Annotated in this window: 29 protein-coding genes and 1 pseudogene (1 of these 30 cut by a window edge); 14 read left to right on the forward strand and 16 right to left on the reverse strand. The window is 67.7% G+C overall.

The genetic code is table 11. The features are described 5' to 3' along the window. Nucleotides 1-759, reverse strand: the beginning of a protein-coding gene (gene fxsT / locus QMK34_RS03455; RefSeq protein WP_326411350.1) for an FxSxx-COOH system tetratricopeptide repeat protein. Its footprint begins 1608 nt before the window's first position; 759 of the gene's 2367 nt are visible here — the first part of the coding sequence; its start codon is at nt 757-759; its stop codon lies beyond the left edge, outside the window. Between the two features lie 916 nt (nt 760-1675). On the opposite strand from fxsT, the gene QMK34_RS03460 reads away from it, so the two are divergent. Continuing rightward, complete coding sequence (locus QMK34_RS03460; protein ID WP_326411419.1) at nt 1676-2641, forward strand: radical SAM/SPASM domain-containing protein; 966 nt, start codon at nt 1676-1678, stop codon at nt 2639-2641. A gap of 382 nt (nt 2642-3023) precedes the next feature. On the opposite strand, the gene QMK34_RS03465 is transcribed toward QMK34_RS03460, so the two are convergent. Both QMK34_RS03465 and QMK34_RS03470 read right to left on the reverse strand, forming a co-directional pair. Continuing rightward, nucleotides 3024-3971 (reverse strand): C40 family peptidase, encoded by a 948-nt coding sequence (locus tag QMK34_RS03465; RefSeq protein WP_326411353.1) that lies wholly within the window; start codon nt 3969-3971, stop codon nt 3024-3026. Between the two features lie 6 nt (nt 3972-3977). Further along, the gene (locus tag QMK34_RS03470) at nt 3978-5012 is read right to left on the reverse strand and encodes a replication-relaxation family protein (RefSeq protein ID WP_326411354.1); all 1035 of its coding nucleotides are present in this window, start codon (nt 5010-5012) and stop codon (nt 3978-3980) included. Nucleotides 5013-5718: 706 nt separating this feature from the next. Between QMK34_RS03470 and QMK34_RS03475 the strand changes: the two genes are divergently transcribed. After that, complete coding sequence (locus QMK34_RS03475; RefSeq protein WP_326411357.1) at nt 5719-6468, forward strand: restriction endonuclease; 750 nt, start codon at nt 5719-5721, stop codon at nt 6466-6468. 193 nt (nt 6469-6661) lie between these two features. Here QMK34_RS03475 and QMK34_RS03480 read toward each other — a convergent pair whose 3' ends face one another. The 6 genes from QMK34_RS03480 to QMK34_RS03505 all read right to left on the reverse strand — a co-directional run bounded on the left by QMK34_RS03480 (nt 6662) and on the right by QMK34_RS03505 (nt 16243). Then, on the reverse strand, nt 6662-9178 hold the full coding sequence (locus QMK34_RS03480; protein WP_326411360.1) for a helicase HerA domain-containing protein: 2517 nt from the start codon (nt 9176-9178) through the stop codon (nt 6662-6664). 287 nt (nt 9179-9465) lie between these two features. After that, on the reverse strand, nt 9466-11331 hold the full coding sequence (locus QMK34_RS03485; RefSeq protein ID WP_326411363.1) for a VirB4 family type IV secretion system protein: 1866 nt from the start codon (nt 11329-11331) through the stop codon (nt 9466-9468). Then, the gene (locus QMK34_RS03490) at nt 11328-12500 is read right to left on the reverse strand and encodes a PrgI family protein (protein WP_326411366.1); all 1173 of its coding nucleotides are present in this window, start codon (nt 12498-12500) and stop codon (nt 11328-11330) included. Before QMK34_RS03490 ends, QMK34_RS03485 begins: the two co-directional genes overlap by 4 nt. Further along, the gene (locus QMK34_RS03495; protein ID WP_326411369.1) at nt 12497-14677 is read right to left on the reverse strand and encodes a hypothetical protein; all 2181 of its coding nucleotides are present in this window, start codon (nt 14675-14677) and stop codon (nt 12497-12499) included. Before QMK34_RS03495 ends, QMK34_RS03490 begins: the two co-directional genes overlap by 4 nt. 4 nt (nt 14678-14681) lie before the next feature. Beyond that, nucleotides 14682-15059 carry a pilin gene (locus tag QMK34_RS03500; protein WP_442785092.1) on the reverse strand — a complete coding sequence of 126 codons (378 nt, stop codon included), beginning with the start codon at nt 15057-15059 and terminating at the stop codon, nt 14682-14684. A 125-nt stretch (nt 15060-15184) separates the two neighbouring features. Further along, on the reverse strand, nt 15185-16243 hold the full coding sequence (locus QMK34_RS03505) for a hypothetical protein (RefSeq protein WP_326411372.1): 1059 nt from the start codon (nt 16241-16243) through the stop codon (nt 15185-15187). Between the two features lie 509 nt (nt 16244-16752). Between QMK34_RS03505 and QMK34_RS03510 the strand changes: the two genes are divergently transcribed. The 7 genes from QMK34_RS03510 (at nt 16753) to QMK34_RS03540 (ending at nt 24659) form a co-directional block, all read left to right on the forward strand. After that, the gene (locus QMK34_RS03510; protein ID WP_326411374.1) at nt 16753-17745 is read left to right on the forward strand and encodes a hypothetical protein; all 993 of its coding nucleotides are present in this window, start codon (nt 16753-16755) and stop codon (nt 17743-17745) included. Continuing rightward, nucleotides 17738-18661, forward strand: coding sequence for a DNA methyltransferase (locus tag QMK34_RS03515; RefSeq protein ID WP_326411376.1), 924 nt, complete (start codon nt 17738-17740; stop codon nt 18659-18661). The genes QMK34_RS03510 and QMK34_RS03515 overlap by 8 nt, the downstream gene beginning before the upstream one ends. 131 nt (nt 18662-18792) lie before the next feature. Beyond that, nucleotides 18793-19545, forward strand: coding sequence for a recombinase family protein (locus QMK34_RS03520; protein ID WP_326411377.1), 753 nt, complete (start codon nt 18793-18795; stop codon nt 19543-19545). Further along, the gene (locus tag QMK34_RS03525; protein WP_326411379.1) at nt 19542-20792 is read left to right on the forward strand and encodes a DNA-methyltransferase; all 1251 of its coding nucleotides are present in this window, start codon (nt 19542-19544) and stop codon (nt 20790-20792) included. The genes QMK34_RS03520 and QMK34_RS03525 overlap by 4 nt, the downstream gene beginning before the upstream one ends. Next, nucleotides 20789-21844: a DNA-methyltransferase gene (locus QMK34_RS03530; protein ID WP_326411380.1), complete on the forward strand. Its 1056-nt coding sequence runs from the start codon at nt 20789-20791 to the stop codon at nt 21842-21844. The genes QMK34_RS03525 and QMK34_RS03530 overlap by 4 nt, the downstream gene beginning before the upstream one ends. A 293-nt stretch (nt 21845-22137) precedes the next feature. Further along, nucleotides 22138-22458: a hypothetical protein gene (locus tag QMK34_RS03535; protein WP_326411382.1), complete on the forward strand. Its 321-nt coding sequence runs from the start codon at nt 22138-22140 to the stop codon at nt 22456-22458. Nucleotides 22459-23213: 755 nt separating this feature from the next. Next, nucleotides 23214-24659 carry a recombinase family protein gene (locus QMK34_RS03540; RefSeq protein WP_326411422.1) on the forward strand — a complete coding sequence of 482 codons (1446 nt, stop codon included), beginning with the start codon at nt 23214-23216 and terminating at the stop codon, nt 24657-24659. Here the strand turns inward: QMK34_RS03540 and QMK34_RS03545 are convergent. Next, a pseudogene (locus QMK34_RS03545) lies at nt 24583-24879 on the reverse strand (cell division protein FtsK); the annotation flags it as partial. The gene QMK34_RS03540 and the pseudogene QMK34_RS03545 sit on opposite strands and share 77 nt — an antisense overlap. Between QMK34_RS03545 and QMK34_RS03550 the strand changes: the two are divergent. Continuing rightward, the gene (locus tag QMK34_RS03550; protein ID WP_326411384.1) at nt 24858-25157 is read left to right on the forward strand and encodes an RICIN domain-containing protein; all 300 of its coding nucleotides are present in this window, start codon (nt 24858-24860) and stop codon (nt 25155-25157) included. The pseudogene QMK34_RS03545 and the gene QMK34_RS03550 sit on opposite strands and share 22 nt — an antisense overlap. 2 nt (nt 25158-25159) lie before the next feature. Here the strand turns inward: QMK34_RS03550 and QMK34_RS03555 are convergent, their stop codons facing one another. The 5 genes from QMK34_RS03555 to QMK34_RS03575 are packed head-to-tail and all read right to left on the reverse strand — an operon-like array spanning nt 25160 to nt 38901. Further along, entirely contained in the window at nt 25160-26293 is a 1134-nt protein-coding gene (locus QMK34_RS03555) for a serine hydrolase domain-containing protein (RefSeq protein ID WP_326411386.1), read from the reverse strand. 28 nt (nt 26294-26321) lie between these two features. After that, entirely contained in the window at nt 26322-27539 is a 1218-nt protein-coding gene (locus QMK34_RS03560) for a cytochrome P450 (protein WP_326411388.1), read from the reverse strand. After that, nucleotides 27536-30451 carry a cytochrome P450 gene (locus QMK34_RS03565; protein WP_326411390.1) on the reverse strand — a complete coding sequence of 972 codons (2916 nt, stop codon included), beginning with the start codon at nt 30449-30451 and terminating at the stop codon, nt 27536-27538. The genes QMK34_RS03560 and QMK34_RS03565 overlap by 4 nt, the downstream gene beginning before the upstream one ends. Before the next feature lie 22 nt (nt 30452-30473). Next, nucleotides 30474-31172, reverse strand: coding sequence for a hypothetical protein (locus QMK34_RS03570; protein ID WP_326411392.1), 699 nt, complete (start codon nt 31170-31172; stop codon nt 30474-30476). Between the two features lie 34 nt (nt 31173-31206). Then, a complete protein-coding gene (locus tag QMK34_RS03575; protein WP_326411395.1) occupies nt 31207-38901 on the reverse strand; it encodes a cytochrome P450 in 7695 nt (2564 codons plus the stop codon). 773 nt (nt 38902-39674) lie between these two features. Between QMK34_RS03575 and QMK34_RS03580 the strand changes: the two genes are divergently transcribed. Next, on the forward strand, nt 39675-40259 hold the full coding sequence (locus QMK34_RS03580; protein WP_326411397.1) for a TetR/AcrR family transcriptional regulator: 585 nt from the start codon (nt 39675-39677) through the stop codon (nt 40257-40259). Further along, nucleotides 40256-41686, forward strand: coding sequence for an MFS transporter (locus tag QMK34_RS03585; protein ID WP_326411399.1), 1431 nt, complete (start codon nt 40256-40258; stop codon nt 41684-41686). Before QMK34_RS03580 ends, QMK34_RS03585 begins: the two co-directional genes overlap by 4 nt. Before the next feature lie 136 nt (nt 41687-41822). On the opposite strand, the gene QMK34_RS03590 is transcribed toward QMK34_RS03585, so the two are convergent. Next, nucleotides 41823-42146: a hypothetical protein gene (locus QMK34_RS03590; RefSeq protein ID WP_326411401.1), complete on the reverse strand. Its 324-nt coding sequence runs from the start codon at nt 42144-42146 to the stop codon at nt 41823-41825. A gap of 71 nt (nt 42147-42217) precedes the next feature. Here QMK34_RS03590 and QMK34_RS03595 point away from each other — a divergent pair, with 71 nt between their 5' ends. Both QMK34_RS03595 and QMK34_RS03600 read left to right on the forward strand, forming a co-directional pair. After that, a complete protein-coding gene (locus QMK34_RS03595; RefSeq protein WP_326411403.1) occupies nt 42218-43381 on the forward strand; it encodes an IS630 family transposase in 1164 nt (387 codons plus the stop codon). Between the two features lie 72 nt (nt 43382-43453). Next, nucleotides 43454-44638, forward strand: coding sequence for a hypothetical protein (locus QMK34_RS03600; protein ID WP_326411405.1), 1185 nt, complete (start codon nt 43454-43456; stop codon nt 44636-44638). Nucleotides 44639-44926: the final 288 nt, after the last annotated feature.

Consider the following 44926-nt stretch of genomic DNA (forward strand, 5'->3'; position numbering starts at 1 on the left):
CGGCAAAAACCCGAGATCTGCAGCCAACTCGCTGACCTCGTCAAGCAGATGCTGCTGGTCGGAGAGGGCACCGATCAGGTAGCCGACTGCCTCAGCGGACGCGAATACGTCGATCTCGATCAGCCGGCGCCCGTGCCCTCGGAGCGCGGCGTCGCGACGGCGGGTGGTGACCACGACCTGCCCACACGGCGTGGCCGGCGGCCACAAGCCGCGCAGATCCGCCGGGGTCTGCACATCGTCGAGGACCACCAGCCACCGCGTGTCGGCGGTGGCCAACCAGGCCAGCAGCCGCCGGGCTCCCTGCTCGGGGTCGGGGTCATCGGTGCCCGTTAGGTCTGCGGCCAGGCGGGCATAGTCGGACACGAGCGCGTCCCGGGAGGTCGCGGTGATCCACACAAGCAGATCGACCTCGCCTCCGGCCCAGGCCGTCTCGGCGTAGTCCAGCGCCAACTGCGTTTTGCCCACGCCACCCAGACCGGACACCACACTGGTCGACGCCGCGCCGTCGGAAGTCAACATCGCTGTGTGGCCCGCGGCGGTAGCTGCGGCCAGGTCTAGGGTGATCGAGCGGTGCTGGAACGACGCCGCCCGCGGCGGAAAGGTCCCGTACCGGTAGGGCGGTGTCACCACAGGCCGGGCCGGCATCGGCGGGTGGATGTGGACGTCGTGGACCGTCCCGGCCTGGACCACGACCCCAGCAACATCACCCGTGATCGTGTTGGCCACGGCAGGTGGTGTGTGATCCAGCGGATCGTTCATGAGCCGATTATGACCACTTCACTGTCGGCTCAGCAGTGACAACCACCCGGTGTCACCAGAATGGTCCTGAGCCCGGGAGCGATCGCCGAGACGGATGGAGGTGACGAGGTTGTCGAGTGGTACATACCCGGGAAGTGGCGCTGACCTCGGTACGATGGGAAGTCCCTGACCAGTGGGACCTCCTCGAACTCTGTTGCCGCCGCGGCCACCAGTGTAGCCCGTATCTCGCCGTGCTGGCCCAGCCACGAGACGTGGAACCTGGATAGCTCCGAGGGGTGGTCCTCATCGCCCATGCCGCGCACATCGTCATTTCGATGAGACAAGCCAACCCTGGTGAGACGATCACCACCCCAACGAGTGAACGCGCAGCCGCCGAAGCGTCAACGGCGTGAGATTCGGCCACGTACCACAGTCGTAATATCCGGTTTTGGAGGTGACTTGCTCTCGGTCGTAACACGCTTGGCGTATCGGCGCAGCCGCACCAGGTCCAAATTCGTAGTGTCGTATGAGCGTGCAGCATCACCGCTAGCTGTTCGCTGTCGAGGGTTGGCCACGATGACAAGCTACCGTCCCGCAGAGTTGCACCCAAGAGATTCGGTATAGCAAAAAGTATAGACCCCTAGCCGAGCATTTCATCTAGTCGGTTACTTGTCGACTCCAGCTGCGGCGTGCAAACCTGCAACAATGGGGTGCCGCCGCATGCCCAGTATCTGTAACGCTGGACGGCGTGTACGCGTCTGAGTGGACGTGCATTGTCGTTAGCAGCATTGGATGCAGCTAACAACGGTCTATCTGAGGCGTACCGCCATCACCGGAAGATTGATCACGCCCGTGGTGCACACTGAGTCCGAGCGAGAGGTGCGACATGGAGTCTGTCGTAACAGATGCTGGCCATCCGCGGCGTGACACGCATTTCATGTGGCTTGAGATAACGAGCAACTGCCAGCTCGAATGCAGTCACTGCTACGCATCGAGCGGGCCAGGTCAAGGTCACGGCATCGTCTCTGCTGATCAATGGATGCAAACGCTCACGGAAGCCGCCATTGCCGGAGTCCAGCAGGTCCAGTTCATTGGCGGCGAGCCAACATCTCATCCAGCGCTGTCTCCTCTCATAACACACGCGCGTCAACTGGGACTGCGCGTCGAGGTGTTCTCGAATTTGTTCTCGATCCGCGAGCACGTCTGGCAAGCTCTCACACAGCCTGGTGTCAGCCTCGCAACCAGCTACTACTCTGTGGGCGGAGAGGTCCACGATCAGATCACCCACCGCGCGGGGAGCTACGGACGCACAAGAGCGAATATTGCGGAGGCGGCGCGGAGGGGAATTCCACTCCGTGTCGGGATTATCCGATTGTCTGAAGATCAGGGCATCGACGCTGCAGTGGAGGAACTTGTAAGCATCGGAGTTCATCGGAGCGCCATAGGCGTGGATGATCAGCGTGGGGTTGGGCGCGGGAGGGGCACAGAAGCCTGTGTCACTGAAGACGAGCTTTGCGGGAAGTGCGCTGATGGCGTATTGGCGATCATGCCGGATGGCACCGTACAACCCTGTGTCTTTTCGCGTGACGCGAGGTTCAAGGTAGGCAATATTGCCGCCGATAGCCTTACATCAGTGCTCAATGGCGAGCGGCTCCACCGAATAAGAGAGGACCTTACGTCGTTTTTCCTCCAGCGAGGGTCTATAGGGATCGATTGCCCCCCTGCCGAACCGACAGGCATCCAGAACTGTGGGCCCGCGTGTAGCCCAGCGTGTGCACCGCAGGGCAACTGCAATCCCATCGTTAACCCGCCACCTTGTAACCCCATTGCAGGACACCCTCCGCGGCCGGAGCCTCCGACTCGACCGCCGGGGCCGGTCTGTGGACCATATTCAGGTCGCTAACGGTGTTTCCGACCTCTCCCACCCGGCCTGCGTTGTAGCATTACGCTTTCGCGATGTTGTCTGGGCCGGCCTGACGAAGGGCCGGCTTGGTGGCGAGATTGCGCGGGCCGGACGTGACACCTGGGCATTGCCAATGCGGACCTGACTGTGGTCCTCGCCCAGGTCACGTCGCGTACGTGGTGCAGCCGGTTCTCTCACAAGCGGCAACATTCGCGACGCCTGAACCTCCGGTTGCAATGGATAAAACATCGTTGCATCCACATCTGACAGTCGAGGTCAACGGCACGCGGCACCTCCCGCTGGGCTGCAACAGGCAGTGCCCTGACCAGCAAGGACAAGTAGCATCGAATCACGGCCAATGTTGCATCAAATGCAATAAAGCCTAGTTAACCGGACGTGAGGCTCCGAGATGGTCGTCTCCGGCCCAGCGGTACGAGGAAATCTGGATCGGCTGCCCGAAGGTCGGCGCGTTGATCATCTTGCCGGCTCCGACGTACAGTCCCACGTGGTGGACGTTGGTCGGTGTGCCGTAGAAGACCAGGTCGCCGGGAAGTAGCGGCTGGTCGGCGGGCACCAGGGGGCCGGCGTTGTACTGCGTCTGGGCAGTACGGGGAAGCGAGATTCCGGCAGCGCCGTACGCGGCTTTGGTGAGTCCGGAGCAGTCGAACCCGGCATCTCCACCAGCGGGACCGTTGCCTCCCCACACGTAGGGCAAGCCCAATTGGCCGCACGCGAAGTTGATCGCCATGTTCGTCGCCGTATTCGACGCTTGGATAGTAGTGCAGTTTCCTTTTCCCACAACGGCATCGCCGTACTGCTTGGCCTGCGCGAGCACCTCGTCCACATACCAGTCGGCGTGGTTGTACGCGAAAATCGCCTTGCGGACGTCCTGCTGTGCACCGGAATCGCAGAGGTAGTAGGTGGCTGCGTAGATCGCGTCGTGGGGGTCGTATCGTGACGGCGGATCGGCCCCGCCCGCTGGGATCGGGTGGCGGGCTATGACACTGGCGAAGGTGTAGGACAGGAATTGCATCGGTCCACCTGCACCGGCGTAGTTTTCTCCATTGTGGACACCGGAGAGTGGGCTCCGTCCATGGTCGGACTCGATCTTGCCAATCGCTGCCAGGATGGACCAGTCCAGTCCCGGGCATGTTGTGGCGGCCCGCTGGTAGAGCGCGAGGTAGTCGGCTGGGATGTCGGCCAGGGCGGCGGGTGAGGGCTGGCTGCTACTGGTGTCGAAGATCGACTGGACTACGGCGAGGACGCCGCCACCGACGAGAAAGAGTAGCCCGATGGCGAACGCCGCGATGGTGCTGATCGTCTTGCCCACAGATGTTCACCTCCCGTAGTCGGTGGGCCCGAATGGGGGTGTTGGTCGCGGTGGGGCGGGATCGGGTCGCTCGTCGACGGTCTGGCGAGTTCGGCCGTCACCGGGCGCGTGTGGCTGTGGTTCGGCGAGATCGGGCCACAAGCTGGGAAGGTCGACCAGCCGGGTACGTCCGGCGGAGTCAGCGTCGCCGATGCGTCGCCACCGTGGTTCGGTCATGTCGACCGGGTTGGTGGCTGCGGCGGCGTTAGTGGTGGCCACGGGGACGCGGCGAGGGTGATCGAGCGACTGCAGTGTCTTGGCAAGCACCTGCCGGACGGTTGCTTCCCGTTCGGGGGTGGGCAGCCACAATAGGATGGGTGTGGTGATGCCTGTTGCGCTGGCGAGCTGTTCGTAGCGGATGAGCTTGGCGGCCAGCCGGGAGAGCTGTTCGGTGCCGAAGTCGAACTCGATGAACCACTCGACGTCGCGGCCAGCTTCGCGCCAGCGGCCGTAGCCGTCGGGGGTGATGATGTCGCCCCAGTGTCGCCCGCAGCGCGCGGCTGACCACCACGCTGTGAGTGTGCCGGTGGTGTTTGGCTGACGGCTGTGGTGGACGAGCGTGGTGAGCAGGCTGTTGCAGCCCACGGTGTGCGCGAGTTGCAGCGAGTACGCTCGGCCGACTTCGCGGTCACGGCTGTAGTTCATAGTCTTCGGCTCGATGCCGTCCTCGTGGGCCAGCACTGTCGCGCCAGCGGTGTCGAGGACGTAGTGCATCGGGTGCGAGCCGAGGTCGCGGTGCGGCTGGAATCGGTGCAGCACTCCCCATTTGTGGAGGTTGAGCAGCCGGAGGTTCGCCGCGCGTCGGGTGGGGAAGGCGAGGTCGACGATCTGGTGGGTGGTGAACACCTTGTGTTCGAACAGCATCCGCACCAGCCACCGGTCTCGGGCCGTCAGGTGTCTGACGAGCCAGGCGTGGTGGTCGGCGGAGTTGCGCACGCGAGGCACGTCGCGCGCGGGACGGTGCCCGCGCAAAGCGCGTTGCGGGGTCGGGTTACTGATCATGGACTAAAGCACCTCCATCAAAACAGGCGACTCGTGCACTTAGCCGAGCCGGTCGCGGTGCCCGGCTCCGCCGGTCTTCGGAGTGGGGCCAAGAGTGCTCATGACCAGACCGTCACCGGGACTTCGGGCGGTTTCGGATGCTTGTGCCTTCGGCCCAACTGGAGTCGTCCCGCAGGCGCAGCAGACAACGCTGACGGCATACGGCAAGCTTGAGCGCATGCCGAATACTCACGTCGACGTGTATAAGCTTCTCGATACAGGCAACTCCTGGAGGTGTCCTCGTTGCGGACACAGCACCAGGCAGTTTCCGGCCCTGTCACATGTGCGGGACGAGCAGACCGGAGACAGTGCCCACATCTGCTCGGACTGCGGCGATGACGAGGACTTCCAGATGTCGATCGATGGGACGTCTCCGACTGCAGCACAGCACTGGCCAGTTCGGCGCCAGTTGGGTTCGGTGGCGTCTGAGGAGTCGCGCGGAATCCGGTTGGGACCAACGTGCAATGCAACGGCCGCCACAGGGGATGTGCGAGTTGGCGTGCACTGGGATGGAAAATTGGAGGAGTGGCTGACCACAATCTTGACACTGGACCCTGACGGTCCACGCTCGCCCAGGGGTCTACATACCTGGTCATTCCCCACTCGGCGCCTGCTTGACGAGTACCTGGCGTCGGTTGCTGAGCGGCATGAGCCTGATGTTCGTCGATTGTTGCAGCACCTCCTCTTTGACGGTGTAACCTTCGGTTTTGATGACGATTTACATCTTTCCTTGATAGAGAAGCAAGAAAAATTCAAAGCGCTACAAGGGCAGTACGAGTACTTTCGCCGCTTGTCCCTAACTATGCGCCCTGGCATGCACGCGCACCCCGGAGTGCGCTGGGCGATCGACCTGCTACCCGACTCGCCAGCGCGCGCCGCCATGGTTGTTGAGTCGTACGCTCGCGCACACAGGGGCCGCCTTCCAGGAGGTCGAAGCGAGGGGCTCGCGGACGCGGTCGCTGTTATTAACACCTACTACATCGACAACAGCTCGATACCATGGCGTGAAGCGCTAATGGGAATTACACCGCGACAGTTTGAGTGCTTGATCGCCCGCCTCTACCTTGCAATAGGATTCGAAGTCATACTGACTCCGCCGACCGGCGACGGGGGAAGGGACGTAGTGGCGATGAAATCCACACCGGGCGGGAAGCAGAAACTGCTCGTTGAATGCAAGCAGTACGGTCGCAAAGTGGGTGTCCAGGAAGCGCGCTCCTTAATTGGAGTTGTTTCCAATGAGCATGCCACGGGCGGCGTACTAGTCACCACCAGCGGCGGCACCAAAGGTGTCCATGCTCTTGCCAGCGCCAACGCGCGCTTCGAGTTCGTTGATGGCCCACGACTGGTAGTACTCCTGAATAGGCATTTGGGCCCGCAATGGCCCCAGCGGCTCGACTGGCTAACGCGCCCCCTGTAGTCGTAGGATTCCTGTGGCCAGCCAGTGCATGACACCCGGGCTGAACTGGACCCCGGCACGAAGCTTGACTACCTCGCCACGCTGGCGATAGAACGGACCTCCGAATAGCGCACTGATCGAATACCGTCCCTTCGCCAGCCAGTGGGGATTGGCCGGGCTGGTGATGCCGGAGTGGCTGTGCTGGACGGGCCGTTCAGGTGGTGCGTCGGGGATCGAGTGGGGTCCGCTGAGCTGGGTCACCCTGCTCGACGTTGGGCGCGGTCGGCGGTTGGGTGTTGACCTTGGCGCGCCGGCGGATTTCCCTGGCACGTCCGGGGACCGCAGGCGATAGTTTCTGGGTTAGGGCGGTGAACGGTGGTACTTCCTCGCTGTCGAGTACGAGGCGGGCGGCGATGTGAAATCGGCCGAGGTTGGCGAGGTCGTGTTCGGTGAGCCTCGGCAGGGTGTGGCGTGCCAACGATCGCGCGTCCTCCGGTGAGGCGTTGAAAATGATCTTGCTTCGGGCGTTGGTAGAGATCCCCTCCTCCAGCTCGCGGGGAAGCTGGCGCAGGTACTGGTGGGCCAGCGTCATGGACAGCCGGTAGCCGCGGGCTTCGGCGAGCATGTCCTCCATGGGGTAGGCGAGGTTGAGGAAGTTATGGCATTCGTCGATGTAGAGCCCGGCGTCGTGGCGCTTGGACTGTGGAATGCGGGCGCGACGGGTCGCCGCCTGCCAGGTCCGGGCGACGACGATGGACCCGATCAGCCGCGCGGTGTCCATGCCGAGTGCGTCTTTGCCGAGCCGCACGAGGCAGATCCCGCCGTTGAGCACGTCGTCCATGTCCACGGTGGACTCGCCGCCAGCGAGCGACGCCCGGACGAAGCGGCGCAGCAGGAGCCCGCGGAGCTTGTTCATCAGCGGCGCGACGACCTGCGCCCGGCTGGCCTCGGATAGCTCGTCGTACCAGGTCCAGAACCCGAGGAGGAGGCTGTCGGTGAGCTGCTCGAGCGCGCGGTGCCGGAACGCCGGCACCGTGAGCAGCGTGGGCAGGTCGGCCAGCGTCGGGGTACCGGGCAGCTCGCGCAAGGTGAGTAACCCGGAACGCAGGATGTCTTCCGTGCGTGGTCCCCAGCTGGAGGAGTAGACGTGGGAGAAGATCGATACCAGGTTGTCCACGACGCGGGCGGTGTCGTCGCCTTCGAGCGGGTTGAGCACGGGCGGGCGGGAGCGGCTGTCGGCGTCGAAGAGCACCACTCGCTTCCCGAGCCGTTTCGGCAGGCGCATGAGGATGTCTTGGACCAGGTCGCCCTTCGGGTCCACGACGACCAGGCCGCGGCCGGCGTCAGCGTCGTCGAGGATCATCCGGGCCATCAGCTCGGACTTCCCTGATCCGGTGGCGCCGAGGATGTGCAGGTGATGCCGGGCGTCGGAGACCCGCAACCCGACCGGCCGCGGGTGGCCGGAGTCGCTGATCCCGATCGGCTTGACCCCTTGGCCTTCGCCAGGTATCCCGGGCGGTGGCGGAACAGCCTTCGCGCCGGCGCGCTGCAGACCGGGGATCGCGTCGTCGGTGGGGACATGCGCGAGCACGGCCAGCTCGGCGATCGAGAGCAGATCACCGGCGGGCAGCCGTCGCTCGGCGACCGCTTGCACGGGGTTGGCGAGCCGGACCCGGCGGTAGTAGTTGTGCTCGCTGAACGCGGCGAACGCCGACGCGATCGCGTGGCCGCGTCCGCGCAGGTGCTCGCGCACCGTTACCCGTTCAGCTTTGGTGGCCTCGGCGGGAACGAGGGTGGCGACGGCGTAACGGATCCGCGTCTCGTACTGCGAACCCCGCTGCTTGGCGACGATCACCCGGTCCTGGGCCGAGTTCTCCAGCGACGTCTGGTGATCCACCACGGGCTTCTTCGTCGCGGTGTTCGGGCGGCGCGTGCCACTGTGCGGGGTGACGAGGTCCAGCAGCCGTCCTGCCAGCTTTGCTGAACTGCCTGCACGGACGCGCCGTGCTGCGCGGCGGGCTTTGCGGACGCGGGATCCGGTGACCGGGCGCGCCAGGATCTGCACGACCGCACGTTCGTGGTTCGCCAGCCCGACCGGTGCCCCGAGGAGCGCGCGGACCGGGTCAGCGGGGAAGTCGGTGCGGATGGGGAGGGCTTCGCTGCGCGCGAGCCGCAGCTCACCGCCTGCGGCTTCGACTGTCTTTCCGGGTGGTGCGGTGAGCGGGATCGGTGGCTTCGCTGGGCTGGGGCGGGTGTGGGCGCCGGGCCAGGCGGCTTCGATCGCTCGCTCGGCCATGCCCGGCGGCACGAATCCTGGCAGCCACAGCCGCAACGTCACGCCGCTGTGGGAGAACACGTATTCCCAGACGATGTGCGGCTGGCCGTGCACGCGCCGTTTCCAGCTGGGTCGCAGCAGCCCGACGAGGTTGGCGTAGAGCGCCGCGGCGCCGTCGGGGTCCACGGTCGGCGGGGCGAGCACAGTCACCATGCGCGCCCCCACGCCAAGCCGGTCGTGACACCGCCGTCGCCACCATCGGCGGCCGATCAGCCCGGTGGTGATGGCGAGGATGGCGGCGGGCCCGAGAATCGGGCCCCACGACACCGCGAACACGCGCAGTGCGGCGAAAACGGCGTGCATCGCCGCGCCGGGGTCGCGCAGGTAGTTCTGCAGCGGTGAGTTCAGCATTGGCTCGCTACCGGCGGGAAATGGCGGAATGCGGTCACGGAACATCGTTTGCTCCTCGCGCGTGGCGTTTGCTGGTCATGGCTGCGTGCCGGTGGCAGCCGTTTTCTGCCGCCCCGTAGATGGCGGACGCGTCGCAGGAAGACGCGAGCCGCGGCGATTGCCCCTGGATGACAAGGCCGCCGCCGAGGAGAAACTCACCAGTGGCGATTATGTTACATGCCAAACAATTTGCTTCCGTCCAGCCTGCGCATGCGCCGAAAACGGTTAGGCGGCCTCGGATTAGGCTCTGCAGAAACGACGTGAAAGATCGTCGGTGAGCACGGTGGTCTTCTTTAATCTTCGAGAAGGAGATGCTGTGACGAATCGTGATCGTCCAGTTCGGCAGCGGTATTCGTAATCGAGTCGAACGCGGCGAGTTCGGCGGGATCTGTCGTAATTATTGCGTTCTCTTGCGGAGAGGCCAGCGTTTGAAAGGCGACTCGCTGAGTGCCTGTCGAGAGCAGTCCTTGTCCTTTGTCCGCGGAGAGCAGGAACTGCTTTTCTCCCTCGGACAGGTTGAACGTCGCCACGATCTCGTCGATCGCTTGCGGCGCTTGGCGTAGCACGATCTGGGTGGCGGCGTTGGACACGATGGCCTTGCCCAGTTCGGTGCTGAGGACGTCGCCGACGTCCTGGGTCGCCGTTGTCAGGCCCGCCCAGTGTTTGCGTGCGGCTTTGGCCATGCGGTGCAGGAACCGTGCCCCGGCGGGGTCTTGCATGAGCACGTACGCCTCGTCAACCGTGATCAACCGCGGGCGCCGGGTGGTGGGATTGGACACCCGTCGCCACACCGTGTCCAAGGTGAGCAGCGTGCCGATGGAGCGCAGTTCGTCAGGTACATCGCGGAGGCTGAACACCGTCAGATGTCCCTCGGGCAGGGTGGTGGTTGGCCCGGAGAACATCGCGGAGAACGCGCCCTCGACGAACGGGTGCAACCTGGAGCCGAGATCTGCCGCGACCGGGTCACCGGTGTTGGCCAGGACTGCGGCGAGGTCGGCCAGCAGTGGCGCCTGCCGACGCCAGGTCCGGGGATCGCTCGTGATCCCGGCCCGCTGGTAGGTGGCCAGGAGTGCCTGGTCGAGCACGGCCCGTTGCTGTGCGGACAGTTCGGTGCCGAGCAGGACCGCGATGACGGTGTGCAGAAACAGCGCCCGGCGGGTGAGTGCGTCCTTGGGTGCGGTGCGGCGCCCGTCGGGTCGCAGCGCGATCGGCAGGTCGAACGGGTTGATGCGGACCTCGGAGTTTCCGAGGTGGATATAGGTGCCGCCAATGGCCTCGCACAGCCGCCGGTACTCGTCTTCCGGGTCGATGACCGACACCTCGACCCCGCGGTACAGGCTGCGGAGTACTTCCAGCTTCACCAGGTAGGACTTGCCCGCGCCGGAGCGTCCGAGGATGACGCTGTTGTAGTTGTCCGCGGAGAACCTGTTCCAATGCACCAGTCCCTGGCTGCCGATGTTGAATCCGTAGAGGACTCCGTCCGGTGCGGCGACGCTGGTCGGGTCGGCTGGGGGCAGATCTGGGCTGGTGAAAGGGAACGCTGCGGCCAGGGCGCTCGTGTCGAAGGTGCGGCGCATCCCGATCAGGTCCAGCGCCAGTGGCAGGGTGGACACCCAGCCCTGCAGCGACCGGTAGGTGGTGGGCTGGGCGTTCATCAGCAGAGACGCCGCGAGTGAGCGCACGGCGGCGACGTGCTCGGTGAGGTCGTCCTCGCTGGTGGCGTGCACGGTCAGGTACAGGCCGAGCCGGTAGAGCTTGCCTTCGCCGCGCGCGACGCGGGCGGACAGGTCGTAGGCATCCTCGGTGGCCGCCTCGACCATCGGGTCCAGCAGTCGGCCTTTCTCGCTGGTGTGCCGTCGCCCGGACTCGAGTTTGGACAGTTGTTTCTTGAGCCGCTTGGCGGCGGTGACCGGGTCGATCGGTTCGATGTGCAGCGACACGTCAACGCGGCCGGGGTAGGACAGCAGCGGCTGCAGCCATCCGGCGTGTACTTCGCGGGGGTAACCGGTGATCGCGAAGCTGGCGACCCAATCGCCGCCGATCTCCAGGTGCCGGGGCGCGACTGAGAGCGAGTCCGGGGTGAACGCGCTGGCTCTGCCCAGCGGTGCGTTCACGGCCTGTTGCGCGCTGTGTCGTGCGCGGCCGAGTTTCAGTGTCATAGATCGCTGCCTTCCCAGTCATCGAGAGCGGCGGTGGCTGGTGTGGCGCCGTTGTCGGGCGTGCGTGGGCGTGGAGCGGCTCGATACCGACCAGGTGCGTCATCGTCGATGTCGGCGGCGGCGGCGGAGGTGGTGATGACGTCGTCCGCCCCAGCCAGTCCCGCGGACGGCGGGATTATGCTGTCGGGATTGCACGCCGTGGCCAGTACCGCGGTGGCCTGGCCCGCATCCAGTGGGGTGATCGTGATCCCGGCCGGGGACAGCAGTTCGGTCGCTTCCCCCAGGCGTCGCACGAGCCGGGTTTCCGCGGAACGACGCGCGGTGTCGGTGACCTCCCCGGATCGGACGCGCCGGCGACGGGCGCGAAGCACGGCGAGCGGGGATGCTCCGCCGAGCCCGTCGATCGGACCGGTAGCGCGGACCGGTTCCCGTAACACCAGCAGAACCTGGCGGCGTAGCAGATCAGTGGAGCGGCGTAGCTGGTCGAGGTAGGTCGCGTGCTCGCGTGCCGCGGCTTCCAGCATCGGATGCGGCAGACCGGGTGCGGCTTCACGGAGGTCGCTGATCTGTCGGCTCAGGTCCAGCCGTTCGGCGCGGATGAGTACCTGCACGGGCGCGGAGATCGAGTGCAAGTAGCGCCCGAAGCTGGCGACCAGCGCCTCCTGCTCCCCGGGGGTGCGCAGCGCGAAGTTCACCGTCGAGGCGACCGCCACGATCGCGACACCGTCGGTGCCGAGGTCGATGACACCGGCTTCGGTGACCCCTTCTGCGGGCAGGCGCAGTGCCGCAGGCGAGACCTCCGACGCACTCGCCGTATCGGTCTGGCCGGTGGTGGTGCTGCGGCTGGTCAGCCATTGCGGCGCGGCCCGCACTCCTTCGGGCGCGGCTACTCGGTGGCGCGGTTGCAGCCGCTGGCGGATGGCGGCGAGCAGGAGGCGGTCGAGGCTGACGCCGTCACGCTGGCCCAGCGCCAGCACCGCGGCGACCACCCCGATCGGGATCGCGACGATCAGGAAGATCAGCAGCGGCACCGCGCCACGGGTCAACGTCCAACCGCCGTAGAGCACGATCCCGGTCACCGCCAAGATCGCCAGCTGGCGGACGGTGAGATTGGCCAGGACGCGATCCTCACGATCGACATCAGACGGTATGCGCACGGGCTGCGTCATGACTTCTCACCTCCACGGGGCGGGGACTTCGGCTGTGACTTCGGGGGCGCTGGTGGCGCAGCTCGAAACGAGATCGGTGGCACGGAGCGGGTGCGTGGCCGGGCATCCCCGAAGCGCGGCTCGGGACGTGCGGGCCGGAACGCCGGTGCCACCACCGATGGTGTCGCGGGTCTGACCGGCCGTGAGACGTGGGGCGGTTCGGGCGCGGGTGGTTGGAATCGCAAATGCGGTGGGACCGCCGCGACCGCGACCGGCCGCGCCGATGATTGACCGCCGCTCGTGCGACGTGACGTGCCGGGAGCTTGGAAGCGCGGCGCCGCGCCGATCTGGTGTCCACCGCGGCGCCGCGCGGACTGTGGCGGGATAGGTGCGACGGGTTGGGGTGCGGAGCTGAATTCGGGCATGGCGGGTGGTCCTGAGACAGCGGCGCTGACGGCGGGGTCGTGTGTAGGTTCTTGCGGACTCGGTTGCAGGAACCGCGGTTCCTGCGAGGGCAGGCGCGACTGTCGGACGGCGCGCAAGCGCTCGGCGTCGAAGTCGCGTTGCATCCGTTTGTTCACCGCTTCCGCTGTCGGGGCGAGGCGTTGTTGCGGGGGCCATGGCAGGTCGGCGACACCGGTGCGGCCGCCGCTTCCGGTGCCGTGGGCGACCTTGGCCCCGGCGGCTGCGCGGGGTCTGCCGAAGGCACCGGAGCGGCCAGCGACGGCGCCGAAGGTCTTGGCGACGATGACGGCTTTGACCAAGCCGCCGAGGAACGAGCGGCCGGTGCCGAGTTTGGTGGCCGAGAGGAACCAGAACGGGATCTTGAACAGGATGTAGAGCAGCCCGAGGACGACGAAGAGCATCATGATCCCGCCACCTGCGGAGTTGAACAGATGCACGCTGCCGTTGAGGAACGTGTTGACCGCGATGATCAGGGTGAGCGATTGGGCGACCTGGATGCCGAGCGTGGCGCCCAGCGCGCGCCACCCCCAGCGGGCGATGCCGTCGGTGTGGGGCAGAGCGTGGCAGGCGACCCACAGTGGCGCCGAGACGATCAGGATCAGGGTGATAATGACGCGCACCACGTAGACCAGCAGCAAGGCGATCACCGCGATGAGTAGGACGCCCTGCAGCAGGATCACGAACAGGCCGCCCGACGCCACGGTGGAGTAGGCACCGTTGATCGACCCGGTCAGTGTGTCGCCGAGCTTGGGTGGATCGACACCATCGGTGAGGACCGCGGCGGACAGGGCGTTGGCGAGGCGAATCGCTTTGTCGATGAGGAACAGCGACAGCGTCGAGGCGAAGAACGAGACGATGAGCCGGGGCGCGATGTCCTTCATCGAGTAGCGGCTCTGGACCGATTCGTGGGACATCACGATGATCCCGCCGATCATGATCAGCCCGCTGTAGCAGGCCATCACGATCAGCCAGGAGTTGTTCCACAGGTTCGCCACACCGGGCAGCGAGTCCAAGGTCGGGGTGGTGAAGGCGGTGTCGCCCAGCAGCTTGAGGATGGGGTCGAACGCGGCCTTGACCAGATCGCGGAACACAGAGTTGATGGCCTTGTTGATGCAGCCGCTGATATTGGTGATCCCACAGTCAGGGTCGTCACCGCCGACTCCCGGTCCGTTCTGGCCTGGGGCTGTGTTCGGCGGCGAGCTGCTGGGTTGGGGGATGCAGTCCTCTCCGCTGCACGGCGGCGTCGTTGGACTGGTGTTCGGTGTGGAGGGCGGGCCACTGGGCGTGCAGCCGACCTGGCCGGGGAAGCAACTCGTCGGCGCGGGAAGTTCAGTGATCGGCGGCAGTGGGGTCGCCGGCACTGACGGGCGTGGCGAGCCCGTCGGGAAGTGGCAGGTCGGGTCTGGTGAATTCGGTGCACACGTGGAGCCGGTCGGGATGTTCGGCAGGGGCAGCGGTGGCGGTTGCTGCGGCGCGGGCTGCGCGAGCGTGGCCTGCTGCGCGCCGGACTGCGAAGGTGTGGCGGATGAGGCCGCCGCGGTGACCGCCAGCACGCTGGCGAGCACTGCGGTCAGGCCGAGCACCAGCGGCCACACCTGCCGTCGCCGGGAGCCGCGGCCGGTTCGCGCCGCGGCAGGTGGTGCGAGCAGGACCCGTTCCCCGCGTACCCGCGCGGCGGTGCCGGGCTCGCCGCGATCAGACTCGGGCACGCGGGGACGTCGGATCTCGGCCATGGCGTCAGGCCCCGACAATCCCGCGCAGAATCTCCACCACGAGCGGCGCCAACGCCGCCAGCCCGTAGCCCCATCCGGCACTCTTGAACGCGCCCTTGGCCTTCTCCACCTCGCCGGGATCGCCGCTCGCCATCAAGTACCGGACGCCTCCAACGGTCAGGAACACCGTTGCCAGCCCGGCCAGGATCCCGACCAGCCAGTTCCTGATGTTGTCGAAGAGCTGACCAACGCTGGTTACGAGCGGGAGAACCTGAGCGGCTGCCTGCGCCGAGTCAGCAGTGAGGACGCTGAGCAGCGCCGTGGCGAGGACCGCCGCGGCGACCCACCGGGAGACCGTGCTGCGCAGCAGCGGTCGACGAACACTCCGATGACTCGTGCGCACGCGGCTACCGCGCGGCACGCGGTCGCGGACGCTCGGCCGACGTGGCTGAGGCCGCGTCCGGTCGGATGCCCCCGGCATCGGTGACGACGGCGGCGAGGGGGTGGGCTGGCTCTGGGGGTGTGGTGTCACGCGCATCGGCGCCCCTCCGAATTCGGGTCGTGCTCGGCGGTGCGCGGAGAGTTGGGTGGGGTCTCCCCGCACCCCAAGAGGCCGGATTTCGGGTCGTTTTTCGACACCAAGCGTGAAGATTTCTTCTGAGCAGCCGGACGGCCGTTGCGCAGACGGCCGCTCACAGCACGTGACGTCTCCGGCTCTTCCTCGATCGGCGCACCAGCGGTGTCGCGGTGCAGCGAGGTCACAGCGGCGTCGCCGACCGGGTCCTCGGAGTCGGTGTCGGCCGCGTGCTCGCGCAGCCAGGCGACGAGTCGGTCTTCGGCTCGATCGCGGGCCTTGAACGCGGTCTTGAGCGCGGTGTCGTGGTGCTGCGCCCAGTCGGTCATCGACTCCTCGCCCAGGCGCGTCGCCGAGATCAGCTCCGCCTCGGCGGGGGTGAGGATCCGGTCAGCGACCGCCCGCGCGAGCACCAAGTCGGGGTGGCCATACGGCGGACGCGGTGCGGCGGAGTGATAGCCCGAGCCCACGGGCAGCGGGGCGTCAAGCGACTCTTCCAGTGCCGCCTGCCCGGCGCGGCGAGCCGCGAAATGCAGCCGGACAACGATGCCCGGATCGGTCAGGTCCACCGTCGCCAGCGCCTGGACGAATCCGGCGAGAACGGCAGCGTGCGCGTCCGCCCGATCACCCCGGTAGCGGGCGGCCAGCCACCGCGCACTCGAGGCCAGCGACGGCAGCGCCATCCCGACGCACGCCACCGTCCAAGCGCCTCCGTGAGCGCGGGAACGCAGCACCAGATGCGCCCACACGTCGTCACGGGTGCGGACCGGGCACTGCTTGCTCATCACCCGGTCCCGCAGTTCGTCCAGCGGCACCGGCCGCCGCGGCAACCCGGCGAACCGGGCCCCCTGCACGGCCATCGGCTGCGGCCCGGTGACCAGCCAGCCGAAGGCATCGCGCACTGTGTCCAACGGCAGCCATTCGTGCCCGTCGTGATCGGGCCGAATTGAGCCGGACACACTCTCGTCGTTCGCCATTTCCTTGCTCCCGTTCTGGTCGGTTTCGTTGACCACCTCAGGACGCCATGACTTCGACAAGAAAAGGACAAGAAAAGAACAAGGATGATCTTCTTAGTAGGCGTCTTCCACTACTAAATACGCAGCTCTGTAAGGATTCAGAATGACCGACCGGCGGTAGATTTAGCGGGGCGCTCAAGGTTGCCTTAGTAGCGTCTGAGCTGGAAATTTAAGCGCTCTTTAGTAGGAGGTGGACCTCCTCCGTGGTGGTGCGCGAGCCGTTGGTGTCTCGTGGCTGGGAGAGTGCGGTAAAGATCTTGAAACTTGTCGGGTCGATGTTGCGGTCTTGGTGATCCGTCGAATGTCAATGCTGGGGAAGGTGAGCATTCTCGTTGGTTGGCGGATGAAAATGTGCCGTGGTTCGGGCGTACTTCTCGTGGTGGTCAGGCGGCCGTTCCGAAAATTCTGGAAATAGTGTGAAGGTTGGTGTCGAAAAACGGCCCCGAAACCCGCCTCTTGGGGTGACTTGGCAGACCACGCCGACCACTTCGCGAGGAAGGCCACCGATGATCTCAACACCCCAGCCCGAGCCCGGACGCCGTCGCCACCGGGCGTCGCATCGTCGTACGCCCACCCCGGCGCGCGCCGGTCACGGCCGGCACCGAGCACCGTCCCCCGCGCCTGCTTCCGGACGTCGCGGCGCGACGCGCCTAGCCACGCTGTGGCCCTTCGCCGACGCCGAGCCGCTGCCGGGCACCGCGCTGCTCGCGGGCTGGCTTGGCCGCATGATCGTCACCCTCGTCACCACTTACACCGGCCCCGGCGATCGAGTTCTCCTGCTGACCCCTCCGGCGCTCTCGCCTATGCCAGCGCGGTGGTCCGGCAGGGCACCCGGCGGCGACTCCTATGCCGGGCTCGCCGAGGCCGTCTGGACGGTCGCCCGGTTGGGCCGAAGCTCCGACGCGGCGACAGCGGCGCCCCCGCCGGGTGACCTCCACGACCGCACCGACCCGACCCGTTACGCCGAAGCTGAGTCGGGGTCGCGACCCCGACTCAGTCGGCTTGGCCTGCACCCGGTGACCGACGTGAACGCCGACTGCGCGCACCGTCCGGTGTGCTCTGGGCGCCGACCCCGCGGTGGGTTTGATCTGATCATCACCGCGGTCGACCCGCACGCTGTCGACTGGTTCGGTCACACCGACTGGGACGCCTTGCTGACTCCGCGCGGCCTCGCCGCAGTAGTCACGCACAGTGACTCGCGTGGCGGGCGACTGCTCGATCCGCACCCCGTCATTGCGGACACACTGAGTAGTCGCGGCCTGCGGCGTCTCGACACCATCGCCGTGCTCGCCGCGCCGATGCCGCCCCCGGCGGTCATTCCCGTGGCCGCTCACCGGGCGGGAGCCACGGCGTCAGCGCGCGGCTGGCCGCCGCGGGCAGACGGTGCCGGACCGTTGCCACTGCGGCCGGTGCACCACGACCTCGTTTTGTTCGGGCGGCTGCCCCTCACCGCACCGGACACCGGCGCCACCGACCGGAAGGGGACCTCGGATGCCTGAGCGTGTCGATAACCTGCTGGCCCGGCCGGCGGGGGAGCAGCCGGACGTTCCGGTTCTGCCCTCGGTGTGGCCGACCGGAGCGACCAGCATGGCGACCCAGCTGGCCGAGGGCGGCTACCACGACGCCACCGGTGCAGACCCGGCACTGATGGCGCCGGACATTGCCGGGTACGCCATCGCGGCGTTCACCCGGCCTGGCGATGTGGTGCTCGACCCGGACTGCGGGGCGGGCACGACCATCATCGAAGCGCTGCGCTGCGGACGACACGCGATCGGGCTGACCGCGCAGCGCCGGTGGTGGCGCCTGGCTCGTGCCAACGTGACCGCGACCAAGGCGCGCGGCGTGTTCGTCGATGGCATGGTCCTCGTTCTCGACCGGCGCCCCGGTACGGCGGCCGCCGCCGAAACGGCAGGACTGACCGGGCGCGTCGACCTCCTGCTGACCACCCTGCGACCAGCTGACCAGGACGGCGACGTTGCTGGTGCGCTGGACCGGCTGCGGAGCCTGCTGTCGCAGTACCGGCCGCTGGTACGCCCCGGCGGGCACGTGGTCATCACCTGTCCCCCGCAACGGCACCCCGTCCGGCACGACCTGCTCGACGTTCCCAGCCAGATCGCCGCGGCCGGCAGCGCCGCGGGGCTGGCACCGGTCGCGCGCTGTCTGGCCCTCACCGCAACCGTGCGACGACGGCGCGCGTACACCCGCGCCACCCTCGCCCAGCGCCGCGCCGCCACCCGAGCAGAACGCGCACTCGGACATCCGATCGCGCTGTCCGCCCACCACACCGTGCTGGTGTTCCGGGCCGATCCGGAGGCAGCGGATCCGGCCCTGACCCAGCCCATCCCGTCGCTGCCCGCGCCCCACCCGCCGCACCGGCGCGCTCGCAGGACAACACCGGCCATGGCTGTTGCCTAAGTGCACCCGTTGATTCGTCACCGCTGATGCGCGTCACGTCACACAGCCAGGTCAGCCCACGACCGCACGCCCATGGGCCGTCCTCGTGCCGCTCACCGTCACCCCACCTCGAGGTACAGGAGAGAACCGCGATGGCCATCACCCCCGAGCCGGAGCACCGGCCGCGCTCAATCTCGCGTCGTGACGATCCCGTCTTGTATCCGGTCGTGAAGTACCGCGAGGGTGAACCAGCATCACCCGGCCGGTGGCAGAGGCTGCGGGAGGCTCTCGCTGCGTACCTGACAGCACCGTACGAGGACGACGACCGGCGGGCGACTGTCCATACGGGTGTCCTCGCGTACCAGCAAGAGCTGGCCTGGCGGTCGCGTTCCGTACTCCGGCGGCGCACCCGCGAAGGCTGGTGGCTGGGACCCGCCCCCTACGGCTACACCCTGGTACACCACCGGGTCGACGGTGAGTCCGGTGCCGCCTGTCGGCGGCACCGGCTGATCGTCGATGAGCTGCGAGCGCCGGTCGTGCCGCTGATCTTCACCTGGTACCTGCGGGACAAGCTCGCAGAGCGCGCCATCGTCCGGCACCTGATCGAGCAGCAGCATCCTCAGCCTGCCGACCCCGCCTCTGGCCCCTCGCGGGACTGGAGCCCGGCGATCGTCCGCAACATCCTGAACAACCCCGCGTACCTCGGCTACGTCGTGCGGAACCGCACGCTGCGTGGACAGGATCGGCCACCGGAATGCTGGACCTGGTCGCAGCAGCGATGCCACCGGGAGTTGGTCGAGCCCGCGGCGTTCTGGGCGGTCTACAACAACCGGTTCCGGTGGCTACCGGCGCACCCGAATACCGACAACGTCGGTCTCAACAACGACGGCCGGGAGGTGGCGTGAAACAGCAACCAGCCGACACGGTCCACTACCGCGACCACGCGGTCACGCTCTACACCGGAGACGCCAAGACCATCTTGGCCGGTCTGCCCGATCGCACCGTGGACTGCGTGGTCACCAGCCCGCCGTACTGGGGCCTGCGCGACTACGGGACCGGAACCTGGGTCGGCGGCGACCCTGCTTGCGCGCACCTGGCCGCAGTCGGCCGCAGCACCACCGTGCCGCAGTCCGCACGTACCCCTCTCACTGGTCCGGCGTCGGTGGCACATCGTGGCGATACAGTGCAGCGATGCCGCCGCTGCGGCGCGCGGCGCGAGGACGACCAGCATGGCCTGGAGCCGACGCCGCAGGACTACGTTGACCGGCTGCGCGGTGTGTTCGGCGAGCTGCACCGGGTCCTGGTCGACACCGGCACCGTGTGGCTGAACCTGGGCGACTGCTATTCCGCTGACCCGCCCGGCAGCGCCGGCGACGCGATGCGGACGAGCACCTTGTCCGGCCGTACCGCTGCAGCGCCGTTGCGGGAATCCGTGCGCCGCGCCGGACTGCGGCGCACGCGGACGCTTCCCCGCAAGAGCCTCGTCGGCATGCCCTGGAGGGTCGCGTTCGCGCTGCAGGCCGACGGCTGGATTCTGCGCAACGCGATCGTGTGGCACAAACCCAACGCGATGCCCGAATCCGTGCGAGACCGGCTCTCGAACCGGTACGAGATGCTGTTCCTGCTGACCAAACAGCAGAAATACTTCTTCGACCTCGATCCGATCCGCGAACCGCTCGCGCGCCCCGAAGCCGTCAACGAGGGCCTCGTCATCGGCGGCACCAACAAGGGACACCGCGGCGGCGTCGACGCAACCGCGCGCCGCCGCGGAAACAGCGTGTACGGCAAGTATCACAATGTCGACCAGATAACTGGAAAGGCGCCTGGCGACGCGCTGCGGCCGACCGGCTCACAGCACACCGCCGCACACGGACGAGGAAAGAACCCCGGCGACGTCTGGTCCATCGCCACACGTCCCTTACGCGAAGCGCACTTCGCGGCCTTCCCGGTCGACATCCCGTTGCGGTGCATCGCCGCCGGGTCCCCGGAGGGCGGTGTGGTGCTCGACCCCTTCAGTGGCGCCGCGACCACCGGCCTTGCTGCGCGGCAGCTTGGCCGGTCCTACGTCGGCATCGACCTCAACCCGGACTTCCACGACATCGGTCTTCGACGCCTCGGCCTCACATCAGACAAGCAGAGGAAGGCAGCGTGAACACCTCTCTCGCGAGCTACCACCAGCAGGGCGGCGTCACGCTCTACGCCGCCGATGCGCAAGCCGGAATTGAAAGATTGCCCGACAACTCCGTCGACTGCCTGGTCACCAGCCCGCCCTACTGGCGTCTGCGCGACTACGCCCCTGACAACAGGACCGGCGGCCGACCAGCATGCCGCCACCGCCCGGCCGGCGCCGACACCCCGCCGCCCGAGAGCAGCAGCGGTCGGCGACCGTGCCGGGACTGCGCAGCGGTTCGTGAGCGCCCGCAGATCGGCCTGGAACCGACGGCAGCGAACTACATCGACAGGTTGCGGGAGGTTTTCGCCGCCACGCGTCGGGTGCTCACTCCGCGGGCCACCGTGTGGATCAACCTCGGCGACAGCTACTCCACCAACTCCGACGGTTACTGGTGCACTACACCCGGCCACCCGCAGCAGCCGCGCTATCGGCCGCCCGCCGACGTGCCGCACAAGAATCTGCTCGGCATGCCGTGGCGCCTCGCCTTCGCACTCCAGGAAGATGGCTGGATATTGCGGTCAGCGATCGTCTGGCACAAACCGCACACCACGCCCACCCCGATCCGCGACCGGCTCGCTACCCATCACGAAATGATCTTCTTATTCGTCACCCAGCCGGACTATTACTTCAACCTCGACGTCGTCCGTCAGCCCTACGCCGGCGACCGCGCGCTGTCCCGTCGAGCCCACCACGGCGGCAACAAACCGAACACCGCCCGCGGAACGTGGCCCCGCACGCCAGTCGAGGCCCAGCGCGGGCGCAACCCCGGCAACGTGTGGACCATTCCGCCGGACAGATCGCGTGCCGGTCACCCCGCACCTTCCCCTGTGGAGATCCCACGCCGCTGCATTGCGGCCGGATGTCCCGAGGGTGGTCACGTGCTCGACCCGTTCAGCGGCAGCGCCTCTGCAGGAGTTGCGGCCCGCGAACTCGGACGCCGCTTCACCGGCATCGACACCAACCCCGAGTATCACGAGATCGCGAAACGCCGCATCGCCGAATACGACCAGGCAGCGGGAGGGTCGCACTGACCGACGACACGACCACGTTCAGATCACCGTCTGCAAGCACGGGCTCGCGGCACTACGTCATCCCCGGTGCGCCAGGTTTCCGCTGCGCAGGCTGAGCCAGTTACCGTCTGAAGCTCTCCGCGAACAGTGATGCGGATCACCTCTGGGGCCCACTCATTTGGGGCCTCCGTTTTTCGCGGATCGACGCTACTATTCCAGGCCCGCGCTACTCGTCACAGTGCTGAACAGCTGGTTTGCGCTAGGAGTTCCGTCGCGGCAGTGCGGGAACGATCCGACAAGGAGGCTCGATCACCGTGTCCGCCCCGGCAACCCCCATGCTCACCGGCCGCTGGTCCGGGAACAGGTCCGGTGGGTGGAACGAACCGGCCGCGTACCTCGCACCATCGGTGCCCGGCTTCGCCCTTGTCATCTGCGCAAGGCAGGACCGTCTCTTGTTCGATCCGTTTGTCGCCTCGGCGCGCGAACGCGTGGCCGAGCAGTACGGTGTTCCGCGCATGTATGCGATCGAGCCCTGGTGCCAGACTCCAGAGATGCTGGCCGCGGCGCGGGTCGGCGTCGCGTTCATTCGCCATCGTTCTATCGCCTCCAATTTCGCCATCGGGCGAGCGGTGTAAATGGTGGCGGGGCAGAGCGAACGCCGCGACGAGGCCACCGGACGACTGGTTGCTGACGAGCCGCCGGAGCTGATCGTCGAAATCCTTACTGTAGAAGCAATCGAGGCTCAGCGATTGGCTGCGGAGCAGGCGCGAGTGTTGTGGGAGGTGACGGAATGGCAGGCCCGGAACAGGTTCGTACCTGGGCTGGACAGCGCAGCGTAGGGCGCGCTCGAAGCCCTTACAGCCAAGCCTCGGCGAGCGGCGAGTCAGTCAACGTTCCGCCCCGGCCAACTCTTCTGCGCTTCGCGTGGTTGGGGCGCGTGTCCACTCGAGACATGCAGGATCCCACTCTTTCTTTGCCGCGCCAGCTGGGCTCGTCTCAACGCGCGCTTCCCGAAGATGGCCTGATCGTCGTGCACTTCTACGATGTGGAATCCGGCCGCATGGACCTTGATGCCCGGGGGAACGGACACGCGCACGAACAATTCGACATCCCGATCCCGCGCGACGGAGGCATCCAAGCGCTGCTGGCCGAAGCCGATCGCCCCGATCGGCGATTCGACTATGTCATCTGCGAATCGATCGAACGCACGGCCCGGCATATGTACTACGGCACCACCATCGAGCATCGCCTGGAGCGCGCCGGGGTGCGCTTGCTGGCCGCGGACGACCCGTTCCAGCTCACCTCTGTCGATGGTCGCAAACCGAAGACCGCGACGCAGTTGCTCACGCGGCGTATGAAGCAGAGCATTTCCGAGTTCTATGTTGTCGATATGCTGGAGAAGTCCTGGGACGGTTTCGCCGTCCATGCCGAAGCGGGATACAATGTCGGCAAGGCTTGCTACGGCTACCGCGCTCGTCACGTCCCACACCCCGTTCCCGCTAAACGCGCGAAGGGCGTGAAGAAGACTTTCCTCGAGCCCGACCCCGCCCAGGCGCCCGCAGTGCGGAGAATCTTCCATTGGCGCATCACCACACGTCTCGGCTACCAGGCCATCGCGGACCGACTCAATCTCGATCTTGCTACCTACCCGCCGCCGGTCCCGGTCGACCCGTCGCGCGCCGTTGGCCGCTGGACCTACTCGAACGTGCGCGACATCCTGACTAATCCCAAGTGCACGGGGCACATGGTGTGGAACCGGCGTGGCCGCAAGACCCACGGTAACCGTGCCAACCCCGTCGAAGAGTGGATCTGGTCTGAACGCCCGGTCCACGAAGCACTTGTCACGCTGGATGACTGGCTGCAAGCGCAGGGGATCAGTGAACACCGCCTCGGTTCCCGCAGCACCGACAACACAAACGTCAAGCACCCTCAGACGAAACGCTCTTACCTGTTGCGCACCTACCTCTTCTGCGGTGGCTGCGGGCGGCGTATGTACGGCAAGACACGTCGTGGCCACGCCTACTACGTTTGCGCACCGAAGAAGGGGTATGTGCCCGCCGGCCACCCTGCCGCGGGAAGCTTCTGGATTCGCGAAGACACGATCGTTGACAAACTCAACGAGTTCCTGTCCGCCTACATCTTCGGTATCTACCGCCGCAGCCTGCTCGGCGACACCGCCAGGGACCTGGGCGCCGCCGCCCAACGCGAACGAGACCAACGCCTCGCCGCCCTACGTCGTGAGATCGACGACAACGCTCAGATGATCAAGAACGTCGTCCGCAGCTTCGCGCTGTTCGACAAGCCGACAGAAGACCTCGTTCGCGACATCAACGAGCAACGCGCCGAGCTTCACGAACGCAAATCTCAACTTGAAGACCAGCTGTCCGAAGCTCAAGAGGAAAACCAGCAAGCACCCAACCCGGACCTGCTCGACGCCCTCCCGACAGGGGAGGTTCTGATCGACGAGCTACCCGAAGACGTCGCACGGCGACTGTTCGAAGTCCTTCGGCTCGAACTGCGTTACCACAAGAACACCAATAAACTCAAGTGCTTGGCCACGCTGATCGGTCCGATGATCCCGGCGGCACGTCGCGCAGGGCACGAGGCCACAGCCCTGCCGCTTGGCCGTCAGAAGTGGCTTGACCAGCGCAAACATAAGAAAGAGAACAAGGAGGATGCCATGTCTGACATCTCTCCCGTTCCCATCCTTGTAGTGCCCTCGGCAGGATTCGAACCTGCGACACCTGCCTCCGGAGGGACGTTCCGGCGACTTCCCGCAGTGTGCGGCCTTGCTTACAGATGGTTTGCCAATCCTGGTTTGGCATGTAGTAGGTGAGTACGGTCGTGGCGAGCACGTCAGCTCCGGCTTGGCTGGCACCGTCCGTCCGGAGGATTCCGACCCCCTTGTGGGAAGGCAGGAGCCGACTTGCGTCGAACCCTCGGGTGTTCATCTGCTCGCCCAGCACGATGTTGCTGTCTCGCCAGTCGATCACCCGCAGTGCGAACCGCGATCCGAGTACCGCTCGCAGTCCGGATGGGATGGTTTTGGAGACCGGGCTCGCAGCCCGATGGGTCCTACGAGCTGCGCAGCGTCGAGTCCGGGCTGTGCGCGGACGTCGACGGTGGGGCCACGACCGCGGGCGCCGCCATCATCCAGTGGGCCTGTACCTGCCGGTACCAACCAGCACTGGACCGCCAAGGAAACCGGTGGTGGTTACACCTGCGGCTCGGTCAAGAGCGGACTGGTGCCCACCACGGCGTCCACATCGGACGGTTCACTGGTGACCCAGCAGGCGAAACCGGCTCGGCTCTGCAGTGCTGGACCGTGACCTGAGTTCAGGCGCGGACTGCCTGTTCGATGTCGGCGAAGAGCCCGATCATCGACGGATCCGCGAACGGGACGAGCTGGGTGAACAACACTCCGGCCGTCGCCCCGTCCGTGTCCACCCAGTAGTAGCAGTTCGCCCCACCCGCCCAGGCCACCGTCCCGACCGGACGGTCCTGCGGCGTGCGCTTCTCGTTGCGCATCCCCAGCAGTGACCACGACACCGGGGTGCCCGGCAGCAGGTCGATGTCGTGGGAAGTCGCAGGATTGGCCGACGCCAGCCGTCCGAACACGGCCGAATGACTCCGCTGCGCGTCGGCCAGTGCCTGCGACCCAAGGAGTTCCGACCCGTCGAAGACCCCTCCCGCACCCAGCATCCGCAGGAATGTCAAGTAGTCCCGCGGAGTCCCGTACAATCCGCCCCCGCCGGAGAAGAACTCCGGCTCGGCGGGAAGCTCGAACGGAACTGTCACCAACCCGTCCGGGGTCTTCGCCTGCACAGTCGCCAGCCGTGACCGGTCCGCGATCCCGAACGCCGTGTCCACCATGCCCAGCGGGTCGAAGACGGACTCCCGCAGGTGGGTCGCCAGATCCCGCCCGGTCAGCCGCGAGACGGCCAGCCCCACCCACTCGAGACCTGTTCCATACCACGTGCCGGATCCCGGTTCGTACACCAGCGGCGACTCCGCGATCGAGGCCAGCTTGCACTCCAGGCTCGTCGGGATCCTGTTCTCCCGCTGGTACCGGGCAAGGTCGGGCGAAAGGAACGCGTACCCCGCGCCCGCCGTGTGCGACAACAACATCCGCAACGTCACCGGGGTCCGAACCGGACGCAGGCGCGGCGTATCCCCGTCGTAGCCCTCGAGCACCTGGGCAGCGGCGAGTTCGGGGAGGATGTCCGCCGTCGGCGCGTCCAGGTCGATCAGCCCGCGTTCCACCAGTTGCAGGGCCGCGACGGCCACAATGGACTTGGTCATCGAGGCGAGCCAGGCGACCGTGTCCTCCGCCCATGGAGCTGTGCCGTCGCGGGTACCGGCGCCGCTCGAGTACACGACCCCGTCGCGGTCGGCGGCCATCGCGTAGAAGCCCGCGGCAACGCCGTTGTCGAGGGCCTTCGCCAGCAGGGAATCGATCGTCGTCGTCAAAGCCATAACCACTGCGCAATCATGATGGTCACCAGGTGACGGGGAGATCGTTCACTCCGTAGACGCCCATGCCCGGCTCGCGGAACTCGATCTGGTCCATGTCCACCGCCCGGCGCAGCGTCGGGATCCGGCGTAACAGGGTGGGGAACGCGACCTGGAGCTCGAGCCGTGCCAGCGGCATGCCCAGGCACTGGTGGGGCCCGTGCCCGAAGGTCACGTGCCGGTGCGGCGGTCTGCGCAGGTCAAGGCGGTCCGGCTCCTCGACGGCCGAAGCGTCCCGGTTGGCCAGATCACCCGCGAGGATCAGTCCGTCCCCGGCGCGGATGACCAAGCCGTTGATCTCGATGTCCGCCAGCGCCACCCGCCGCCTGCCGCCCTGGGGGACGGCGGTGTAGCGGAGGATCTCCTCGACCGCGCCCTCGATCTCCGCCGGAGTTTCCATCTCCAGCAGGACGGCGAACTGGTCGCGGTTCTCGGTCAGCGCCAGCACACCCAAGGAGATGGTGTTCGCCGTCGTGTCGAAGCCGCCGAGGAGCATCAGCATGCCGATCAGGGTGGCGTCCTCCTGCGTCAGGTTGCCAGTGGCCACGTGCTCGTTGGCCAGCTCGGACAGCAGGTCCTCACCCGGTTCGGTGCGTTTGACCGTCAGCAACCGGTCGATGTAGTCGACCAGGCCCTGCCGGGCGGCCATCGCCTCCTCGTGGGTCGCCCGGGGGTTGATCAGCGCCTTGGCGCTCATCGCGAAGAATCCGTGGTCGTCGTACGGCACGCCCAGCAGGTGACAGATCACCGTGCACGGCACCGGTAGCGCGAACGCCTCCAGCAGGTCCGCCGGCTTCGGCCCGGCCAGTAGCCGGTCGACCAGGTCGTCCACGAGCTCCTGGATCGGTGGCCGCATGGCCTCGATGCGCTTGGCGGAGAACGGCTTGGCGACGAACCGGCGCTGGCGGGTGTGCTCCGGGGCGTCCATGGTGAGGAAGCTCAGGCGCTGCATGAACTTGCTGGGGGTCGAGTGCGGATAATTGGGGTGCTCGGGCCCCGCGCTGAGCCGCGGGTCGCGCAAGAGCGTCCGCACTTCCTCGTAGCCGCTGACCAGCCACGGGGTGCTGCCGTCCCAGATCTCCACGCGGGCGATCGGGGCCTCTGCCTGAACTGCCCGCAGCGCGGGCGCCGGGTCGAACGGGCAGCTTCGCGTCCGCGGTGCGGGGAAGCGCGGCAGCTCGTCCGTGAAGGGGTCGGCGCTCACCGCGACTCGCCGAAGCTCGCGAACAGGTCGTTCGCCGTCTCGAAGCCGGGTCCGGTACGGGGGCCGGGGGTGAAGCGGGCGGGCATCTCCACGTAGCCGTTGATCTGCCCGACGGTCGGGTAGCGCACCGCCGCGCCTTCCACCAGCTGGTAGTCCGCCAGCCGACTGAGCACCTCCCCGACGACGATCTGGAAGTCGGCCTGCGCGATGTGGCGGCCGATGCACCGATGTGCGCCGATGCCGAATGCCGCGTGCTTGCGGGTGTCGCGGTCGAAGTCGATGGTGAGCGGGTCCGGGAAGACCTTTTCGTCCAGGTTCGCCGCGGCCCACGAGATCAGTACGCGTTCACCGGGCTTCACGGTGGCGCCGTCGATCTGGGCCTCTTCGGTGGCCGTGCGGCCGACGCAGACCACAGGGGTGAAGTACCGGAGGAACTCCTCGCACGCCTTGGGGATGTCCTCCGGGTGCTCGGTGAGGCGCTTGCGGTCGTCGTGGTTGCGGTCGAGGTGCTCGAAAGTGGAGGACAGCAGGGCGGTGGTGGTGTCCATGCCGCCGGCGATCATCGCGTTGCAGACGGCGATGATGTCCGGGTCGCTGATCTTCTCGCCCCCGATCTTCAGCTGGGTGAGGAAGCTGATCAGGTCGTCCCCGGGGTTCGCGCGGCGCACCGGGATGGTTTCGACGACCTCCTTGATGAGCATCGCGAAGCCCGCTTCGACCGACTTGTACCCGGGCGTGTCCGATGGCGTGTAGGCCAGCGAGTGCACGGCTTCGGCGTAGATGCGCCAGTTGTCCATCGACAGGCCGACGATGTCCAGCGTCAGCAGCGCGGGTACGGCGTTGGCCAGGTCCATGACGAGGTCGATCTCGCCCGACTCGATGAACTGGTCGAGGCACCAAGTGGTGTACGCCTGGATGCGCGGGCGCAGCTCTTTCGCCGAGGTGGGCGAGAAAAAGGTGTTCAGCGCCCGGCGCCAGTCGAGGAACTCCGGCGGGTCCATCTCGAGCGGCAGCGCGCGGAACGTCGACGCTGGGATGATCGTCCCTTGTGGACGGCCGGGGGTGTTGGGCAGCTCGTGCGCGGAGGAGAACACCTGCGGACGGCGGGCCACGGAGGTGACCTGCTCGTGGCCGGTGACCACGTAGAAGCCGCCGTAGTGCGAGCTGTGCGCCACCGGGCACTTCTGGCTCAGCGCCGTGTTGGCGGCCCACGGATCGGCGGAGTACTCCGCCGAGTGGTGGTCGAAGTCGATTTCCGGGACTTCGGGGTGTGCCATGGGGGGTGCTCCTGTCAGCTCTGAGTGGCCGGGACCCGGGTCGCGTGAGAGGGCGAAGCCCGGGTAGCCGGTGGCCGCGATCTCCGCGCACTTCCTGGCGTAGGCGGGGAACCCGACCAGCGGCATGAAGACGCGTTTCTTGCCGGGGATGTTCGCGCCCAGGTACCAGGACCCGCACGAGGGGAGCAGGGTCTGTGCGGCGACGTCGCCGACGTGCCGCCCCCAGGCCCGCTCGGCCTCCGGTGTTGCCTCGATCGTCCGGATGTCGTTGTCCGCCAGGTGTTTGAGGCACTCGCCGATCCACGTCGCGTGCTGGTGGATGGCGACCAGCACGTTGGTCAGCACCGACGGGCTGCCGGGGCCGGTCATGGTGAACAGGTTCGGGAAGCCGGGAACACCGAGCCCCATGTAGGTGCGCGGACCGCCCGACCAAGCCTCCCGCAGCGACAGCCCGTCGCGGCCGCGGATGTCGATGCGCGACAGCGCCCCGGTGATGGCGTCGTACCCGGTGGCGAACACCAGTGTGTCCAGTCCGTAGGTGCCCTCCCCGGTACGGACCGAGGTCGGCGTGATCTCCTCGAACGGGTGAGCAGCGATGTCGACCAGGCGCACGTTCGGCCGGTTGTAGGTCTCGTAGTAGCCGTCCCCGAGGCAGATGCGTTTGCACCCGATGACGTGTGTCGGGGTGAGCTTCGCGGCCACCTCGGGGTCGTTGACGGCCAGGCGGATCCGGCCGCGGACGAACTCGGCGACAACTTCGTTGGCCGCCGGGTCGACCAGCGGATCACCGAAGGCACGTAGCAGCAGCGGCCCTCCCCGGTTCCAGAAGTGCTCGAAGGTGGCCTGCCGTTCCTTGGCGGAGAACAGGAACACCGAGTTCGGGTTCGCCGGGAACCGGGAGAGGCCCGCCGTGGGCACCTCGTTGTTGCGGGCGCGGAACCCCGCGTAGTCGGCCTTGATCGCCGCCTGCAACTCCGGGTCGAGCGGTTCGTCGCCTGCGGGCAGCGTGTACGCGGGGGTGCGCTGGAAGACCACGAGCTCCGCCGCCGCCTTCGCGATGATCGGGATGGCCTGCACCCCGGACGAGCCGGTGCCGATGACGCCGACACGCTTGCCGGTGAAATCGACCGGTTCCTCGGGCCAGCGCCCGGTGTGCAGGATGTCGCCCGCGAACGTCCCCACACCGGGGATGTCCGGCACGTTCGGCTCCGACAGGCAGCCGGTGGCCATGACGACGAACCGGGCCACGACCTCGTCACCGGTGCCGGTGCGCACGGTCCACGTGGCGGCGGCCTCGTCGTAGGTCATGGCGTCGATCCTGGTGTGGAACCGGATGTCGCGTGCCAGGTCGAAGCGCTCGACGACGTGGCCGATGTAGCGCATGATCTCGGCCTGGTCGGCGTAGCGCCGGGTCCACTCCCAGTCCTGCTGCAGCTCGGCGGAGAACTGGTAGGAGTACTCCAGGCTCTCCACGTCGCAGCGGGCACCCGGGTAGCGGTTCCAGTACCAGGTGCCGCCGGCACCGCGACCGGCCTCGAACACCCGCGCCGTGAGCCCGGCCCCGCGGACCTCGTGCAGCATCTGCAGGCCCGCGAGACCGGCCCCCACGATCACCACGTCGAACTTGTCTGTCATCCCAGCGCTCCGGTGTCCGGGTTCAGGCTTCCGAGTACGCTTTTTCCCGATCCTGGCCAGGTTTCGCCCGCTCCGACCGGATGGCCGCGATACTCGCCATGGCGACCCAGATGACCACGGCGAACACGCTCGCGTAGGTGATCGGCCCGCCCGCCTTCAGCGGGCCGTCCGGTACGAGCAGCGGAACACACCCGAGCAGCTGGACCAGCACCACGACCGCGGCCAGCGGCCTGAGCCAGCCCGGCCACCCCGCGCTCCGCCTCGTGCACAGCGCCGCCGAGATGACCACGACCGCGGCCGGGATCGCGCTGAACATGAAGCCGAGTACGTACGCGTCGGAGAACGCGCGCAGCAGCGAGTGGGTCGCCGGGTCCGCGGCCCAGCCCGAGAAGATCTGGAACAGGCCCAGGTACACCACGGCGAAGCCCACCCAGGCGGTGCCCGCCGCGATCATCAGCACCGGCAACGGGCTGTCCGGCACCTCCCGGCGGAAGCGGGTGTAGAGGTAGCCGAGGAACCACAGCACCGCCATCAGCGCGAGGCCCGCGATGAACTGGTAGATGTACCCGCTGGTGGTGTGGGTGGCATAGAACTGCACGATCTCGGCTTCCGGCGACCCGAAGGGCGGGATCGGCGACAGGACCAGGATCGTGGTGGCCAGTATCAGCAGGCTGATGATCCCGCTGGCCGCGTGCGCGACCTGGGGCGGGCGGTTGTCCACGATGACTCCCTCTGCGAGGTCGGTTGGTGTCCATCTACCGCGCCGGCCCGAGGTTGAGCTGGGCGACGATCTGCGAGGCCAGCGCCGCCGGACTGGAGTACTGGCGCATCTGCTTGGGCGTGACCCTGATGTCGAACTCCCGGTTGATCCTGGTGCTCAATTCCAGCGACATCAGCGAGTCGAGGCCGTGGTCGGTCAGCGACCGGTCGGGGTCCAGCCCCGAGGCGTTGACCCGGAGGATCTCCGCCGCGTGCGCGGTGAGGTGCTTCTCCAGGAATCGCTGCCTGGCCGCCGGGTCGGCGGTTCGCAGCTCCGCGAGCACGGCACCGCCGACGAGGTCGCCGCCCCGCTCGGTCCCGCGGTCGGCGGGGATCGCGGCGAAGAACGACGAAGTGCGGATCTTCTCCGCGAACATCGTCTGCCAGCCCTTGTCCAGGATCGCCAGGTAGCCCGCGCGTGCCCGGTCGTGGCGCAGCAGCGCGTCGCAGGCCTTCACCCCTTCGTCCGGGTCGATCATCGCGTTGCCGCGTTCGGCGAACATCGTGCCGCGCCCGTACTCGGCCCAAGCGCCCCAGTTGACGCTCAGCGCGGGCAACCCCTGCCCCCGGCGCCAGGTGGTGAGGCCGTCCAGTAGGGCGTTGGCCGAGGCGTAGCAGGCTTGACCGGCGAAGCCGACGAGTGCCGAGGCTGAGGAAAACCCGAACCACCAGTCCAGCTCACTGTCCACACAGGCCTCTTGCAGCCGCAGCGCCCCGCGTACCTTGGGCGCCCACACGCGCTCGACCAGTGCGTCGTCCACGCTGGTGATCGCCGCGTCGTCGACCACCGCGGCGGCGTGGATGACACCGCGCAAGGGCAGCCCGGTAGCGGTGGCGGCGCGGACCAGCTCCTCGGCGGTGCCGGCCATGGCGATGTCACCGCGCACCACCTCGATGTCGGCGCCGGCCGCGCGAAGCTCATCGATGGTCGCGCGAGCCTCGTCGGACGGTGCCGACCGGCCGTTGAGGATGACGCGGCCCGCACCCTCCCCGGCGAACCAACGGGCCAGGATCATGCCGAGACCGCCCAGCCCGCCGGTGACCACATACGCGCCGTCCGTGCGGATCACCGGTACGTCGCCCGGCCGGACGGCGGCCTCGCCGTCGCCGTCCTGGGGGAGCGCGAGGACGAGCTTGCCCACGTGACCGCCGGAGGCCAGCGTGCGGAACGCGGTGCTGGCCTCACCCAGCGGGTAGCTGGTGTGGGGACTCGGGGTGAGCGCGCCCGAGGCGAGCAATTCGTGGACCTCGCGCAGGATGTCGCCGAGCTGCTCGTATGCCAGTACACCGAGGTCGACGCTGTGCAGGGAGATGTTGCGGCGGAAGGGGAACAGCCCGATGCGTGCGTCGGCGTAGATGTCCTTCTTGCCGAGCTCGACGAACCGGCCGCCGATGCGCAGCAGGTCCAGCCCCGCTCGCTGGGCGGCGCCGGTGAGTGAATTGAGCACCACGTCCACCCCCTCACCGCCGGTCAGCTCGCGGATCTGGGCGGCGAACTTCGTGGAGCGAGAGTCGAAGACATGCTCGATGCCCAGGTCGTGCAGGTACTGCCGTTTCGCCTCGGTGCCCGCGGTCGCGTAGATCTCCGCGCCGAGGTGGCGGGCCACCGCGATCGCCGCCAGGCCCACCCCGCCGGTTGCCGAGTGGATCAGCACCCGCTCGCCGGGGCTGAGCCTGCTCAGCCGGTGCAGGCCGTACCAGGCGGTCGCGAACACGCTGGGCCTCGCCGCAGCTTCCTCGAACGTGACCTCGGCGGGAATCCGGTTGGCCTTGCAGGCGGGCACCACGGCGAACGCGTGGAACGCGCCGGGGTGCATGGCCGCCACGCGGTCACCGACCTGGAACGAGGTGACGCCCGCGCCGATCGCGACGACCGTGCCCGCACAGTCGAAACCGAACGGCATCGGGCTGCCGTCGACGGTCTTGTAAAGGCCCATCGCGTTGAGCACGTCGGCGTAGTTCAGACCGAGCGCCTCGACCCGGATCTCGATCTCGTCCGCGGCGGTCGCCCGCGGCTCGGTCGCGACCAGCTCCAGGCTGCCGAGGTCACCTGCGTGCCGGGTGGCCAGTGCGTACCGGTCCTGTCCAAAGTGGATCGGGCGCACCCGGCGGTCACCATCGTTCAGTGGCGACACCTTGAGCCGGGCCAGGAAGAGCTCACCGCTGCGCAGCGCCACCTCGTCGGCGTCACCGTTCGCGGCGAGCAGCTCGGCGGCCCGCTGTGGTGTGGTCCCGGCGTCAGTGTCGACGTGGCAGATCTCCAGTTCGGGGTGCTCGTGGCCGATCACCCGGCACAGGCCGCGCAGCCCGGTCTGCTCCAGGTTCAGCCCATCGCCCTCGCCGACCTGCTGGGCGTCGCGGGTGAGCACCCACAGCCGGGGTCGGTGCGCGTCGGTGCGCTCCGCCAGGACCCTGACCAGGTCGATCAGCCGTTTGACCAGGCGCTCCGCGCGTTCTGCCACGTCGTGGTCGGCGGTGGCCGTCGGGTCGGGGCATACCACCACGAGCCCCTGCGGGGGCTGCGCCGTGAGCTGCGCATCCAGTTCGTCCGCGGTGGAATCGAGCGTCAGGTGGGTGGTCTCGGGGCCCAGTGCGGAAATCAGCTCGCCCGCGAACGGTTCGGACACCGCGTCCGCCTCGGTCAGCACCAGCCACGGGCCATCGGCCTCGACCGGCTCCGGGAAGCCGGCGTGGTCCCAGCCGATGGTCAGCAGGCGCTCGGCGAGCCGCCGGTCCGTGGTGGCCAGGCGCACTCCCGTGACCTCGGCGACCACGGTGCCGTCCTCGTCGAGCAGCGCCACGTCTCCGATGGCGAGCTGCTCGTCGAGGTGGTTCAGCCGGGCCAAGCAGTAACGGGCGCGGTGCGGGTCGCGGTGCACACGCAGTCCGCCCACCCCCACGGGGAAGGCATCGCGGATCAGCGCCGGGTGCGACGCCAGCGTCTGCAGGCAGCCGTCCATCAAAACCGGGTGCAGCCGGTAGGAATTGAGGTCGCCGCGCACCGCGGCGGGCAGCGCCAGCTCCGCGAAGACCGTCTGCTCGACGCCCGTGTCCTCGGACAGGTGCAGGGCGACCACTGCGGCGAACGCGTCACCGTGACGCACACCGGCCCCGTGGAACTTGGCGTAGGCCTCCTGCGGGGACAGCGATCCGGGGTGCGCGGCGAGCAGCCCGGCCACGTCGAGCCGGTCCGGTTCGACGGCGTCGCGTGCCCGCAGGGTCCCGGTGGCCAGCAGCGTCGGGTCCTCGCCGTCGCGGCGGGTCAGTGACTCGAAGCGGACCACGCCGTCGCTTTCGGGGCGGGTGCGTGAGGACACCACGGTGTGCTCGTCGAGGTGCAGCATCTCGTGGATCGTCAGGTCGGTCACCTCGATCGCGTCGAGGTCGGCCCCGAACACGGTCCTGGCCGCGGTCAGCCCCATCTCGCAGTAGGCCGCGCCCGGCAGCACCGGCTGGTCGTGGACCTGGTGGTCGGAGAGGTAGCGCAGGTCGCGGCCGCCGATCGTGGCCTGCCAGGTGTGCTCGTCGTCGGCGTCGACCGGGCTGATGTGCACTCCGAGCAGCGGGTGCGTGTCCACGCTCGCGCCGGGCTTCTTCACCTGCAGCGCCAGCACGCCGAGGTCGGCGCCCGCCCACACCGGCAGCGGCACGTCGACGAGGGTGCCGGCCGGATAGGCGCGCTCCCAGTCGACCGGAACGCCGCTGCAGTGCAGATCGGACAGCTGGGGCAGCAACCCGGTGGACTGGTCGCCATCGCGGCGCAACGTTCCCATGGCGGTCGCGTCGCGGCCGATCGACTTCGCCGTCTCGGCGATCGCGTGGGTCAGCAGCGGGTGCGGGGACAGCTCGACGAAGATCCGGTGCCCGTCCAGCACAGCGGCGGTGACCGCGTCGGCGAAGCGGACCGGGCGGCGCAAGTTGTTGACCCAGTAACCGGCGTCGAACGCGGCGGGCTTCTTCGGGTCGTCCAGCACGGTGCTGTAGACCGGGACGGTCGCCGCGGCCGGGGCGAGGTCGTCCAGCCGCTCGGCCAGGTCGTGGAGGATGGGGTCGACGTGCGGGGAGTGCGACGCGTAGTCCACGGCGATCCGGCGGGCGTGCAGGTCGCGGGCCTCCCAGCCGGAGACGAGTTCGTCGACCCTGGCGGGGTTGCCCGCCACGACCGTGGATCCGGCGGAAGCGATGACCGCGACGGTGACGTCCTCGATGCCCGCGGCGGCGAGTTCGGCCGCGACCTCCTGGTGCGGCAGCTCAATGGTGGCCATGGCGCCGCCGCCCGCGAGCCGGGTGACCAGCTGGGACCGGCGGCAGATCACCTTCACCCCGTCCTCGGGCGTCAGCGCGCCCGCGACCACCGCCGCGGCGGTCTCACCGAGCGAGTGCCCGATCACCGCGGCGGGCTCGATCCCCCGGGACCGCCAGGCAGCGGCAAGGGCGACCTGCACGGCGAAGATGGTCGGCTGGACCTTGGCGATGCCCGTGACGGTCTCGTCGGCGACCAGCTCGGCGCGTACGGAGAACCCGGCCTCCTCAGCGATCAACGGCTCCAGCTCGTCGATCTTCGCGGCGAACGCGGGCTCGGTCTCCAGCAGTCCCCGGCCCATGCCCGCCCATTGCGAGCCCTGGCCGGAGAACACCCACACCGGCGCACCGCTGTGGCTGCTGACCGTGCCGGACACCACGCCCGGTTCGAGCTGCGACGCCGCGGCCGCTCGCAACTGCCCGGCCAGCTGGTGGTGCGACGACGCCAGTGCGACGAGCCGCTCCGCGCGGTGCTCCCGGCCGCGGGCCAGCGTGTGTCCGATGTCGGCCAGCGGCGCCGACGCGCCTTCACCGTCCAGCCACGTCGCCACGCGGTCGGCGGTCTCCGCCAAGGCCTGCGGGGTGCTTCCGGACAGGAGAATGGGAAGCGCTTTCTCTTCCGGCGCGGGGACTGCGGGGACCGCGGTGTCCGGGACCTCTTCGAGGATGACGTGGACGTTGGTGCCGCTGAACCCGTAGGAGGAAACCGACGCCAGTCGCGGCGAGCCGTTCGCGTTCCACTCACGCAACTCGGTGGGGACGTACAACCGCGTCCCGTCGGGGGAGATGTCCGGGTTCCAGTCGGTGAAATGCAGGTTGCCCGGGATCTTCTTGTGCCGCAACGACATCACGGCTTTGATGAGCCCGGCCAAACCGGACACCGATTCGGTGTGCCCGATGTTGGTCTTCACCGAGCCCAGCGCGCAGGGCTTGTCCCCGGCGCCGTAGACGGCGGCCAGTGCACGGAACTCCACGGGATCGCCGGTGGGCGTGCCGGGGCCGTGCGCCTCGACCAGTTCGACCGTGGACGGGTCGACGGCGGCGGCGCGCAAAGCACTGCGCTGTACGGCTTCCTGCGCGGTCGCGGAGGGGACGACGATGTTGTCGGAGCGGCCGTCGGAGTTGGCGGCGGAGCCACGGATGACCGCGAGGACCCGGTTGCCGTCGCGCACCGCGTCGTCGAGCCGCTGCAGCGCGATGACCGCGCAGCCCTCGCTGCGGACGAACCCGTCGGCGGCGGCGTCGAACGCGGCGCACCGGCCGTTGGGCGAGAGCATGGACCACTGGGAGAACAGGACGCCGACCTCGGGGCCCAGCTGCAGCATCGCCGCACCCGCCAGCACCAGGTCGGTCTCCCCGGCACGCAGGCTCTGGCAGCCGAGGTGCACCGACAGCAGACCCGAGGAACACGCGGTGTCCACAGCCACCGATGGCCCGTGCAGCCCAAGCAGGTAGGACACCCGGCCGGCGCCGACGGAATGCGCGTTGCCGGTCATCACGTACGGGTTGTCCACAAGGGAGTCGTCGAAGGTCCGCAGCAGGTAGTCGTGGTGGGCGAGGCCGAAGAAGACGCCGGTCTGCGACCCCTTGAGCGAACCGGGCGCGATGCCCGCGTGCTCGAGCGCCTCCCAGGCCACCTGGGTCAGCATCCGGTGCTGCGGGTCCATCGCCTCGGCTTCGTACTCGGTGATGCCGAAGGCGGCGCTGTCGAAACCACCGATGCTGTCGAGGAACCCGCCCCAGCGGGAGACGGTGCGGCCGAGCACGCCGGGTTGCGGGTCGTAGACCTCGTCCACGGCCCACCGCTCCGGCGGGACCTCGCGGACGGCGTTGTCGCCGCGTTCGAGCAGGCTCCAGAGCGTGTCGGGGGAGTCGACCCCGCCCGCGAACCGGCAGCCGATGCCGACGATCGCGATCGGTTCGACGGCGACGCCCCGCCCCTGGTCGGTGCTGGTGGACGGCTTCTTGGTGGTGGTGTGGGGCAGCTCGCTCCCATCGGTCTTGAGCGGGGTGACGATCATGGGCAGGCTGTTCGGGCGCGGCATCGCGGCCGCGACCCGGCGCACGGTGTGGCCGGGCACCGGGACCAGGCGCCAGCGGCCGAGGATGGTCGCCAGCGCGATGACCGCCTTGGCCTGTGCGTAGGCCTCGCCGATGCAGCGGCGATTGCCCTCGCCGAACGGGAGGAAGGCGGTGCGGTTGGGCAGCTGCTCGCGGTCGACGAGCCAGCGTTCCGGCCGGAACCGGTCCGGGTCGGTGAACGCGCCGCCGTCCCGGTGCAGGTCGATCTGACTGAACATGATGTCCGCGCCCGTGGGCAGCGAGACGCCGTCGACGACCACCGGTTCCTCCGCACGGCGGAAGAGCATGAGCAATGAGTACCGGCGCAGGACCTCGTTCACCACGGCGCGGGTGTAGCTCAGCTTCTCGATGTCGTCGTGCTCCGCGGGGCGTCCGCCGAGCACCTCCTGCAGCTCGGCGCGCAGCTTCTCCTCGACTTCAGGATGCTGCGCCAGTTCGTGGAACGCCCAGGTCAAGGTGGCGGCGGTGGTCTCGGTACCCGCCATCATGATCGAGACCAGCTCGTCGCGGATGAGGTCGTCGCTCATCGCCTCGCCGGTCTCCGGGTCGCGGGCGGCGCGCAGGTGCGAGAGCAGATCGGTCCCGTCCTCGGTCCGGTCGGTGCGCACCACGTGGTCGACGGCGGCCCGCAGCCGGTTCGCCGCGCCGAGGAAACGCCGGTCGAAGCCGGAGACCTTGCACAGCCACGCGGGCAGCACGGTGCGGGCGACCATGCCGTAGGTGAAGATCGGCAACGAGCGGATGATCTCCCGTACGACGTCGTCCGGCAGGCTGCCGGAGAACATCGACCGCACGATGGTGGTCAGCGTCAGCTCGATCATGACCTTCTGCACGGCGACCTGCTGGCCCGGCTGCCATGACTCGGCCAGCGCCTGCGACTCGGCAGTCATGATCTCCGCGTAGGAGGCGATCATCTTCCGGTGGAACAGCGGCTGGATCAGCCGTCGCTGGCGGCGGCGCAGTTCGCGGTCGGAGGCCAGCAAACCGTTGCCGCTCAACGGGTGCACGGCCTCCCACACCATGCCCTTGCCGTACGAGCGGGCCTCCTTCACCAGCACCTGGTGTGCCAGGCGCGCGGTGGTGAGGAAGTAGATCGGCCGCTTGCCGATGTAGAGCTTCACCATGTCCCCGCGCGTCCGCAGGTCGGCGAAGAAGTCGAAGGGGTTACGCATGAGCGGCCACATGTGACCGATCATGGGCAGCCTGCCCGGCGCTACCCGCACCGTCCCGGCAGGCGGTTCCTGTCCTGGCTCTGACCCGCTGAACGGGCACGCCGGTGTCTGCTGCGCAGACGAGTCGTTGCTCATTCGCTTCCCCCACCGAATCTGGCCCTGGTCAGCCCCGTGCCGTCCCAGGCGCAAGTGTGAAACGTTGCAGAAAGGGCGATGGATCACCCGATTCCGGGTATGCCGAATACCTCCGAACCCATTGCTACCCCCATTGGATTCGGGTCCAAGTTGGCCCCGTCGTTCATTCCGTCCCCGGCAGAGAACCGGGGCACCCCATCGCTGCCAAATTCATACTTGGCCGCGATGAGGTGCGTCAACCAAGCGGTGCGGCGGCCGTGACCGACCCGGTCGGATTCAGCCGCGATGCCTGTGGGTTGATACCTACCCGTTGGGTAAGTTCGTGGATGATTGTCCGAATTCGATTCGCTCGATTGGCGGTTCCCCAGGCCGGCGAGTGATTCGGGTCACAGTGGCGCTGTGAAGCAGGGCTCGGAAGCACCCGTCTCGCACTCCTGTCAAGGCGTCCGCGGGGGCTTGATGATCTTGTCAGCGCGTCGCGGGAACCACCTCCGGGCACGGGCAGACAATCGACCATGTCGGCGAGGCGATCACGATCGGACTATCGCCCGGCACACGTCTCGCCCCCTCGGCCGAGACGCCGAATTCGAACCTTCGATGCTCATCCGGCGAGGGGGAAGGATGTGCGGCAATTCCGCGCTTGCCGAATCCGATTGCGGCGGCGGCCTGTCCCCGGGGGCGACGAGGTCGTCGACCCCGTCGCGGTAGGGGTGATGATCAACAACTCAGGGGTTGTTAGTGGTTAGTAACTACTTCCTGCTAGTCTCGGTGCCGTGAGTACGGGTGCCGCCGAGCGCATGTCCGCCCAGCAGCGGCGCGAACAGCTGCTGGAGCTGGCAGCCGACGAGTTCGCCGCGGCTGGGCTGCACGGCGCGTCGACGGAGGCGCTCGCCCGCCGCGCGGGGATTTCGCAGGCCTACGTGTTCAGGTTGTTCGGCACCAAGAAGGCCCTGTTTCTGCAAGTGGTGCAGCGTGCGTTCACCCGGCTCATCGAAGGCATGGACCGCGCCGCCGGGCACACCTCCGGGGCTGATTCGATCGCGGTCATGGGCGGGTACTACGACCGCGCCCTTGGCGATCGCACCGAGCTGCTGGTGCAGCTGCAGGCCTTCGCCGCCTGTGGCGATCCCGAGGTCCGAGACGTGGTGCGCGAGCACATGGCCAGGATGTGGGCGGCGACCGCCGATCACACCGGAATGCCGCCGGTAGCCGTGAAGAGCTTCGTGGCTTACGGCATGTTGCTCAACGTCGCCGCCGCGCTGGACGTCGACGACGTCGATGCGGAATGGGCCCGTGGCATCCGCACCCGCATCCACGCGGGACTGTTCGATCACCTGACCGAGGAGAACAACCAGTGAGTGCTTCCACCACGCCGGAGACGGGACAGGCTCAGGAGAGCGCCGGTCGCGGCGGTACCACTCTGGTGGCGGCACTGGTGTTCATTGCGCTGGTGGTCGCGGCCATCGGGAGCCTGGGCGCACCGCTGATCACGTCTGTGGCCAAGGATTACGACGTGTCGCTGTCCACCGCGCAGTGGACGTTGACGATCACGTTGCTGACCGGTGCCGTGGCGACCCCGCTGCTCGGCCGCCTCGGCTCCGCCCACCGGCGGCGAAAAGTTGTACTGGCGACCCTCGTCATCGTGGCGCTCGGCAGTGTGGCCACCGTGGTGCCCGCACCGTTCGCGGTGCTGCTGGCCGGCCGTGCCGCGCAAGGGGTCGGCCTAGGGCTGACCGCGCTGATGATGGCCACCGCCCGTCATCACCTCGGCGACCGCGCGGTGAGCACGATCGCGATGCTGTCCGTGGCCTCGACCGTCGGCATCGGCGTCGGCTACCCGATCGCGAGCCTGCTGGCCCAGCTCGGCGGCGTCCGCGTGGCCTACCTGCTCGGCGTGGTGGTCGCCGTGGCCGCACTGATCACCGCCATGGTCGCGATCCCGCGTGACACGTCCGCCGCGTCCGAGAAGGAGCCGGTGGACTGGTTTGGCGCGTCCCTGCTCTCCGTCGGCCTGGTGGCGGTGCTCCTGGTGACCAGTCAGTCGAGCTGGTGGTCGAGCAACCCGGTGCCGGTCGTGGTGATCCTGCTCGTCGGCGCCGTCGTGCTGGCCGCCTGGGTGGTCGTCGAGCGGAAGACGGCACGCCCGCTGGTCGACCTGACCGCACTGCGGCACCCGGCGGTCGCTGGCGCCAACGTGGTCATGTTCGTCTCCGGCATCGCGATGTACCTGCTCTTCACTCTCATCACCCGCTTCGTGCAGACCCCCTCACAGGTCGGCTACGGCTACGGGCTCAACCAGGTCGAGGCGGGCCTGGTGCTGGTGCCGTTCTCGGCACTGGGTTTCGTCGCGGGCCGCGTGGTACCGAAGCTGCGAGAGAAGATCAGCCCGTTCGGTCTGCTGACCGCCAACGGCGTCGTGATCGCCGTCGCCTGCGTCCTGTTCGCCGGCCTCCGCGGCATGGGTGTGGGCTGGCCGATCGTGGTCATGGGTGTGCTGGGCTTCGGCGTCGGCGGCTTCTCCGCCGTGATGCCGCAGGCGATCCTGGCGGTCACTCCGGCCGAGGAGACCGCGGCCGCGATGAGTGTCAACCAGGTCGTGCGCTCGGTCGGCTTCTCACTCGGCAGTGCGGTCAGCGGCCTGATCCTGGCCGCGAACACCGCGACCGGCAGCTTCGCCCCCACTGACTCCGGCTACTCCACCGCCGCGTGGACGGCCGGCGTGCTGGCACTGCTCACCATCGTGCTGGCGATGGGGATCAACGCCTCCCGGCGCAAACAGCCTTAGTCGTAAGGGGCCGCGGGGAAAGTCCACTTCGGCTTCCCCTGGCTGCGGGTACGTCGTTCCGTGACCCCGCGGACCGCCGCCGTTCTCGACCTTAGTGGTCGGTTTTGGAAGTTCTTCGGGGGTCGTGGTGACCTGTTTAGATGGAGTTGTCGAGGTAGAGGCGGTAGGCGCAGTCGAGGGCTTTTTCGGGGCTGCCGCTGGGGAATCCGGAGGGCAGGATCTGGTTTTCGTAGCGGTCGCTGCTGGCCAGATACAGCCCGAAACCCCAGTGTCGCGCCGAGCCTCCGTACCGCAACCGGATCAGCGGTTGTACGGTCCCGTCGGGTAGGTGCGCCTCGACATACACGAACGCGCCCCGGTAGCGGAACTCCAGCTCACCGGCTTGCGGCCAGTGTGCGGCGGCGTGGGCACGCAACCGTTGCCCGACAGAGATCTTGGTGGACTCCGGTGGGGTAGCCATGACCGACATCGTGCACCACCGGCATCCTGGGCGCCGCTGCTGACCGTCGATCATGAAACGAGCCCGTCACGATGCCCCAGGTTCAGGCGTGCCCAGTCATCGTGACCGACGCGACGCGGTGGGTGCTGACCCGGCGTGCTCGTGGCCAGAAGACCCAGCACCGAGACAAGGTCCGTGCCTGGATCGTGCTGCTGGCCGCGCAGCGGTGGTCCAATGCCGCGATCGCCATCGAGGTGGGGATCGGTGTGGACACGATGCGGACCTGGCGGGGCCGGTTCGCGGCCCAGGGGTTGGCGGGGTTGCTCGATCGTGCTCGCTCAGGTCGGCCGCCCCGGTTCAGCCCGGTGCAAGTCGCGCAGGTCAAGGCGTTGGCCTGCCAGTTGCCGGTCCGTGCGGGGGTGGCCCTGTCGCGGTGGTCGTGTCCGGAGCTGGCCCGGGAAGTGGTCGGACAAGGGATCGCGGAGGCGATCTCGGCCTCGACGGTATGGCGGTGGCTGGTCCGGGAAGCGATCAAACCCTGGCAATACCGGTCGTGGCTATTTCCGCGAGACCCGGACTTCGCGGAGAAGGCCGGACGGGTGCTGGATCTGTATGAGCGCCGCTGGGAAGGTCAGCGGCTGGGGCCGCGGGAGTATGTGATTTCCAGTGATGAGAAGACTTCCATCCAGGCCCGCTGCCGCTGTCATCCCAGCTTGGCGCCGGGACAGGCGCGGATGATGCGGGTCAACCACGAGTACGAGCGGGGTGGCGCGCTGGCGTATCTGGCTGCCTACGATGTCCACCAGGCCCGGGTGTTCGGTTCCTGCGCGCCATCGACGGGGATCGTGCCGTTCATGGCGTTGGCCGAGCAGGTCATGACCCTCGAGCCATACGCGTCAGCGAAGCGGGTGTTCTGGGTGGTGGACAACGGGTCCTCCCACCGCGGTCAGACCGCGATCAACCGGCTGGCCGCACGGTTCCCCAACACGGTCATGGTGCACACACCGGTGCACGCCTCCTGGCTGAACCAAGTGGAGATCTTCTTCTCTGTCGTGCAACGCAAGGTTTTTTCTCCCAACGACTTCACCGATCTCGCCGAGGTCGAGCAACGGCTGGTCGACTTCGAGAAACGCTACAACGCGACCGCGAAGCCCTTCCAGTGGAAGTTCACCGGTGATGACCTGCGCGACCTACTCATCCGGATCGCTCAGCATGAACAACAGGAGACTGGCATCCAACTCCGAACCGCCGCATGACCACCCCCCGAAGAACTTCCAAAACCGACCACTAAGGCGGAGAGCGACGCGCGCGACACGGAACACGCCGCAATGCGCGACGCCATGGCGCAGGCTCTCGACGGTGAGACCTACAGCCATGATCAGGACAACGTCCACTTTGGCTCGTACGGTAAGGGTGTCAGTGGGTCCGTCGAGGTTCACAAGTTCGGCGGGGATGTCAAGTTCGAAGTCAGGGTGCCGAAAGGCCTTGCTGCGGCGATGGCAGACACCGTCGCAGCACTGGGCAAGTCGGACGTTCCGCCAACGATCGATTCGACGCCAGGTCCGGCGGCGCCATCTGACCCGGAGCCACCGGGCACCGCCCCGAAGGCCCTGCGGGGCAAGCCCAAGCCCCTCACGCCAGAAGAACGTCAGGAGCGCACCGACACTCTGACTGCGCTACTGGACGCAGGCATCCCAAGCCTGATCGAGCCATACCGCCACAAGAAGAACAAACGTCGCATCGGAAACGCCCGTCTCGACAAGACCATCATCAAGGACCTTGCCAGATTCACCCGCTGGGTCAACACACAGTGCCCCCAACGCGGCCACACCGAGAACATCCCCGCAGACCCCCGAGGCGCGCTGACCGCCACCAGATTCCGCAGGACGCTGGCGTGGTTCATCCGGCGCCGACCGCGCGGCCTGATCGCGGCGTCAATCCAATATGGACATGTCCACACCCGACTGATTCAAGGCTATGCGGGCACCTACGAATCAGGGTTTCCGGACGAGTGTGCCTTCGAGGACTGGCTGTTCCGCATCGAGGGCATCGCCGAGGACGAACGCGCCCTGGCCGCCGGCGAGCGGGTCAGCGGCCCAGCTGCCGACGTCTACCAGTACCGGGTGACCGCAGCGAACAGTCAGTTCGTCGAGCATGTCCTGACCACCAGAGAGCAGGCCCGAGACCTGCTCGGGAATCCGCTGTTGCAGATCCATCATGGCGAAGGCATGACCTGCGTCCTGGACCCGGCCCAGGCCGCCTGCCAGCTCCGAGGCGACCTCGACGATCCGATGGTCACCCCGGACACCGACGACTGCCGACCCAAATGCCGCAATCTGGCACGCACAGACCGCGACATCCTGCAGATCCAGCAGAAGCATGCCCTGCTGGCCCACGTCGTCGACGACCCCATGGCACCGCCATTCCGCCACCAGCGCGACCGGCGGGAACTCGATCGCCTGCAGGGGATCCTCGATACCCATGAACAGAACGGGAAGGGACGCACGACATGACCTCGACCTCCCCTACCGGACAGAACGCTGTCCGGGCCGCAATCGTGGCAGCGATGGACCGCCTACTCGCAGGCACACCCGTGAGATCCACAGGCAGGCTCAGCATCTCCCAGCTGGCCCTCGAAGCAGGCGTCAAACGCTGGTACCTCACCCATCAGCACCTAGTACTACAGAGCTAGATCTTTGCGTGTCGGTTCGTGATATCGGCTGCTGGTTGTGCGAGTGTTTGCGTGTGACCATTCCTTCTGCTGGGCGGGCTGGCGTCGCGGGCGGTGCGACTCGGGAAGA

Origin of the sequence: Amycolatopsis sp. H20-H5 (genome assembly GCF_035828755.1) — a bacterium.
GTDB lineage: Bacteria > Actinomycetota > Actinomycetes > Mycobacteriales > Pseudonocardiaceae > Amycolatopsis.

What these genes read in the sequence shown, in the direction of transcription:
- QMK34_RS03460 (WP_326411419.1), top strand. Translation starts at nt 1,676, where the DNA reads ATGTGGCTTGAGATAACGAGCAACTGCCAGCTCGAATGCAGTCACTGC.
- QMK34_RS03470 (WP_326411354.1), bottom strand. Translation starts at nt 5,012, where the DNA reads ATGATCAGTAACCCGACCCCGCAACGCGCTTTGCGCGGGCACCGTCCC.
- QMK34_RS03480 (WP_326411360.1), bottom strand. Translation starts at nt 9,178, where the DNA reads ATGTTCCGTGACCGCATTCCGCCATTTCCCGCCGGTAGCGAGCCAATG.
- QMK34_RS03485 (WP_326411363.1), bottom strand. Translation starts at nt 11,331, where the DNA reads ATGACACTGAAACTCGGCCGCGCACGACACAGCGCGCAACAGGCCGTG.
- QMK34_RS03490 (WP_326411366.1), bottom strand. Translation starts at nt 12,500, where the DNA reads ATGACGCAGCCCGTGCGCATACCGTCTGATGTCGATCGTGAGGATCGC.
- QMK34_RS03495 (WP_326411369.1), bottom strand. Translation starts at nt 14,677, where the DNA reads ATGGCCGAGATCCGACGTCCCCGCGTGCCCGAGTCTGATCGCGGCGAG.
- QMK34_RS03510 (WP_326411374.1), top strand. Translation starts at nt 16,753, where the DNA reads ATGATCTCAACACCCCAGCCCGAGCCCGGACGCCGTCGCCACCGGGCG.
- QMK34_RS03515 (WP_326411376.1), top strand. Translation starts at nt 17,738, where the DNA reads ATGCCTGAGCGTGTCGATAACCTGCTGGCCCGGCCGGCGGGGGAGCAG.
- QMK34_RS03520 (WP_326411377.1), top strand. Translation starts at nt 18,793, where the DNA reads ATGGCCATCACCCCCGAGCCGGAGCACCGGCCGCGCTCAATCTCGCGT.
- QMK34_RS03540 (WP_326411422.1), top strand. Translation starts at nt 23,214, where the DNA reads ATGCTGGAGAAGTCCTGGGACGGTTTCGCCGTCCATGCCGAAGCGGGA.
- QMK34_RS03550 (WP_326411384.1), top strand. Translation starts at nt 24,858, where the DNA reads ATGGGATGGTTTTGGAGACCGGGCTCGCAGCCCGATGGGTCCTACGAG.
- QMK34_RS03565 (WP_326411390.1), bottom strand. Translation starts at nt 30,451, where the DNA reads ATGACAGACAAGTTCGACGTGGTGATCGTGGGGGCCGGTCTCGCGGGC.
- QMK34_RS03575 (WP_326411395.1), bottom strand. Translation starts at nt 38,901, where the DNA reads ATGAGCAACGACTCGTCTGCGCAGCAGACACCGGCGTGCCCGTTCAGC.
- QMK34_RS03590 (WP_326411401.1), bottom strand. Translation starts at nt 42,146, where the DNA reads ATGGCTACCCCACCGGAGTCCACCAAGATCTCTGTCGGGCAACGGTTG.
- QMK34_RS03595 (WP_326411403.1), top strand. Translation starts at nt 42,218, where the DNA reads ATGCCCCAGGTTCAGGCGTGCCCAGTCATCGTGACCGACGCGACGCGG.
- QMK34_RS03600 (WP_326411405.1), top strand. Translation starts at nt 43,454, where the DNA reads ATGCGCGACGCCATGGCGCAGGCTCTCGACGGTGAGACCTACAGCCAT.